Origin of the sequence: Rhodococcus sp. 14-1411-2a, assembly GCF_002259485.1 — a bacterium.
Taxonomy (GTDB): Bacteria; Actinomycetota; Actinomycetes; order Mycobacteriales; family Mycobacteriaceae; genus Rhodococcoides.
On sequence record NZ_NPGA01000012.1, the window covers coordinates 226,849 to 274,262 of the forward strand.

Annotated in this window: 52 protein-coding genes (1 of these 52 running past the window's edge); 14 read left to right on the top strand and 38 right to left on the bottom strand. The window is 66.2% G+C overall.

The genetic code is table 11. The features are described from left to right. From CH291_RS10660 to CH291_RS10690, 7 genes are all read right to left on the bottom strand, one after another. On the bottom strand, window positions 1-45 hold the 5' end (the start) of the coding sequence (locus CH291_RS10660; protein ID WP_094687423.1) for a PQQ-binding-like beta-propeller repeat protein. 1,374 nt of this gene lie to the left of the window's left edge; the window shows 45 of its 1,419 coding nt (coding positions 1-45); it begins with the start codon at window positions 43-45; its stop codon lies off the left edge, out of view. A gap of 135 nt (window positions 46-180) precedes the next feature. Continuing rightward, complete coding sequence (locus tag CH291_RS10665; RefSeq protein ID WP_179276510.1) at window positions 181-2,127, bottom strand: MDR family MFS transporter; 1,947 nt, start codon at window positions 2,125-2,127, stop codon at window positions 181-183. A 57-nt stretch (window positions 2,128-2,184) separates the two neighbouring features. Beyond that, window positions 2,185-2,670 (bottom strand): MarR family winged helix-turn-helix transcriptional regulator, encoded by a 486-nt coding sequence (locus CH291_RS10670; RefSeq protein WP_068045167.1) that lies wholly within the window; start codon window positions 2,668-2,670, stop codon window positions 2,185-2,187. Between the two features lie 215 nt (window positions 2,671-2,885). Then, complete coding sequence (locus CH291_RS10675) at window positions 2,886-3,914, bottom strand: ABC transporter ATP-binding protein (protein ID WP_094638510.1); 1,029 nt, start codon at window positions 3,912-3,914, stop codon at window positions 2,886-2,888. A gap of 25 nt (window positions 3,915-3,939) precedes the next feature. After that, window positions 3,940-5,583, bottom strand: coding sequence for an ABC transporter permease (locus tag CH291_RS10680; protein ID WP_094687425.1), 1,644 nt, complete (start codon window positions 5,581-5,583; stop codon window positions 3,940-3,942). Further along, complete coding sequence (locus tag CH291_RS10685; protein ID WP_094687469.1) at window positions 5,549-6,586, bottom strand: ABC transporter substrate-binding protein; 1,038 nt, start codon at window positions 6,584-6,586, stop codon at window positions 5,549-5,551. Before CH291_RS10685 ends, CH291_RS10680 begins: the two co-directional genes overlap by 35 nt. 117 nt (window positions 6,587-6,703) lie before the next feature. Then, the gene (locus tag CH291_RS10690) at window positions 6,704-8,011 is read right to left on the bottom strand and encodes a plasmid pRiA4b ORF-3 family protein (protein ID WP_094687426.1); all 1,308 of its coding nucleotides are present in this window, start codon (window positions 8,009-8,011) and stop codon (window positions 6,704-6,706) included. A 78-nt stretch (window positions 8,012-8,089) separates the two neighbouring features. Here CH291_RS10690 and CH291_RS10695 point away from each other — a divergent pair, with 78 nt between their 5' ends. After that, window positions 8,090-8,440 (top strand): VOC family protein, encoded by a 351-nt coding sequence (locus tag CH291_RS10695; protein WP_094687427.1) that lies wholly within the window; start codon window positions 8,090-8,092, stop codon window positions 8,438-8,440. Here CH291_RS10695 and CH291_RS10700 read toward each other — a convergent pair. The 9 genes from CH291_RS10700 to CH291_RS10740 all read right to left on the bottom strand — a co-directional run bounded on the left by CH291_RS10700 (window position 8,431) and on the right by CH291_RS10740 (window position 16,019). Then, a complete protein-coding gene (locus CH291_RS10700) occupies window positions 8,431-9,540 on the bottom strand; it encodes a TDT family transporter (RefSeq protein WP_094687470.1) in 1,110 nt (369 codons plus the stop codon). The two genes, CH291_RS10695 and CH291_RS10700, sit on opposite strands and share 10 nt — an antisense overlap. 68 nt (window positions 9,541-9,608) lie before the next feature. Beyond that, window positions 9,609-10,517, bottom strand: a complete 909-nt coding sequence (locus CH291_RS10705; RefSeq protein ID WP_094687428.1) for a LysR family transcriptional regulator — start codon at window positions 10,515-10,517, stop codon at window positions 9,609-9,611. 24 nt (window positions 10,518-10,541) lie between these two features. Beyond that, window positions 10,542-11,399, bottom strand: coding sequence for a GIY-YIG nuclease family protein (locus CH291_RS10710; RefSeq protein WP_068045131.1), 858 nt, complete (start codon window positions 11,397-11,399; stop codon window positions 10,542-10,544). Beyond that, on the bottom strand, window positions 11,383-12,558 hold the full coding sequence (locus CH291_RS10715) for a DNA cytosine methyltransferase (protein ID WP_255183192.1): 1,176 nt from the start codon (window positions 12,556-12,558) through the stop codon (window positions 11,383-11,385). Before CH291_RS10715 ends, CH291_RS10710 begins: the two co-directional genes overlap by 17 nt. Window positions 12,559-12,593: 35 nt before the next feature. Beyond that, window positions 12,594-13,547 carry a copper resistance D family protein gene (locus tag CH291_RS10720; RefSeq protein ID WP_256980801.1) on the bottom strand — a complete coding sequence of 318 codons (954 nt, stop codon included), beginning with the start codon at window positions 13,545-13,547 and terminating at the stop codon, window positions 12,594-12,596. Window positions 13,548-13,554: 7 nt separating this feature from the next. Then, a complete protein-coding gene (locus CH291_RS10725) occupies window positions 13,555-14,100 on the bottom strand; it encodes a copper resistance CopC family protein (protein ID WP_094687429.1) in 546 nt (181 codons plus the stop codon). Next, window positions 14,097-14,756, bottom strand: coding sequence for a YcnI family copper-binding membrane protein (locus CH291_RS10730; protein ID WP_068045127.1), 660 nt, complete (start codon window positions 14,754-14,756; stop codon window positions 14,097-14,099). The genes CH291_RS10725 and CH291_RS10730 overlap by 4 nt, the downstream gene beginning before the upstream one ends. Before the next feature lie 43 nt (window positions 14,757-14,799). Beyond that, window positions 14,800-15,354 (bottom strand): hypothetical protein, encoded by a 555-nt coding sequence (locus tag CH291_RS10735; protein ID WP_068045053.1) that lies wholly within the window; start codon window positions 15,352-15,354, stop codon window positions 14,800-14,802. Between the two features lie 14 nt (window positions 15,355-15,368). After that, complete coding sequence (locus CH291_RS10740) at window positions 15,369-16,019, bottom strand: DUF6474 family protein (RefSeq protein ID WP_037186611.1); 651 nt, start codon at window positions 16,017-16,019, stop codon at window positions 15,369-15,371. Between the two features lie 107 nt (window positions 16,020-16,126). Between CH291_RS10740 and CH291_RS10745 the strand changes: the two genes are divergently transcribed. Beyond that, window positions 16,127-17,740 carry a TM0106 family RecB-like putative nuclease gene (locus tag CH291_RS10745; RefSeq protein ID WP_373455121.1) on the top strand — a complete coding sequence of 538 codons (1,614 nt, stop codon included), beginning with the start codon at window positions 16,127-16,129 and terminating at the stop codon, window positions 17,738-17,740. A gap of 41 nt (window positions 17,741-17,781) precedes the next feature. On the opposite strand, the gene CH291_RS10750 is transcribed toward CH291_RS10745, so the two are convergent. From CH291_RS10750 to CH291_RS10790, 9 genes are all read right to left on the bottom strand, one after another. Next, on the bottom strand, window positions 17,782-18,549 hold the full coding sequence (locus CH291_RS10750) for an SDR family NAD(P)-dependent oxidoreductase (RefSeq protein WP_068045041.1): 768 nt from the start codon (window positions 18,547-18,549) through the stop codon (window positions 17,782-17,784). Between the two features lie 116 nt (window positions 18,550-18,665). Further along, a complete protein-coding gene (locus tag CH291_RS10755) occupies window positions 18,666-19,505 on the bottom strand; it encodes a carbohydrate ABC transporter permease (protein WP_068045038.1) in 840 nt (279 codons plus the stop codon). Further along, window positions 19,502-20,407, bottom strand: coding sequence for a carbohydrate ABC transporter permease (locus tag CH291_RS10760; RefSeq protein ID WP_094687430.1), 906 nt, complete (start codon window positions 20,405-20,407; stop codon window positions 19,502-19,504). Before CH291_RS10760 ends, CH291_RS10755 begins: the two co-directional genes overlap by 4 nt. Then, window positions 20,404-21,699 (bottom strand): ABC transporter substrate-binding protein, encoded by a 1,296-nt coding sequence (locus tag CH291_RS10765; protein WP_068045032.1) that lies wholly within the window; start codon window positions 21,697-21,699, stop codon window positions 20,404-20,406. The genes CH291_RS10760 and CH291_RS10765 overlap by 4 nt, the downstream gene beginning before the upstream one ends. An 88-nt stretch (window positions 21,700-21,787) precedes the next feature. Further along, window positions 21,788-22,804 carry a hypothetical protein gene (locus CH291_RS10770; protein WP_094687472.1) on the bottom strand — a complete coding sequence of 339 codons (1,017 nt, stop codon included), beginning with the start codon at window positions 22,802-22,804 and terminating at the stop codon, window positions 21,788-21,790. Beyond that, complete coding sequence (locus tag CH291_RS10775; protein ID WP_094669706.1) at window positions 22,801-23,985, bottom strand: hypothetical protein; 1,185 nt, start codon at window positions 23,983-23,985, stop codon at window positions 22,801-22,803. Before CH291_RS10775 ends, CH291_RS10770 begins: the two co-directional genes overlap by 4 nt. 33 nt (window positions 23,986-24,018) lie before the next feature. Beyond that, entirely contained in the window at window positions 24,019-24,723 is a 705-nt protein-coding gene (locus CH291_RS10780; RefSeq protein ID WP_094669705.1) for a TMEM165/GDT1 family protein, read from the bottom strand. A gap of 208 nt (window positions 24,724-24,931) precedes the next feature. Further along, the gene (locus CH291_RS10785; RefSeq protein WP_094638518.1) at window positions 24,932-25,459 is read right to left on the bottom strand and encodes a peptidase; all 528 of its coding nucleotides are present in this window, start codon (window positions 25,457-25,459) and stop codon (window positions 24,932-24,934) included. Between the two features lie 202 nt (window positions 25,460-25,661). Next, complete coding sequence (locus CH291_RS10790; protein ID WP_045197953.1) at window positions 25,662-26,285, bottom strand: superoxide dismutase; 624 nt, start codon at window positions 26,283-26,285, stop codon at window positions 25,662-25,664. Window positions 26,286-26,545: 260 nt separating this feature from the next. On the opposite strand from CH291_RS10790, the gene CH291_RS10795 reads away from it, so the two are divergent. Beyond that, on the top strand, window positions 26,546-27,685 hold the full coding sequence (locus tag CH291_RS10795) for an acyltransferase family protein (protein WP_373455122.1): 1,140 nt from the start codon (window positions 26,546-26,548) through the stop codon (window positions 27,683-27,685). A gap of 92 nt (window positions 27,686-27,777) precedes the next feature. Here the strand turns inward: CH291_RS10795 and CH291_RS10800 are convergent, their stop codons facing one another. Continuing rightward, a complete protein-coding gene (locus tag CH291_RS10800; protein WP_094687473.1) occupies window positions 27,778-28,704 on the bottom strand; it encodes an LLM class F420-dependent oxidoreductase in 927 nt (308 codons plus the stop codon). Between the two features lie 322 nt (window positions 28,705-29,026). On the opposite strand from CH291_RS10800, the gene CH291_RS10805 reads away from it, so the two are divergent. The 4 genes from CH291_RS10805 to CH291_RS10820 are packed head-to-tail and all read left to right on the top strand — an operon-like array spanning window position 29,027 to window position 32,098. Next, window positions 29,027-29,377: a rhodanese-like domain-containing protein gene (locus CH291_RS10805; RefSeq protein ID WP_094687432.1), complete on the top strand. Its 351-nt coding sequence runs from the start codon at window positions 29,027-29,029 to the stop codon at window positions 29,375-29,377. Then, a complete protein-coding gene (locus tag CH291_RS10810; RefSeq protein ID WP_094687433.1) occupies window positions 29,378-30,406 on the top strand; it encodes a DUF4328 domain-containing protein in 1,029 nt (342 codons plus the stop codon). It begins immediately after the preceding gene. After that, window positions 30,403-31,176: a glycerophosphodiester phosphodiesterase gene (locus CH291_RS10815; protein ID WP_094687434.1), complete on the top strand. Its 774-nt coding sequence runs from the start codon at window positions 30,403-30,405 to the stop codon at window positions 31,174-31,176. Before CH291_RS10810 ends, CH291_RS10815 begins: the two co-directional genes overlap by 4 nt. Before the next feature lie 10 nt (window positions 31,177-31,186). After that, window positions 31,187-32,098: a DUF5926 family protein gene (locus CH291_RS10820; protein WP_094638521.1), complete on the top strand. Its 912-nt coding sequence runs from the start codon at window positions 31,187-31,189 to the stop codon at window positions 32,096-32,098. A gap of 91 nt (window positions 32,099-32,189) precedes the next feature. Here CH291_RS10820 and CH291_RS10825 read toward each other — a convergent pair whose 3' ends face one another. The 5 genes from CH291_RS10825 to CH291_RS10850 all read right to left on the bottom strand — a co-directional run bounded on the left by CH291_RS10825 (window position 32,190) and on the right by CH291_RS10850 (window position 36,776). Further along, window positions 32,190-32,744, bottom strand: a complete 555-nt coding sequence (locus CH291_RS10825) for a ferritin (RefSeq protein WP_032396487.1) — start codon at window positions 32,742-32,744, stop codon at window positions 32,190-32,192. Window positions 32,745-32,856: 112 nt separating this feature from the next. Further along, window positions 32,857-33,417: a ferritin gene (locus CH291_RS10830; RefSeq protein ID WP_094687435.1), complete on the bottom strand. Its 561-nt coding sequence runs from the start codon at window positions 33,415-33,417 to the stop codon at window positions 32,857-32,859. A gap of 25 nt (window positions 33,418-33,442) precedes the next feature. Continuing rightward, on the bottom strand, window positions 33,443-34,699 hold the full coding sequence (locus CH291_RS27160; RefSeq protein ID WP_373455124.1) for an LCP family protein: 1,257 nt from the start codon (window positions 34,697-34,699) through the stop codon (window positions 33,443-33,445). A gap of 463 nt (window positions 34,700-35,162) precedes the next feature. Then, window positions 35,163-35,972 (bottom strand): CPBP family intramembrane glutamic endopeptidase, encoded by an 810-nt coding sequence (locus CH291_RS10845; RefSeq protein WP_032396467.1) that lies wholly within the window; start codon window positions 35,970-35,972, stop codon window positions 35,163-35,165. A 33-nt stretch (window positions 35,973-36,005) separates the two neighbouring features. Next, window positions 36,006-36,776 carry a DUF2470 domain-containing protein gene (locus tag CH291_RS10850; protein ID WP_094638523.1) on the bottom strand — a complete coding sequence of 257 codons (771 nt, stop codon included), beginning with the start codon at window positions 36,774-36,776 and terminating at the stop codon, window positions 36,006-36,008. A gap of 101 nt (window positions 36,777-36,877) precedes the next feature. Here CH291_RS10850 and CH291_RS10855 point away from each other — a divergent pair, with 101 nt between their 5' ends. From CH291_RS10855 to CH291_RS10865, 3 genes are read left to right on the top strand one after another with little or no spacing between them, the layout of a single operon-like run. Then, complete coding sequence (locus CH291_RS10855) at window positions 36,878-37,585, top strand: hypothetical protein (RefSeq protein ID WP_094687436.1); 708 nt, start codon at window positions 36,878-36,880, stop codon at window positions 37,583-37,585. 24 nt (window positions 37,586-37,609) lie between these two features. Further along, complete coding sequence (gene pheA / locus CH291_RS10860) at window positions 37,610-38,542, top strand: prephenate dehydratase (RefSeq protein WP_094687437.1); 933 nt, start codon at window positions 37,610-37,612, stop codon at window positions 38,540-38,542. Beyond that, window positions 38,539-39,204, top strand: a complete 666-nt coding sequence (locus CH291_RS10865) for a histidine phosphatase family protein (RefSeq protein ID WP_068045601.1) — start codon at window positions 38,539-38,541, stop codon at window positions 39,202-39,204. Before pheA ends, CH291_RS10865 begins: the two co-directional genes overlap by 4 nt. Here CH291_RS10865 and CH291_RS10870 read toward each other — a convergent pair. The 4 genes from CH291_RS10870 to CH291_RS10885 form a co-directional block, all read right to left on the bottom strand. Then, window positions 39,201-40,025 carry an ESX secretion-associated protein EspG gene (locus CH291_RS10870; protein WP_094687438.1) on the bottom strand — a complete coding sequence of 275 codons (825 nt, stop codon included), beginning with the start codon at window positions 40,023-40,025 and terminating at the stop codon, window positions 39,201-39,203. The two genes, CH291_RS10865 and CH291_RS10870, sit on opposite strands and share 4 nt — an antisense overlap. After that, a complete protein-coding gene (locus CH291_RS10875; RefSeq protein WP_094687439.1) occupies window positions 40,022-41,206 on the bottom strand; it encodes a PPE domain-containing protein in 1,185 nt (394 codons plus the stop codon). The genes CH291_RS10870 and CH291_RS10875 overlap by 4 nt, the downstream gene beginning before the upstream one ends. Window positions 41,207-41,269: 63 nt before the next feature. Next, window positions 41,270-41,581, bottom strand: a complete 312-nt coding sequence (locus CH291_RS10880) for a PE family protein (protein ID WP_032381057.1) — start codon at window positions 41,579-41,581, stop codon at window positions 41,270-41,272. Window positions 41,582-41,669: 88 nt separating this feature from the next. Beyond that, the gene (locus CH291_RS10885) at window positions 41,670-42,236 is read right to left on the bottom strand and encodes a histidine phosphatase family protein (RefSeq protein WP_094687440.1); all 567 of its coding nucleotides are present in this window, start codon (window positions 42,234-42,236) and stop codon (window positions 41,670-41,672) included. 261 nt (window positions 42,237-42,497) lie between these two features. On the opposite strand from CH291_RS10885, the gene CH291_RS10890 reads away from it, so the two are divergent. Beyond that, window positions 42,498-42,692 (top strand): CbtB domain-containing protein, encoded by a 195-nt coding sequence (locus CH291_RS10890; RefSeq protein WP_032396459.1) that lies wholly within the window; start codon window positions 42,498-42,500, stop codon window positions 42,690-42,692. Next, complete coding sequence (locus CH291_RS10895; RefSeq protein ID WP_094687441.1) at window positions 42,683-43,480, top strand: CbtA family protein; 798 nt, start codon at window positions 42,683-42,685, stop codon at window positions 43,478-43,480. Before CH291_RS10890 ends, CH291_RS10895 begins: the two co-directional genes overlap by 10 nt. 129 nt (window positions 43,481-43,609) lie before the next feature. On the opposite strand, the gene CH291_RS10900 is transcribed toward CH291_RS10895, so the two are convergent. Beyond that, the gene (locus CH291_RS10900) at window positions 43,610-43,942 is read right to left on the bottom strand and encodes a metallopeptidase family protein (RefSeq protein WP_094687442.1); all 333 of its coding nucleotides are present in this window, start codon (window positions 43,940-43,942) and stop codon (window positions 43,610-43,612) included. A 13-nt stretch (window positions 43,943-43,955) separates the two neighbouring features. Continuing rightward, window positions 43,956-45,041 (bottom strand): septum formation family protein, encoded by a 1,086-nt coding sequence (locus CH291_RS10905; RefSeq protein ID WP_094687443.1) that lies wholly within the window; start codon window positions 45,039-45,041, stop codon window positions 43,956-43,958. Window positions 45,042-45,075: 34 nt separating this feature from the next. Between CH291_RS10905 and CH291_RS10910 the strand changes: the two genes are divergently transcribed. Both CH291_RS10910 and serS read left to right on the top strand, forming a co-directional pair. After that, window positions 45,076-45,468, top strand: coding sequence for an ankyrin repeat domain-containing protein (locus CH291_RS10910; RefSeq protein ID WP_068045585.1), 393 nt, complete (start codon window positions 45,076-45,078; stop codon window positions 45,466-45,468). An 11-nt stretch (window positions 45,469-45,479) separates the two neighbouring features. Then, window positions 45,480-46,733 (top strand): serine--tRNA ligase, encoded by a 1,254-nt coding sequence (serS, locus tag CH291_RS10915; RefSeq protein WP_094669461.1) that lies wholly within the window; start codon window positions 45,480-45,482, stop codon window positions 46,731-46,733. 7 nt (window positions 46,734-46,740) lie between these two features. Here the strand turns inward: serS and CH291_RS26770 are convergent. After that, window positions 46,741-47,414: hypothetical protein (locus tag CH291_RS26770; protein WP_179276506.1), on the bottom strand; the 674-nt coding region annotated here is incomplete at its 5' end.

Genomic DNA, 47,414 nt, shown 5'->3' on the forward strand with positions numbered 1-47,414 from the left:
TGCTACCAGGACCGCGGCGGCGGAGATCTGGAGGCGACGTGTCATGAGCGATTCTCCCGCCTGTGCAGAAGCGAAAGAAGGTGGCCGGTCCGTTCTTGGAGCATAGAGAACGAAAATTCCCCGCACTCCCGGTGGGGGTGCGGGGAACTGCCGTAACGCTTGGCCTGGTCGAGGCTGGGACTAGTTGACGCTGTGTCCGTTCAGGCCTGCGTGTGCGTAATGATTGCGACTGTCGGGAATGTGGTTGTCTCCCAACACTCGAGCGATCTGCTGCTCGCTGAGTCCGAGGCGACGGAGCCGCTCGCACACTGCATCGAAATCGAGCATCTTCGCGTCGAGTTCCTGCTGCAGTTCGATCACTTCGGCGCGGATGGTCTCGGCCTCGTCCAGTGCGGCCAACGTGTCCTTCGGCTCGGGGAGCAGCAGTGCGAGCAGTCGATCACGTGCGTCGGTGCTCAGACCCTCGAAGGGGCGCTGTCCCGGTTGAGCCTCGTGCCGACCCTCGGCGCGACGATGGGTGTCGTACTCGGCCTCGCGCTCGGCGGAGACGTACTCCTGCGTGTCACCGAAGGACGGAATCTCGGCGAGCTGGTCCTGCGGCTCGTCCTTGGGTCCCTGCGCAGGGGTCGTCGCGATGTCGATCGTCTGGCGCAGTGGGCGATTCGGAATGAAGATCACCGCGATCAGCGTGACGATCGCAACGAAGCCGGCAATCATGAAGATGCGTCCGGTCGCGTCACCGTAGGCGGTGCGGACGACTTCGAGGACCGGCGCGGGCAGTGCGGTGAGATCGAGTGATCCACCGCCACCCGACGAGCTGTCGACACCGAGCTGGGCCAGGCCTGCCGCGGACTTCTCGGCAACCCGAGTTGCCAGGAGCGAGCCGAGAACCGAGACGCCGATCGCGCCGCCGAAGGTACGGAAGAACGCCACCGTCGACGATGCCGCACCGACGTTCTGCACACTGACCGTGTTCTGCACTGCGAGAACGAGATTCTGCATCAACATGCCGGTACCGAGGCCGACGATGGTGATGAAGATGCCGACCGTTACCAGGCTGGTCGCGTGGTCGATCGTGCCCAGGAGCAGGAATCCGACGACCAACAGAACGGATCCGGTGACGATGAACGGCTTCCACTTACCGAACTTGGTGATGAGCTGACCGGAGCCGACGGAGGCGACGAGCATGCCGAACACCAGAGGGATGGAAAGCAATCCGGCCTCGGTGGGGGTGTAGCCGCGAGCGGTCTGGAAGTACTGGCCGAGGAAGGTGGTGGCTCCGAAGAGGCCGACGCCGACGGCGATGGACGCGACGATGGCCAGGCCGGTGGTGCGTTCGGTGACGATCTTGAGCGGGATGATCGGCGACTTGTGCCGCGCCTCGACGATGATCGTCAGGATGAGCAACAGCACTCCGCCGCCGACCAGGTAGGCCGTCTCACGGGAGAGCCAGGCGTAGTAGTCGGCCTTGCCTGCGAACGAGACCCACACGAGGAGAACGGAAACACCTGCGGTGAGCAGAAGTGCACCGAGCCAGTCGATGGAGACGTTGTCCTTGCGGATGGTCTTGATGTGCAGGGTCTTCTGCAGCAGGCCGAGGGCGATGACGGCCAGCGGTACGCAGACGAAGAAGCACCAGCGCCAGCCGAGCGGGCTGTCCACGATGACGCCGCCCAGGATCGGGCCACCGGACATCGACACGGCCATGACGGCACCGGTGTAGCCGGAGTAGCGGCCGCGATCACGCGGGGAGACGATGGTGCCGATGATGGCGATGACGAGAGCCGTCAGACCACCCATGCCGATGCCCTGCACCACGCGTGCGGCCAGCAGGACCGGCACGTTGTGCGCGAAGCCGGCGATCAGTGAGCCTGCGACGAAGATGAGAATCGCGCTCTGGACCAGCACCTTCTTGTTGAACAGGTCGGCCAGCTTGCCCCAGATCGGAGTGGACGCGGCATTGGCCAACAGGGCAGTGGTGATGACCCAGGCGTACGCGGTCTGCGAACCCTTCAGATCACCGATGATGGTGGGCAGTGCCGTCGAGACGATCGTGGTGCTCAGCAGCGCAGTGAACAGCGCGGCGAGCAGGCCGGTGAGGGCTTCGAGGATCTGGCGATGCGACATCGCGTCGGGATCGACGACTGGCTGATTGGGCGGAGTATCCGCAGATGTGGTCATGTCTTATCTCGCAATCGATTCAATACGTGCCACGTCCTGATGCTGGGCGTGGGCGTCTTCGGTGAAGGTGTCGTTCAGTTTGCGGATCGAGTCGAGTGCATCGAGTGCCTCGTCCTCGCTCCAGCCGCTCAACATTTCTGCCAGGCGGCGTGCGCGTCTGTTCCAAATTTGTGTCAGTCGAACCTGACCGATGTCCGACACACAGACCCGTGACGCCCTTCGGTCGTCGGGATCGGGATGTCGATCGATGTAGCCGAGGTCGACGAGGTCCGCGATCTGCCGGCTGAGGGCGGACTGACTGACGCACAGCCTGCTGGCGAGGTCGGTCTGCCTGCATTCACCCTCGGTCGCCAGGATGGCCAGAACTCCGGTCAGGGCCTGCGGCAGTGGTGAATCCTCGACTCCGGTGGTCACGGCCCGCTTCAGCGTGCGCCCGAAGAGGAAGACCTCTTCGACCAACGACTCCGCTGTCGTGGATTGAACTGCCATGAGTACTCCAACGCCGATGTCCATTTACTTGCTGTCTGCAACCATATATATAAATACATGTGCTAAGCAAATAATATTCCTGTCTGGTGGGTCACAGTGGTCGGTCGGGGGGGATCGGGGGATCCGGACGGGGATCGGCTCCCCGGATATGGATTCCGGCCTCCGATCGGAGGCATAAATCCGAAACTGGGGAGCCGATCCGCGGTCGAGGCTGGCTACCGCGGGTAGAAGAACGACCGCCGGACGGTCAGCGCGACGGTGTCACCCACCTCGGGACGCGGTCCGCGTACCGAGCATCGGAAGTCCACATCGCCGGAGCGCACCAGAACATCGCTGGCATCGCGGCCGAAGAGTGACGAGGTGACGGTTCCCCTGATGGTGCTCTCGCGCTCGCCGTCGGGCACGAGCTCGATATCGGTCGGCAGGATTGCAACCGTCCCGGGGCCGGAGCCCTCCGCCGCGAGTGTCAGGGAGCCCGAGGTGAAGGTGCCGTGGGCGACGGTGCCGTCGACGAGGGTGGCGTCGGACAGGAAGTGGGCGACGAACGCCGACGCCGGAGCGCGCACCACGTCCTCGGGTGTACCGATCTGCGCGATGCTGCCCCGATCGAGGACGACCACCCGGTCTGCGAGGGCGAGGGCCTCGGTGCGATCGTGCGTGACGTGTACGACGGTCAGACCGGCTGCGCGCGTCAGAGATCTCAGCTCGAGGCGAAGCCGGTCTCGCAGTGGCTCGTCCAATGCCGAGAGCGCCTCGTCGAGTAGCAGTGCCCGTGGCGAGCCGACCAGAGCGCGCGCGAGGGCGACGCGTTGCCGCTGACCACCGGACAGCGTCGACGGGTCCCGGTTCTCGAGCCCGGGCAGCCCGACGAGCTCGAGCACGTCGGCGACCTTCTTCGTGCGCTCCGGTTTGGAGACCTTGGCCAGTTCGAGTGGGTAGGAGACGTTGCGCCCGACGCTGCGGTGCGGCCACAGGGCGTGCTGCTGGAATACCATGCCGAGCTTGCGCGACTCGGGAGGCGTCGAGAGTTGTTCGCTTGCAACCACATCCGGTCCGATGGAGATCGAACCGGCAGTCGGGGTCAGGAAGCCGGCGACGGTACGCAGCAGCGTGGTCTTACCGGAGCCCGACGGCCCGACGAGTGCGACGAACTCGCCATCGGCAATCTCCAGGTCGATGCCCTCCACGCCGACCGTGCCGTCGTGGTACCGGAGGCCGAGACGTTCGATCGTGATGGCAGACATCGGTTCTCTCTTCTCAGCGTTGGATCTACGGTCGCCCGGCTCGGGTGGACGCCACGAGGCCGAGGCCCGCGAATCCGACGAGCGCGACGAGTAGGGACAGGGCGGAGGCGGCGTTGTAGTCGCCGGCCTGCTGCAGGTTGAAGATGGACACGCCGAGGGTCTGTGTACCCGGAGCGACGAGGAGCACCGACATGGTCAGCTCGCGCACTGCAGTGAGAGCAACGAGCACCGCACCGGTGACTGCAGCGGGGATCGCCATCTTCCACGGCACGTCCCACAGCGATCGAAGATGTGACGCGCCGGAGGATCTGGCGACTTCTTCGAGGGCTGTCGGAGTGGAACTCAGCGGTGCTCGAACGGCCTGGACGACGATCGCGAGGAACGCCATCACGTAGGCGCACAGGATGACCCACTTGGTGTCGAACAGTCCGGTGTACCGGCCGATGATCAACCAGCCCACTGCGATGACGAGGCCGGGAATCGCCTGCGGCAGCATCGCTGCCAGATCCAGGCCGACGTTGTCGCGAGACCTGGTGCGGGTGGTCAGTACCCCGATGGCCAGGCCCAGGAATCCGCAGACGACTGCGGCTCCCAACGCCAGCGTCACCGAATTCTGAATGCCGACGAGGGTTCCCGGTGCGGTGACCGCGCTCTCGATACTCTGCAGCGTGAGATTGCTCCAGGTGAGCGGCACGCCGGGAGCCGGAAGCAGGGCCTGCGTCGCCAACGCCAGGATCGGCAGGACCGTCAGAACGAGGCCGAGGATCCACGCAGCGATGCCCGCTGGAATTCGGCTGCGGCCCAACGGAAGTAACTGGGGCGGCGTGACCGCACCGTCGAGCTGAACGGAGCGACGCCCCAGAACGCGGTCGAGTGCGACCGCGACAACGGCCAGTGCGAGGAGCCCGATGCCGATGGTGGAGACCACCTCCAGTGGTCGATCGACGGTGCCCGACTGTATGTATCGATACACCATCGTCGACAGGGTGACGTAGCGCTCGGGGAGTCCGACCAGCGCCGGAATGCCGAAATCGGCCAGATTGGACACCGCAGTCAACGTCAGCGACGCCAGGAGGGCGGGACGCAGCAGTGGCAGCGTCACATCGCGCATGGCTCGCCAAGGAGATGCCCCGGCGATCCGAGCCGCCTGTTCCAGATCGCCGGGTACGCGTCGTAGCGCCGCCGAAATGATCAGGTACGCAAGCGGATACGAGTGGACCGTCAGCAAGAAGATCACTCCGTCGCCGCCGTAGATGTTCCACAGCGGTCCGCCGCCGAAGGCGTCGTTCCAGTACGAGTTGATCATCCCGCTCGGGCCCAGCAGGCCTGTCCAGGCGATCGCGCCGACGAACGGCGGAATCAGCAACGGGCTGAGCAGAATCAGGCGCAGTACCGATCGGCCCGGCAGATCGGTGCGATCGAGAACGAGGGCCATGATGGTCGCAATCACCACCGCCGCGGCCGCCGACACACCGGCCGACACGACGCTGTTGGTAGTGGCCGACGCGATTCCGCCGTCGAGCAGCTCTTGTATGTGGTTGCCGCCCAATCCGATCGAGACCACGGCCGCCAGTGGAGCGCCGACCAGGGCCAGTACTGCCAACCACAGGCAGGCGCGAACCCAGGTGACGCGGTCAGCCAAGAAGATCGTTGAACGTGGCGACGGCATCGGGCTGGGAGGCGGTGATGGTGTCGAGGTCCGGGTTCAGCAGTTCGATGTCGTCGAGAGCGGGCGCGCCTTCCGGCGTGCCGACATCGGACCGAACCGGCAGGTACTGCTGCTCGACGGCGATCTCCTGACCGCGCTTGCTGACCAGGAAGTCCACGTACTTCTGCGCGGCCTCCTGATTGGCCGAGTCCTTGAAGATTCCGGCCGGTTCGGAAATGTACGGGACGCCATCGGTGGGGTACGACGCGGCGATGGGCGAGCCCTTCTCGGCCAACTCGCGCACCAGGTAGTCCACCACGATCCCGACCGGCTGGGTGCCGGCCGCGACGGCCTGAGCGACCGGGCCGTTGCTCTCGGCGACCACGGGTTCGTTGGCGACGAGATCGGTGAGCCACGGAAGGCCGAGGTCTTCCTGGCCCAGCCAGACGGCGGTGTTGAACGCTGCCGCGCCGGACACATCGGGATTGGGCAGCGTGATCCGGCCCTTGTACTGGGGGTCCGCCAGGTCCTTCCACGATGTCGGGGGCTGCGAGACGGTCCCGGTGTTGTACGCGATGACCGTCGGGATGATGCGGGTTCCCACGTAGTAACCGTCGGGATCGACGACGTTCGGGTCGAGGGCGTCGACGTCGGCCGGGGTGTACTGCAGCAGCAGGTCGTCGGCCTTGTACTTCTCGAACGTGGGGGCGTCCGCGGCGAGCAGGACGTCGGCACCGATGGAGCCGGTCTGCCGCTCCGACGCGATGCGCGCATTGAGATCTCCGGTGCCCGCGCGGAACACCTGTACGTCGATGCCGGGGTTCTCTGCAGTGAACTCGGCGTTGAGAGCGTCGATCTTCGCCTGCGGCTCCGAGGTGTACACCGTGAGAGTGCCGCCGGCCCCGTCGCCGTCTCCACCGGCATCGGGAGCCGCAGGCTCGGAGCAGGACGCGAGGGTGAGAGCGGCTGCGAGACCGAGGATTCCACCGGTGGCAACGCGACGAACAGTGTTCACTTGGTACATCTCCTGGAAGCATCGAGCACGGAAGTTGCTCATGCTTCCGACCTGAATCGACACGCAGACATGTGTTGTGGGAACTGCACGTGTCGCCGGGGTGAACGACTCGGGGGCAGGGGTTGACTACCCAGCTCGAGACGACAAGGCGTGTACCGCGAACTGCCGTCCCCAGTCCGGTCCGGCCCCTTCGCGACCCAGGGTCGACGGCACAGCGCCGATCAGAGTCAGGAAGTCCAAGGTCGGTCGAGCGAGGTACTGGGCGTACGGTCTCTCCCTCTCGGGGATCATCCATCCGAGCGCCTCGAGGCTTCGGAAGACGAGCGAATTGCGTTCGTCTACAGAGCAACTCGCCGCAACCGACACCAGGAGCAGAACGCCCGCGTCTTTCTCGTACTGCTCGCGCCCAACGGGCATCCGAGCCGCGGCGTGTGACCACAGGCGGACCGGGTCGGTGGCGAGGGTGTTGCCCAAACGGGTGCGAAGAAGCCGCCCCTTCAGGACACGAACGAGTCCGAGTTGCGTCACAGCAGTCCGAAGCCAGTGCACCTGTTGATGGTCCACCTCGCGGTTGGCGCTTCCGAACCATCTGGTGACCCACTCGAGCTCGGTACGCATCGCCGCAACGTCCCTGGGCGGCACATAGCCTGCAGCGGTCAGCGTGATTCCGTCTTCGCCCACGCGCGCCAGCATCCACGTCAGCTTTTCCATTGCCGATGCCGCCACTGCGGGGTCCACCTGTGCCACATCCACATCCACATCGACATCGACATCGACGCGCGCGAGGACATCGGGCAGATCGGGGTGATACTCGAGGGGCCCGCGTTCGAGAAGCGAGCCCAGTTTGGGTAGCCGTTCCCGTACGCGACCGGCCAACTCCGTCACCGCGCGCCGCAACGCGATTCTGTTGTTCGCGTCGGCCACCGCGAAGCGCTCGTCGAAGTCGCCCGCCCAGAGCTTCATGTGGTCGTGCTCAGGATGGTCGGTATCAGCGAGAACCTTCAGCAGTTCGGCGTAGCCCGACGAGCCGCCGCAGTCTTCGGGTGGGCAGGCGCGGTCGCCGTCGAGGCAGGCTGCAGTACCGGCTACGGGCGATACCTCTTCCACGACCAGGTGGTGTGTCCATCCGTCACCGAAGTCGTACTCGTACCCGAGACGATCCCCGACGGCACCGAGGACGTCGTCCACCCGAACGCCGTCTTCGAGTGTCCCGGTGCCGTCGTCCCACTCCTCGAGCGAGGACTTCATCTCGTAGCGTCGAGTGCTTCGAAGAGGATCGTCGCCGACGAAGAACATGTGCAGATGTCGGTCTTCCCAACCCATGACGTCCTGAATGACGTCGTGCAGCTCGGGCAGTGTGGCGTCGGAGGCGATGGTGAACCGCCGCCACACCACCGGCTCGACGTCGGCCAGAGTCACCCTGATCGTCAGCATCGTCAGGATTGTCCATCATGTGTGAGATGTTCGTCGAGCACGTCCCCGCGGGGACGTTGTCGCCGATACAGTCCGGGCATGGATGTTCTGCGCGCGATGCCATTGCTCACGGTCACCGATCTCGATGCGGCGCTGGACAAGTACGTCCAGGTCACCGGCATGGAGGTGGTGATGAATCACGGCTGGATCGCCACGCTCGCTCCGGCGGGCGACAGTGCGGCGCAGCTCAGTCTGATCACCACCGATCCCACCGGGCCGGTCAATCCGTCGGCATCGATCGAAGTGGACGACGTGGACGCGGCGTACCGGGCAGCGATGGACGCCGAACTCGAGATCGTCTACAAGATCACCAACGAGGAATGGGGAGTCCGCCGATTCTTCTTTCGGGATGCGGGCGGCAACGTGGTGAACGTGCTGTCTCACCTGTGATCCGGATGCAACAACTCTCCGCGCCGGATTCCGCGAACGGTTCGGGTGGCCACGGTGAGCCAGGCGGCGAGCAGTAGGACGTACAGGGCAACGGCCAGAGCCTGCACCGCACCGAAGTTCAGCGCATGACCCAAGGCAGTCGCTCCGGTGACGCAAGTCCCGATGGGGAACGTGAACGACCACCACGTCAGCGAAAACCCCAGGTTTCTGCGTGCCGCGTGCACGGTCAGAGCTGTCGCCAGCGCGAACATCAGCATTCCGAAGCCGCCCATGATCAGCCCGTAGCCGATACCGAAGACGTGTAGCCCGACGGCGACCGACGCCTGTGTACCGGTGAACACCATCGATGCGTCGGTGCCCAGCAGGTTGGCCGCCGTGATCGACTGGCCGATCAACCCCAACGTGATCCACACGGTCGGGGCCGCGTCGACGGGCGGCAGACCGCCGTGCAGCAGGCGCCCGTAGATCAGAGTCAGCGTGATCATCCCGACGATCAGCGACAGCCCGAACATCGCATAACAGGCGCACAGCAGCGCCAGCCGCCACTGGCCCTCGGGTAGGTGCGGAAGCAGCAACGCCCCTGTCGACGCCGACACCATCGGCGGCACCACAGGCATCAGCCACGCGGGCAGGGCTGCGACGTCACGATGATCGGACGCGGTGATCATTCGATACGGAACGACGACACTGGTGAGCAGACCGGCGATCGTCCCGGCGGTCCACAGGCCGGCGAACAGCGCGGTGGCCGCAGTCGGTCCGAGCACGTCCGCGCCGAGCAGGCCCGCTCCCGCGCCGACGGTGAGCATCGCCATGGGCGGAGCGCCGTAGAACTGCACCATCACCGGGTGTCGGGCGTACTCGACGGCCCGGTCGCGGTGCCCGATCCAGTGCCGCGCGAAGGCTCCACCGATCACGGCCAGCGCCGTAGCGGCGATCACCCATACCGCAACGGCAAAGACGTGCAGTGTAGGAAACTGCACAGGCAGAGTTGCGGCCGCAGTGGCGACGATCCCGGTACCCATCACCGCGGCGAACCAGTTGGGGGTGATGTGCTCGAAAGTCCTGGGATGCACAGCGGGGGTGAGGGCGGTGACGGTCATGACTTCAGCGTGCGCGTAGCCGGTCACGTCCGGTAGGTACCGAAATGTTCGTTACCCATAACTGGACGTTATGGCTGGGTCTTTGCCGCCACGGACAGCAATTCAGCGGCGGGGCCGGTGGGGATGCGGCCGGACGGCCAGATCGCCCTCAACTCACGACGCAGAGTCAGTCCTGGGATCGGTACGCGGACCAGGGTTCCCGCGGCCAACTCGGGGGCGACGGCCAACGAGCTCAGCACGGCTCCGCCGATTCCCGCACCGACGGCGGACTTGATCGCCGTCGTCGAGGAGACCTCGAGAAACGGCGACATCGGCTGCCCGAGACCCGCTGCAGCCACCGCGCTTTCGTAGGCGGAGCGTGTTCCCGACCCCGCCTCCCGCGTCACCAGTGCGGTGGCGACGATCTCGGCGGCCGACGGCGCGGTGACTGCCCAGGCGTGATCAGGTGCCACCACCAGTACCAGCTCGTCGGTGGCAACGGTCCGATGATCCAGATCCGCAGGGACAGTCGGACTTTCGATGAAGCCGAGGTCGGCGGCCCCCGCAAGCGCTCTCTCGGCGACCACTGTGGAATTGCCCGACGTGAGGCTCGGCACGATGTGCGGGAGATGCGTGTGGAGCGTGACCAGCCATCGGGGCAGAAGATATTCTGCGACAGTCTGACTCGCGGCGATCTGCACATGGCCGACGCGTTCGGCGTGCAACGTGGCGATGGCCGTCGCCAGGTCCTCGGCGGACCGCACGACCGGCGCTGCCCAACTCGCGACCAGCTCGCCGAACTCGGTCAGCACCGTTCCGCGTGCGCCTCGTTTCAGTAAAGGAGCGCCGACCCGTCGTTCCAGCGCACGGATACGCGCGCTGGCCGCGGGCTGCGACATGCCGTGCGCTCGACCCGCTCGCCCGATGCTGCCGAGCTCGGCGACCGACAGCAGCAGGTCGATGCTGGTGAGATCGGCAACGTGAGGGGGGAGCGGCACAGGGCGAGCGTACGACGACCCGAGTCAGAACTCGCTGAACAGGTCCAACTCGCCTTCGGGGTCGGTGGCCCCTTCGATGTCTTCGGGCTCGTCGTCCGAGTCCGGGGCGCGCTCGTGCAGCACCGAACCCACCAGCGCGGTGACGTCGATCGCGGCGGGATCGGGGATGGGGTGTCCCTCGACGAAGGCGAGTCGCTCGGCCGACAGGTAGGCCAAACGCACGGCCTGGACCACGAGGACGCGTCGTAGACCCTCGGAGACCTCACCGCGTTCGCGAGTGACAGCAGCCAGCCGTGAGATGGTCTCGGCGCGGCGCGCGATGCGAATGTCGGGGTGCCCGCGCTCGCGGCGGGTCTGCTCGGAGATCAGCGACCGACGCAGTGACGCAGGGAGTGCGATGGGCTCCGAGACCGGCGGAATCTTCTCGTTGAGGATCGCCTTGTGTCGAGACTTGTCGATGGCCTCGAGGTACGCCGTGTACTCGTGCGCATTCAGATCGCGCTCGGCTGCGCGGAATTGCTCTGCGCCGTCGGACTTCTTGAGATCCTCGTACTGCCACAGAGGCCAGATCTCGATTTCGGCGACCTCGAAGACGTCGAGTACCCGCATCGCGACGGCGTCGGTTCGCTGGTTGGTCAGATGGCGCTGCACTCGGACGCTGAGCTTCTCCTTGGTCTGCCCCACGTAGATCGGCTCACCGTCGTAATCGTAGAACGCATACACGCCCCATTTGGCCGCCGACCATACTCGACCCTGATTGTCTTTCTCGCTCAGCACTTCTCGCAGTGCGGTGCGAAAGGACTGCACGTCGTCCGCGGGCAGAGTGCTCTTGCGCGGAGCGACGGCGGACGACCGCAGCGAGGACTTACCGTGACTGGACATGTGCCGCAGTCGAACTCAGGGTCCCGCTGACCAGCGGCATCAGATAGTGCTCGGCGAGCCAGGCGACCACGGGAACGCACACCGCATCACCGAAACCGAAGAGCGCCTGGTTGTTTCGCAAACCGTCGAGTGTGTACTCGCCGGCACCCATCAGGCGGGCGTATTCGAGTGGCGTCATCCACCGCACCTGCAACCGGCCGTTGCCCATCTTGACCACCGCTTGTTTGGACGAACCGCCACGGGCGGTACGGAGGCAACCGGAGATGTCGTCGGGGCGAGCTTCCCAGACGGCGACGCCGTTACGGGTGCGACGGTAGGCGGTACGGTAGCTGACCTTGCGGGCCTTCTTCAGGATCTCGATGCGCTGCAACTGAATCGGCGACAAGGACTGCACGAATGCTGCGGTACGGTCTGCATCCCACCACCGCTCGTCGCGGTAGTCCATGCGCTCGACCAGATCACCGAGGCCACTGGTCAACGGAATCGGCGGACTCGGCAAGGGTGCCCGATGGGTCAGCAATGTCGAATCGCCGTACACCGCTTGCAGCCAATCCGGCCGAAGCTCACTGTTGGGATCGCGCGCGTCCTCCGGGGGATTCTGTGCACCGACCAGGAAAAGGCGCGGACGCGACTGCGGAACGAAGCGTCGAGCATCGATGGTGAGGACATCCACGGAGTAACCGAGCTGGTTGAGCTCCCGGACCGCTGCGGCCAGATCGTCTCCACCGTGACTGGTCGCCAGCCCGACGACGTTCTCGAGCGTCACCACCTCGGGTCGAGCATCACCGAGCTCGCTCAGTACCCGCGTGAAATGACGAAACGTCGACGAGTTCTTACCCGCGAGCCCGGCCCGGCCGCCGGCCAACGACAGATCGGTGCACGGAAACGACGCCCACGCCAACGACAGCCCCTCGGGCAGATCGTCTCCTCGAGTGCGTGCGACATCGCCGAGCTGAAAATGGCCGGCCTCGCCACCGAAGTGCTGGCGGTACATGTGATGCTTGTCGCGCTCGATGTCGTTGGCCCACGACACCTCGAAACCGGCCTGCTCCAAGCCCATTCGCACCAGGCCGATACCGGCGAAGAACTCCGCGACAGTATGGATCCGACCGAGCGCAGGTGCCGAAGAACCACCCGGCACCACAGTCAACTTCGGCATGCACCCAGGCTAGTACAGAGCGCCGACAAGCTTGGTTATGCAGTGGTCGCCAGCGCAGCAGCCAAGCCGAACGCCACCGCCAGCAGGCAGATGTGCGCTGCGGCTCGGCCCACCGAGTGCTCGACGGTGGATCGGTGCGCGGCGACGGTGGGTAACCACGTCCCACGGATTCGGTGAGCGGACGCGATCAGGATCACCGTGACGAGAAGCTTCGCGAGAACGATTCGGCCGTAACCGGTCTCGACCACGGCAGCAAGGCTGTCCAGCTTCAGGACCGCGTCGAGCACTCCGGTGGTGGCAACCCCGACGACGCACCAGAACGCGACTCGCGAATAGACCGGCAACAGCGTCGCCCACGCGGATTTGCTCCGTAGGCTCAGCGCCATCGCACCCAGGACGCCGAGCCACACCGACGCGCACACCACATGCACGGCGACGGCAAAAGACCCGAACGTGAACTGAGACATGTGCCCGGTGATCGGCCGAGCGACCAGCGCAAGGGATGCCAGCACGACCACCGGAATCGGTGACCAGCTCGCCCTCAGTCGATACCCGGCCACCCCGATGGCGCACAGGGCGAGCGTCAGGATCACCGTCGCAGAACCCAGACGGCCCACCGAGATCGAGGTGGCGAACGTGGCGAAAGCGCTGGGCGACAACGTCAGTGGCGTGCGACCGGCAGAATCGGCTGCCGCGGCGGCCAGCAGAACGAACTCGGCCACCGCCCATAGTCCCGACAGGTAGCCGATCGCGCGCCACATCACCGGCGGGTCCACGGCGGGGCGTCGGGAATCGGAACTGGCGTCCAGGACTGCGAGAACCCCGAACCCCAACACCACCGAGCCCGACGCCACCGCGATCACCCGTAGCCACGACGACCCACCGGGAAAGGTGGGGAACGCCAGCGCGAACGCTGCCGCGACCCCCACCAGCGCCGCAGCTGCGGCGGCGAGTACCAGCCGAACACTTCTCTCGCCCACCGCAGCCACGTCGGTGCTACTTCCGGGTCTTGGGCTTACGGAGCGCGAATCCCAATGCCCCGGCGAAGGCCAGAACCGCCACGGCGATCAGCGCGATCCGACCGTAGCCGCCGAGGAACGAGCCCTCGGACTCCTCTGCGCTTCCCGACGCGTCGGCGGGTGCCCCCGGAGTCCCTGAGCCCTCCTGCGTCAGCGTGAACGACGCTGTGCCGCTGACCGGATGGCCATCGGCCGAGGTGATGCGGTACGCGAGGGTGTACTCGCCGACCGGCCCCAGCTCGCCGACGTCGACGACGACGCTCTGGCCCTCGATGCGCGCATCACCCTTCGACCAGATGTTGCCGTCGGGCCCGACGACGTTGAGTGTGGCGAACTGCGACTGCGGCACCTCGTTGAACGACACGGACGCCGTGGCCGGAGCCGCGTCCAGGGAGGACCCGTCGGCCGGGCTGTACCCGGTGACCTGCGAATGAGCCGAGGCGATCGGTGCGGCGATCAACAGCATCAGCAGTGCTGCGACCGAGACGACCAGCGCCCTCGTGGACAGGACCAGTGATCTCATGAGCGCCGCGCCCTGATCGTTGCACCGATGCCAAGGCCTGCGCCGACGGCACCGAGCACGAGTCCGACGCCGGCGAGCCAGCGGGCGGTGTTGTCCTCCGAAGACGTCGACGCCTGAGAGGCGGCGGTGGTCTCGGTGTGGGCGCTGCCGTGCGCATCACTGCCGGCCGCGGCGAGAGTCAGGGTGGGAGCGGGCAATTCGGGCTCGCTACCGTCCTCGGTCATCGGCTCGTTCCAGTCGACGACCTCACCGTCGGTGTAGGTCTGGGTGGCCGGGAACGAGACGGTCTCCTGCTCGGGCAGCGGGCCCGCCGAGAGCAGGAACTGCTGGAACTGGCCTGGCCCGACCTCGGAACCGGGGTTCGCCGTCCACGTCACCGATACCGCGAGATCGGCGGAGTCCTTCTCGACGGTGGATGTCCAGCCCGGAACGGGCTGTGTGCGAGCGGAATTGAGGCCGGGGAGGGTCACCTTGACCGAACTGGTCGAGGCGGTATCGGACTCGGTGGGAACGCGGAACGTCAGCACCGAGTAGCCGCCCTGCGCGGCGTCGGGAGCGGAGACGACGACGTGCGCGGACGCAGCGCCTGCGCCGATCAGCAGTGCGCCGACGGTGGCTCCCGAGACGAACAGGGCACGGGAAAGAGAGCTCTTCATGGGTTGGGTCATTTCTGTGCAGAGAAGCGGAAAAGGGTGTCGGTCAGAATGCCGACCGCGAGTGGAGCCCGCGGAACGAGCAAGACGACATCGGGGGACCGCGACGAGAAATGACCCAGTCCAGAGCGGTGCCGTCTACCGACGGAACCGCGACGGACATGGACACGCGACCGACGGCGGAACCGTCGGGCAGGGGAGTGAGGAGCGCGAGAATTGCTCGGACGATGGACGTGATGGGGCCGTAGAGGCGCTCGGCCGCGGCGATCATCAGGCCGGTGACGACCGAGGCGGCCGCGTGAAAGGCGATCATCGCTGTGCTGGGCAACAGTGAATGCGCGTGCATCTCCGCTGCACTGCCGAGGCTCAGCGCGATATGGGCGACGAGTTGTCCGCCCAGCAGAGCGGGAAGCAGCAGGACGGTCGAACGTCTGGGCAGGGCCGTCATGGCACCCACCCCGATGCTGACGACGACGAGCAGAGCCAGTGCGGAACCGTCGGGCCAACCGCCGCCGGCCATGCCGTGAGCGGCCACCGCGAGCGCCGCGGTGACGATACCGACAGCTCCGCCGCGAAGCGGGGCGGCAGAGCTGTCGGTCATCGGTTGTGCAGGGTTCAGCGCACGCCGAGGCGGGCGAGCAGATCGGCCTCGATGCCGTCGAGCTCTGCGGAGATCGCGGCGTGCGCGGTCTTGCGGCGAGCGGGCGGCATCTGCTCGGATGCGCGGACGGCGGTGGTCAGATCGTCCAGACGCTCGCTGATCGCGGCACCGAAGCTCTTGGTCTCGGGATCGGAGTGGCGCGCACCGATGGTGTCGAGCGACTTCTCGGCACCGGCGATGCGGGCACTGAGCTTTCCGCCGTGGCCGGTGTACTCGCTGAGCTGGTCGGGAGCGACACCGAGCTGCTGTGCCTTGCGGCTGTCCAGCTGCGCGCGAACGACGGTCGCACCGCGGTAGAGGATGGGAGCCAGCACCGGAATCAGCAGTCGAGCGATGCCGAGGTACTTGCGGATCTGAGCCACGCTGAGCGTTCCCTGTACCGCGGCCTTCTGCTGCGCCTTGAGAGCGGAGACCTGGGCCTTCTCGACGTTCTTCTGCGACTTCGCCTCCACCGCGCTGAGCTTGCGCTGCGCCTTGGCGATCGACTTCAACTGCTTGCGCTCGTTCTTCGCGCCCAGCTTCGCTTCGAGTGTTGCCTTGTGCTTGAGCGCCTTGGCCTCTGCCTTGCGAGTGGCTCGACCCTTACGCTTGCGGAACAAACCCATCGAAAAGGCTCCTGACGTGTGCTGCTAGGCGGGACAGTGCGTTACCCACACCCTATCGGGCGCTGATCTGTGCAGGCTGTCGGAGGGCTGACCTAGTGTCTAACAGTGTGAACGGTCAACGAGGCGCGGCAGCAACATCACCTGTGCCCGTGCTGCTCGATGCCGGATCGTTGACGCGGTGCAGGCATCGGCTCTATCTCGACACCGCGTACGGATCGTTGCTGCGCGGTGAACCCGAGAACCCAGGGGTGCGGCAGCGTCGAGAAGCAGCTCAGGCGCACCGCGAGAACGTCCGTGCGCAGTTGGCCGTGGACGATTCGATGCGGTGGATGGAGATCGACGAACCCACCGCCCGAGAGGCTGCCGACGCGACCGTCGCCGCCTGCCGGGCCGGCGTGGAACGCATCTGGAACGCGGTACTGCCCCTCGAACGCGACACCGGACGACGCGGGCGCAGCGAACTGCTCGTCCGCGACGCGGCGGGCGGATACATCCCGGTGATCGTCGTCAACCACAAGGTCACCGACCCCGGCCGTGGGGCGCGCACCACCCCGCTCGACCAGTGGTCTCCGGCGATCGACGAGACTCGAAAGGTGCGCAGTCAGCTGCGCGATCAACTCCGGCTCGCGCACCTGTATCGGATGCTCGCGCACGAGGGCCTGGCCACGGCCACACCCGTCGGCGGCGCGGTGGGCTACAAGGGTGAATGCATGCTGGTGCACGATCTCGCGACGGTCCTCGACGAGTACGACACCCGCTTCGCGGACCGGCTCGAGGTGGCCCAGGGCGTCGCGTTCACCGTGCCCTCCCAGGTGAGCGAATGTCGTTCGTGTGCATGGTGGTTCGACTGCAAGCCGCAACTCGAAGCCGTTCGGGACGTCTCGCTTGTCGCCTCCGGGTCCCGCGCCGAGGTGTTGCGCAGCGCGGGCGTGCGCACCATCGACGAGTTGGCGCAGTGGACCGGCCCGGCTCCCGAGGAGTGGCCGTTCGGAAACTTCGACGACGCCGTGTCCGCCGCGCTGGCCTGGCGAGCGGACGTGCCGCTGCTCCGGCGCTCGGAGACCGTCTCGGTGCATCGCGCCGACGTCGAGGTGGACGTGGACATGGAGAGCTACCAGGAACATGGCGCGTATCTGTGGGGCACGCTGCTCACCGAGGCGGGCGGCCCGCCGCCGTCGTATCGGGGTTTCGTCACGTGGGATCCGCTGCCAACCGTCGACGAGGGACGCTCGTTCGCGGTGTTCTGGAACTGGCTGATGGATACCAGGGCCGACGCCGCCGCGCGCGGTAAAACCTTTGCCGCGTACTGCTATTCGCGACAGGCGGAAGACAAGTGGTTGCTCGACTCGGCACGCCGTTTCGCGGACGTTCCCGGGGTTCCCACCGAGGCGCAGATTCGCGAGTTCATCGACAGCGAGCAGTGGGTGGACATCTACCAGGCCGTGAGTGATCAGTTCATCTGCCCGAACGGCAAGGGACTGAAGAAGATTGCGCCGGTCGCAGGATTCGCTTGGCGTGACGACGAAGCCGGCGGCGAGGCGTCGATGGGGTGGTACCGCGAGGCCGTCGGATACGACGCCGAGCCCGACCACACGCAGCGCGAGCGACTGCTCGTCTACAACGAGGACGACGTGCTCGCAACGAAAGTGTTGCGCGAGTGGATGTCCGACCGCGCGGAGAAGGAAATCCCGACGGTAGCGGACCTGCGCGCTCGCGCGTGACCCCGCCTCGATCGGCGGGGTCACGCGCCAGTGGTCAGAGGTTAACGCGGAGCCATGCGGATCGCGCCGTCCATGCGGATGGTCTCACCGTTGAGGTAGTCGTGCTCGGCGATCATTTGGACCAGCTGCGCGTACTCGCTGGGCTGCGCCAGACGTGAGGGGAACGGCACCGAGGCCTCGAGGCCCTGACGGTATTCCTCGGTGACGCCTGCCAGCATCGGGGTGTCGACGATGCCGGGGGCGATGGTGTTGACGCGGATGCCGACCTGCGCCAGGTCGCGAGCTGCGGTGATGGTCATCGCGTGCACGCCGCCCTTGGAAGCGGTGTAGGCGATCTGGCCGATCTGGCCCTCGAACGCCGCCACCGATGCGGTGTTGATGACGACGCCGCGCTGGCCTGCGTCGTCCACGGTCGACTGCGACTGCATCCGGTTCGCGGCCAGGCGCATCACGTTGAACGTACCGAGCAGGTTGATGGTGATGACGGTGCGGAACAGCTCTAGATCGTGCGGTCCCTTCTTGGACAGGATGCGGCCCGCCCAGCCCACCCCCGCGCAGTTGACGACGATGCGCAGCGGCACTCCGGATTCGACGATGGTGTCCAGTGCGGCCTCGACCTCGGCTTCGCTGGTGACGTCTGCCGGAATGAGAGTCACCCCGGCCGGGACGCTGTCTCCGGCCCGCTCGATGGACTGTGGCAGATCGAGTCCGAAGACGGTGACGCCCGCGGCGGCCAGACGTGCGGCCGTTGCGGCTCCGAGGCCCGATGCCCCGCCGGTGACAAGTGCTGCTGTTCCTGAAATCTCCACGTCGTACGATCCCCTTCGCTCACGGTGGCGGGCCGCGGCACAGGCTGCGACCTCGTAGTCGCTTGCACCATAACCGGCGGGGCACCTCACCCGCCCTCAGGCACCCTGGAGGGGGCCTACTTGATACCGCTGCGCGCGAATCCGGCGATGAAGTATTTCTGGAAGAACAGAAACAGCAACGCCATCGGCACGACGTTGATCAGCGCGAACGCCATCGTGGCACCGTAGTCGCTGTTCGCCTGGCCCTGCAGGTACAGCAGGCCGATGGGGAGGGTGAACAACTCGTTCTCCCGCAGTGCGATCAGCGGCCACGCGAAGTCGTTCCACGATTGCAGCAGGCTCATGAAGGCGAGGACGGCGATCAGCGGTCCCGACAGCGGCAGCACGACGCGTCGAAAGATCTGCCAATGCCCGGCACCGTCGAGTCGGGCCGCCTCGAGCAGCTCACGGGGAATGCCGAGCATGAACTGGCGCGCGAGGAACAGCCCGAACGCGGACGCCGAACTCGGCAGGATCACCGCCCAGTACGTGCCGTACAGACCGAGTCCGACGACGATGCGGAACAGCGCCACCATGATCACCTGCACGGGCAGTACCAACGTTGCCAGCGCGATGAAGAACAGCGGCGTCGAGAATCGGAACTTCAAGTGCGCGAACGCATATCCCGCGAGCAGACTCGTCACCACGGTGATGATCGTGACCACGACGGCAATGGCGATCGAGTTGCCCAGCCACGTCGCGACCGGGAACGAGTCGAATACGCGGGTGACGTTCTCCCACGTCACCTGGCGGGGCCACAACCGTAGCTCACCCCCGCCCAGCAATTCCCCGCGAGTCGAGAACGCCACGGCCAGCATCCAATACAGCGGTGCGACGGTGATCAGGCCGATGACGGCGATGATCACGGTGCGCAGCACCAGTGCGCGTCGAGCGGACGCGTTTCTCGGCCCGCTCATTCGACCAGATCCTTCGTTCGGCTCGCGCGCCACTGCGCGGCGGCGAAGGTGAGGGCGAACAGGAACAGCACCATGCCGATCGATGCGGCGTAGCCCTGATCGCGGGTGACGAAGCCCGTCTCGTAGGCGTACGTGACCAGCACCGACGTCGCCCCGCCCGGTCCACCGCCGGTGAGGACGAAGACCAGATCGAACACCTGGAACGAGTAGATGACGTTGAGCACCAGCAGGAAGAACGACGTGGGACCCAGCAGCGGCACCGTCACGTTGCGGAAGCGCTGAAATGCGTTCGCGCCGTCCAGCCGGGCCGCCTCGTAGAGGTCGGGACCGAGACCTTGAAGACCGGCCAGATAGATCAGCATGTTCAACCCGGTGCGCCACCACACCGTGGCGATGACGATCGACGCGAAAGCCGGCCCGGGGGAGGACTGCCAGTCGATAGCAGGCAGCCCGAGGAAACCGATGAGATTGTTGAGCACGCCCGAGTTCTGGTCGAACACCAGAATGCCGATCAGTCCGGTGGCCACGCCCGAGACGGCCATCGGCAGGATCACCAGCGAACGCCACAGCGGCCTCGCCGGCAACGCGGAATTGAGCAGGACGGCAGCGATCAGACCGAACAGCATCGACAGCGGAGTGACCAACGCCGTGAACAGCAGGGTGTTGATCAGCGCCCTCCAGAACAGCGGATCATCCACCAGGCGCACGTAATTGGCTGCCCCGACGAACTCACCTGCACCGAAGCCGTCCGTCTGCTGCAGGCTGACGACAAACGCGGCGACGAGAGGAACGAGGACGAACACGGCCAACAGTACGTAGCTGGGGGCCAGGAATCCGGCGGCCGCGAACGCTTCCTTCCTGGCCCCGGCGCGTTTGGTCTTCGCTCGTACTACAGCCGTCATGCGCCGGTGACCCCGGCGATTCCGCTCTGCAACGCCGAGACGGTGGCAGCGGCATCCTGCGAACCGGCGAACGCAAGATCGAGTTGCTCCTTGAGAACCGGAATGATCGCCGACATCGACGGCGACGCGACCTGAGCGGCATCCTGCGGCTGCACCGTAGTGGCCTGAGCTGCGAAGATCGGGGCCAGCTCCGACCGGATATCGAACTCGAGGTCGGAGTTGAGCAGATCGGTACGCGTCGGCAGCAACGAGGCGGCCCTGCAGAAGTTGCGCATCTGTTCCTGCTGGGTGACGAACTCGAGGAACGACGCCGCCAGCTCCGGCTGCGAGGTCTGCGACGTGGCGACGAGTGCGTTGCCACCGAAGTCGCCGCCGCCCCGGCGATCTCGGGGTGCGAAGGTGGCCGTCCAATCGAAACTGGCCGTCGCATCGGCGTCGGGCAATTGGAATGCACCCGACCACACCATCGCCACCGACTGCGAGAACCAGGCCTCGCTGGCGTAACTCGACGACGCGATGGTGTTGTTCGCCGGCACATAGCCGTTCGAGAAGAACGACGACGAGAATTCGACGGCTCGGCGCGCCTCGTCGGAGTCGATCAGTGGAGTCTTCTGGTCCTCGGCCAGGAAGGACCCGCCGGCCTGGAACAGCAGACTCAACCAGCGGGTGACGCCGTTGCCCTGCCAGTTGTAGGCCCACGGGTACTTGTCGGCCGGCAGCGAGGAACGCAGTCGGTCGCCGATCGACGCCAACTCGTCCCACGTCCAGGCGTCGTCCAGGCTTGTCGGAACCGAGTCGATACCGGCCTGCGACAACAGGTTTCGGTTCACCAGAATTGCCGAAGTGTCGGTGTGGTGCGGTAGGCCGTAGGGGATTCCGCCGTTCTGCACTGCGGCCCACGCTGTGGGCGTGAACTGATCCCGCGTGTCCGACGCCAACAGCGGCGACAGATCGAGCAATTGGCCGCGGCCGGCGTACGCACCGAACGTGTAGTACGGAACGCGGAAGATGTCGGGTGGATTGCCCGCCTGTAGTTGGGCGTCGATGTTGGTGAACATCTGCTCGTACGGCACCGCGTTGAGGGTGATCGTCGTCCCGGGGTTGGCCGCCTCGAACGCGCTGATCGAGTCGCGGAAGCCGGCCAGCTCGGCATCGGTACCCCAGGTGGTGAACGTGAGTGTGCCCTCGGTCTGCTGCGACGGGCTGGATCTGACGAAGCCGCATCCGGCCAGCAGCAACGGCACTGCGGCGGCACCGGATCCGATCAGGAAGGATCGACGATCGAGAGGCATTGCTGGGCTCCGTTCATCGGCTGCCGGTGCGGCAGACCAACTGGTCCGCCGCAGGGTAACCACGACGGTCTGCGCCCAAACCCGGCCGTCAGCTTCGGTTGCGCCCGGTGTGGTCGTACTCGACTCGGTGTGCACCGTCGCCCAGGTCGTCGAGCAGAATCGTCGCCGCCACGGGGCGGCCAGGAGGTAGGAGCCGGACCGTCACCGCGCCTGCTTTGGCGGCATCGAGTGCGCTCGACGCGGCGGCCACGATGCGTTCTCGGGCGTCGTCGTCGAGAGCGTTCGGAGATCGGTCGTCGAGCATCATCACCTCCACCCCGCGGGCCCGCGCAGACCTGGCCGCGCGAGCGAGATCGGGTCGCACCAGACCGCGGGCGCGGAGGGAATCGCGGAGCTCGGCTTCGAGGAGTCGACACGCGAGGACTTCCTCCTCGGTGGGATCGGGGCCGTCGGCGATGCGCTGCAGCAGCGGACGGGCCAACGCGTCGAGACTGGCCAGACGAGCGTCGCGTTCCTCGAGCACGGCCGCCGCCGCGGCCTGGGACGCGATACGCACCGTCGACTGCTTGCGCAGCTCGAAAATTGCGGCGGCCAAGGGACGAATGGTGAAGGCGAAGAACGTCGCCATCAACAGCGGCGCGATGTTGATCGCGCTGAACGAGAGCCCGTACAGAAATCCCTGACCCGTCACCGCCGCCCACCCGATGGCCACCGACATGGTCAGTGCCAGCCCGAGCCACGCGGCGAGTGTGCGACCGCGGACACACATGAAGGTGTAGATCACCACCGACATCCCCAGGGGCCAGGTCTGCAAGCTTCCGGTCAGCGGCACCGGCAGGACGGCGAAGACCAGCGCGGCTGCCACCGGGCCCGATACGGTCATCAGTGCGGTCGACTGCGCGGTCAGTGGGTCACCAGGTGCCCGGAGCAGCAGGATGACCGCGGCCGAGAGTGCAAGCACAGCTGCGTACTCGGGCCACACTGCGGACACCCCGGTCAGGGTTGCGGATGCGCACACCAGGCACGCGAGGATGAAGAAACCGGCAACCGCGTACGCCGCCGCCGACCTCATCGACAGCAGGTCGCGGATGTCCTGGCCGTTCATCGCTTCCACCCCAATCGCACTATGGTGCCTGCGCTGGAGGATTCGATCTCGGCCGACCCGCCGTCGAGTTGACGCATTCGGCCTTCGATGCTGACGGCGACGCCGAGTCGGTGGGGCGGCACCGAACGTCGATCGAAGCCGATGCCGTTGTCCTGAACGGTGATGCGCATCGACGACGGGGCCAGCTCCACGGCAACCGAACGATGTGATGCCCTGGCATGAATTCTACTGTTGCGCAAAGCCTCTGCCAGTGCCGCGGCGATGGCGCGTACCGTCTCGGCCGGGTAGTGCTCTGTCCGCTCGAGCGCGCCCTCGTGCACGGTGAAGTCGATCGACTCGTCCACTGTCGTTGCGGCAGAACGAAGCTGAGCCAGAGTCTCGTCGGCCGAGAACGTCTCGGAGACGGTGCCGGTGGTCAGGTCATCGAGATGCAGCAGGGCCGAGCGCGCCTGACGGGCCAGGCTGGGCGTGCGGCCATGGCGGGCAACAGCGAGGAGAGAAGACATGACCTCGTCGTGGATCAGCGCGTCGAATCGTTCGCGCTCGACCTCACGCGCGGTGGCCGCAGCCGCCCGGGCCGCGTCGTCGTGTGTGGTCGAGATCGTCGCGTCGAGAATGCGTCCGGTGCGCACCGCGGCGAGTGTCGCGGCAACGAACACCGTGCAGAACATCATCGCGAAGAAGATCTCCGCAATGATGTTGCTGCGGGGGAACGGTTCTCGCACAGCCTGGTTGGCCAGCTGCACAAGAACGACGCTGACGCTCATGTGGATGAACGCCGGGACGGGGTGCCACACCGTGGCGGCGGCGAGTGCCGCCAGGCCGGGAAACACCGAGAGAAACGTCCCGGCTTGATCGAACGTCTCGCCGTCCCACGCCACCCACCACAGCACCGCCATGATCGGGAACGCCAACGCGGCCACGGAACCGGCAATGCGAATGACCCCGATGCTCGGGTGAAAGGTGGAGGCCGCGAACGCGAATCCGGTGCCGAACACGACCGCAACGGTGACCGGAGTCCACCAACCGGGAACCACCTCGCTGCTCCGTGCGATATCCGGGATCAACAGCAGCAGATAGGTGAGATAGCCGGTACCGACGAAACGGCCGAAGATTCTGATCAGACGGTCGGTCGAGTGGTGCGCCGCGTCGGTCGTACTCACCTGCTGCTCGTTGTTCATGCACCCCTCCCGGGAGAGGAGTGTAAACCAAGGTCAGGCGTGTTCGGTGCTGGTCTGCTGTGCCGATTCCCGCGCTGCCCTGATGCGGGAGCGTCGAACGAAGACGGCGATGACGACGGCGGAGATCGCGACGACTGCTCCGGCAGCGATGTAGGGAGCTGCGGTGCCGGGCATCAGGCCCTCGAAGAACAGGACGGCACCGAAGACGAAGAACAGGATGGCCGCGCCGTACTGGATCATGCGCTCCGGCAGGTGCTTTCCGAGTACCGCGCCGACCACGATGGCGAGTGCATCGGCAGCGACCATGCCGACGGTAGAGCCGATCCACACGCCCACCCAGTCGTTGTCGGCGGCGAGAGTGACGGTGGCCAGCATCGTCTTGTCGCCGAGCTCGGCCAGGAAGAACGCCGACGCGATCGCGAGGAATGCGGATTTGGTGACCCGGGAGGCCTTCGCGCCCTCGTCGTCGGACAGGGAGTCGCCGCGTAGCGTCCAGAGGCCGAAGATGACGAACGCGATGCCGCCGACGATGGAGATCGCCTCGGTGGGGATCGATACACCGAGGAAGTGGCCGACCGCGACCGAGACCAGGTGCACCACGGTGGTGGCAACGGTGATGCCGCCGATGACGACGTACCACTTGTAGCGCAGGGCGAACGTCATGGCCATGAGCTGGGACTTGTCACCCAGCTCGGCGACGAAAATGACAGCGAAACTCAACAGTAATGCGGACAGCACAGCGGACTCCTCGGTCGTCGACAGGACCGAAGGTCTCGCCCACCGGAACTGGCCGGTTCAGGTGCCGGGTTGCATTCGAGCAACCAGTATGTCGACACGGTGATTGGGGGCTACTCCCCTTCGCTACACACGACTGTAGGGGCGTCGTCGCGAATTGTCCAATGCGACAATAAGTTTGGGTTCCCGAAAATTCGTGTGCGGACAGCGGTCAGGATGCGAGGAGCATCGCCAAAACTGCGGTGTCGGGATCGCTGATGGGATCGAGACCGACCCGACTGACCATCGACGTCACGGTGCCGTCGGACTCCGCCTCCACCCAGGCCGCCCGATGGTCGAGTCCGAGATGTGGAAGGCCGGGGAGCAGAACGCAGCCGGACGCCGCGCCGACACATTCCGGGAGTGTCGGTGTCGTCTCCGACGGTGGATGCAGCATCAGCAGCGCGGCAGGTTGATGCGCGGCGAACCGTCCGGGAGCCAATGCGAAGTCACCGATCACCGGACCTTCGGCGACGACGAGACCGACCGTCCCCGGCGCGGGGTCGTCGGGCAATTCCTCACGTACCCCGAACACCGTCGACGTCGCCAACAGGCCCGGCATCGAGGCCACCCGCACAGCGAGGGCCAGAAACTGCGCCCATTCCTTGGTGGTGTCCGGCCAGCGCCCGGAAACAACGAATCCGCGCAGCAGACCGGCGGCATGAAACGGTGAAACACCGATGAGATCTCGCTCGTCCATCTCGATTGTTCCTCCCAGACAGGTACAGGGCTCGAAGCCGGGTACACGACGTTGGGTAGGAAGAGAATGACGCGAAAACGGCTGGCACACAAGATGGGGAGAGTGCCAGCGAACTCCCTTCGAAGCGTGAATGGACCACTGCACCCGTCTGAGCGGGGCAGTGGTCCATCGACGCTGTCGGTGAAGCCGGTGGTGCGAGGACCTACGGGAAGATCAGACCCGGGGTCTTCGACGTTGCGGCCTCGAAACGAGCCTGGACGTCGGCCCAGTTGACGACGTTCCAGAACGCCTTCACGTAATCGGCCTTGACGTTCTTGTACTGCAGGTAGAAGGCGTGCTCCCACATATCGACCTGGAGCAGCGGAATGATGCCGAGCGGCACGTTGGCCTGCTGATCGTAGAGCTGGAAGGTGAGCAGCTTCTTGCCGAGCGAGTCGTAGCCCAGAACTGCCCAGCCGGAGCCCTGCAGGCCGTTGGCGGCAGCGGTGAACTGTGCGCGGAACTTGTCGAACGAACCGAACTGGTCGTCGATCGCGGCAGCGAGCTCGCCCTCGGGCTTGTCGCCACCGTTGGGCGAGAGGTTCTTCCACCAGATGGAGTGATTGACGTGGCCACCGAGGTGGAACGCGAGATTCTTCTCCAGCAGGAAAATGGCTGCATGATCGTCGTTGTCACGCGCGGCGGCGAGCTTTTCGACCGCGGTGTTCGCGCCTGCGACGTAGGTCGCGTGATGCTTGGAATGGTGAAGCTCGTTGATCTCGCCCGAGATGTGCGGCTCGAGGGCGGAGTAATCGAAATCAAGGTCGGGCAAGGTGTACTCGGACACGTGGTTCCCTTCTCTAACGACGCCGTACCCATCGTGTGATGCGGGCACGTTCGTCCTACTGCGGATCTTTCGTAGGGTTCAACCCAATCTCATTCCTACCCCCAGTGCAACAGTTGTAACCGAGATGCTTTTCTCGGAATAAATTCGTGTGAACGAGACAGGCAAATAATTCGGCTGTGAATCTGCTCCGAATATCACGAATCAGTTGCGGAGCGGCCGCGGATTGGTCCTACAGATGAACGGAACCTAAACTCGCGGGTGTGGAAGGGGACCGACCGAGCCAGAATACGGTCGACAAGTCCGCCGCCACGCAGCCGGTCGACGCGCCCCGAGTCCAGATGGACGGTGCCGACCTCCTCCGCGTCATCGCCGTCCTCGCGGTGCTGTACTCACACATTTCGTTCTATCTGCTCGACGACATCGGCGGTGGCTGGTGGATGATCGACGTCGTCAACACCGTCCTCATCGAGGACGCGGGCCTCAACATGCACCTCTCGTTCGTCGGAGTCAGTATCTTCATGCTGCTCACCGGCCTGCTGATCACCCGATCCGCCATGCGGCAATCGCGTCGGGACTTCATGGTCGCGCGCCTCGCCCGCCTCGTCCCGGCGCTCTGGTTCGCCGTCGCCATGGCCGTCATCCTGGTCAAACTCGGCCTCAACGGAATGTTCAGCGGCCAACCCGGCATCACCAACGGCGAAGCGTTCCTCAGCTTCTTCCTCGGCGGCTTCTTCCTGCGACCGGAAGTTGCCGTCCTCGGCGTCACCTGGACCCTCGTCGTCCAGATCGTGTTCTACCTCTACTGCATCTCGATGCGCGGAACGCTGAACACCAGACCCATCGTGGTGCCACTCGTCGGAGCTGCACTGTGCGCCCTGGTGATCGTCTACAACCTCTACCTACCGCAGCCCTACACAGTCCCGTTCCTGACCAAGGTCGCGGGCGTACTCCCCACGCTGTTTCTCGGCCAGATCGCCTACCTCGGATGGGCACGACTGATCACCTGGCGATGGGTCGTCGTCGGCGTCATCGCCCAGATCGAAGTGATCCGACTCGCCATCGAAGTCCACACCTTCTGGATGGGCGACACCTACCTCTGGACACTGCTCGTCGTCACCGGAACGGTCCTGATACTCGCCCGATACAACGGACCCATCACCCGCTGGCCCGTCATCCGATGGATCGGCACCCGCAGCTACGCGATCTACCTGATCCACACCCTCGTGCTCTACCGCATCTACGCAACCGTCGAACCACACCTCGGCCCCAGCGCCGCCGTCCTGGCATTCCTGGCCGGTACCGCCGCACTCGCCGAAATCATGTACCGATGGATCGAACTGCCCGCGGCACGACATATCAGCACTCACTACGCCCGCCTAAGCGCCCGATCCGCCACCTGACCGACCCCCTGGGTACTCAATGTGACATTCAGTGGACTTTTGGGCAGTCAATGTCACGTTGAGTGGACTCAGGGGGCGGGTTTCGGCGGGGGTCAGAGCTGCGGGAGAACTTCGGATGCGACGAGTTCGAGGTGATCGAGGTCGGTGAGATCCATGGTCTGCAGGTACACGCGGGTGGCTCCGACAGCTCCGAAGCGACCGATTTTGTCGACGAGTTCGGCGGGGCTTCCTGCGGCACCGTTCTCGCGTAGTTCGGATACCTCGCGGCCGATGGCAGCGGCGCGGCGTGTGATTTCTTCTTCGGTGCGGCCGCAGCAGAGGACGAGGGCGTTGGAGTACACGAGGGAGTCGGGATCGCGATCGGCTGCTGTGCAGGCTGCGCGGACGCGACCGAACTGTGTCTCGGTATCGGCCAGCGAGGCGAAAGGGATGTTGAACTCGTCGGCGTATTTCGCGGCGAGTGCCGGGGTGCGCTTCTTGCCTCCGCCGCCGATGACGATGGGCGGGTGCGGCGTCTGCACCGGCTTGGGGAGCGCGGGGGAGTTCGTGACGGGGTAGTGCGTGCCCGCGTGTGAGAACGTCTCGCCGACGGGGGTGTCCCAGAGTCCGGTGATGACGGCGAGTTGCTCTTCGAGGCGGTCGAAACGTTCACCGAGCGGAGGGAACGGGATGCCGTAGGCCTTGTGCTCGTCCTCGAACCAGCCGGCACCGAGACCGAGGTCCACGCGGCCGCCGCTCATGGCGTCGACCTGGGCGACGCTGATGGCCAGGGGGCCCGGGTAGCGGAAGGTCGCGGAGGTGACGAGGGTGCCGAGCCGAATGGTCGAGGTCTCGCGGGCCAGCCCGGCCAGGGTGATCCACGCGTCGGTGGGCCCTGGGCCGCCGTCACCGCTCATCGCGAGGTAGTGGTCGGATCGGAAGAATGCGCCGTAGCCGAACTCCTCGGCAGCTTTCGCGACGCGCAGCAGGTCGTCGTACGTGGCACCCTGTTGCGGTTCGGTGAAGACGCGTAGCTCGATGGACGGGAGTGGAGCCTGCGGAACGACCTGCGGTGGGTTAGTCATGTTCGCCAGCCTAAACAGCGGCTTCGCAGGACCGCAGACGATGGCTGTGTCAAATCACCATCGATCCACAGGCCGAGTTGGTATTCAATACACCGGGGGACCGACTCGACGCTCTGACCTGTGGATAGAAACCGGCACAGACCCCGATTCTGTGGATCGATCTGTGGATACTGTGGATAACTTCTGTGACTGCAGTGACGTAGGTCATAGCGAGGTGGCGCTTCGGTCGCGAGGACACGGGTGGCAGCCCCGCGCGGACGCGTGACAAGATCGAGGTGTGTCGCATCCCGAGCAGCCGCCTGCCGTCACCGTCGATCGCCTGCCGGTGCCGTTCCCTACGACGGCCATCCTGCTCGACGTGCGCGAGGACGACGAGTGGCAAGCCGGACACGCTCCGGACGCAGTGCACATCCCGATGGGCGACATTCCGTCCCGCGCCGGTGAGGTCGACAACCAATCCGAGGTGTACGTGGTCTGCAAAGCCGGTGGTCGCTCGGCTCGCGTCGTCGAATATCTCAACCGCGTGGGCTACGACGCGATCAACGTCGACGGTGGGATGCTCGCCTGGCAGGCCGCTGGTCGACCGATCCAGAGCGACGACGACGCCCACGAAGCGAGAATCATCTAGATGTCGGCACCGCAGGGGCGCGCTCAGGCGTTCCAGGTCTGTGCCCGCTGCAGCACCCGTTGGGCTGTCGGCGCACGGCCTGGCACCTGGTGCCCCCGCTGCCATGGCGTGCTGCTCTCGCCGGTGTCCACCAGGGCACCCGCGCAGGGTGCCCGAAACTTCCGATGGGTAGCCCGACCGGCGACCTCGTCGACGAAAGCCGCACGCCGCGGCCGATCCGCAGCACCGACCCCGACGCCGCACTACGCCTCGACGCCCACCTGGGGATTGCGCGACATCCCGCGCGATCCCGAGGCCGATCGCCGCGTAGGTCGCGTCGAGCGGTACGCCGCGAACGCGCAGAACCTGGTCCTCGTCACCGCGATGTTGCTGGCGCTCGCCGCGTTCGCCGAAGTGTTCCGGTACGGCATCCTGCTGCACAACCGCGTTCGACTGATCTCGCCGATCACCCTCGCCGTATCCGACGCGTTGGTGTATTTCGCCCAGGTCGGCGCGCTCGTCATCGGTCTGGCCGCGCTGATCACTTCGTCCTGCTGGCTGATCGACCAGCGCAGACTCGCCTTCACTGCCGCCGGCTCCACCGACCCGCGATCGGTGCGCCCGATGCTGCTGTTGTCGATGCTGCCTCTTGTCCGCATCGTGATGCCGGGGGTCTACCTCACCGAGGTGGTCCGTCTCCGCGGCGGTGCCGATGCCGACGTGCACCGCGAACTGACACTGGTTCGCATCTGGTGGGCGGTCTGGGCAGCGAGCAACGCGCTGGTCATCGTCCAATTGCTGTGGAACCTGCGCGATTCACTTCAGGCCCGCGCCGACGGGGTTCTGCTGTCGGCATTCGTGGCACTGGTGGCCGCGGTCTCGGCCGTGCTGACCCTGGCCGTGATGCGCCGACTCGAAGGCCGCACACTGCGCGGCTCCGCAATGTCGCGTCCGACCCGCTGGGTGATCGCCACCGGCACCGCGTCGAAGTCGAATCAGCCCGAGCAAAACCAGCCCGAACACGAATCCGAGACGGTGACGGCGTCGTGAGTCCCGATCGTCGTGGGCCGCTTGTCGTCGCGCATCGTGGGGCGTCGGCAACCAAGAAGGAACACACTCTCGCGGCCTACGACCTCGCACTGCGCGAGGGAGCGGACGGCGTCGAATGCGATGTGCGGCTCACCAGGGACGGCCACATCGTGTGCGTGCACGATCGCCGCGTCGATCGCACCTCGAACGGCACCGGCATCGTCAGCGAGATGGACTTCGCCGATCTGGCCCGACTGAACTACGGCGACGACGACGAACCCGCCGAACTCCTGACGTTGCACGACCTCATTGCTCTCGTCCTGGACTGGACCAGCAAGCCGGTCAAACTCTTCATCGAAACCAAGCATCCCGTGCGATACGGCTCGCTGATCGAAAGCACGGTGCTCGCCGAGCTGCACAAGTTCGGCATCGGCGCGCCCGCGTCGGCAGACCACTCACGGGCGGTCATCATGTCGTTCGCGCCCTCGGCCGTCTGGCGCGTACGGCGGTCGGCTCCGATGCTTCCGACGGTGCTCCTCGGCGACAGCTCGCACTACCTCGGTGGGGGAGCGGCGACGACCGTCGGGGCCACTGCCGTCGGGCCGTCGATTCGCGCGCTACGCGAGCACCCGGCCATCATCGACCGCGCAGCCGCGTCCGGCCGGGCCAGCTACGTGTGGACCGTCGACGAGAAAGAGGACGTGGACCTGTGCCGCGAGCTCGGCGTCGGGTGGATCGCCACCAACCACCCCGGCCGAACGCGAGCCTGGCTCGAATCGAAGAACGTGTAGGTTTTCGGGCGTGGGTAAGAGCAAAAGAAACAGTGGACCGAAGCAGGACAGCAACCGAGCAGCGAAGCTCGCGCAGCGAGAAGCAGAACGCGCGAGCATCGAATCGGCGTCGGCTCGCCCGTTCGAAGGCCTCGCCGCCGAATGCGACCTGGTAGCGCTGCGCGAGTTCGTGCCGTCGGCGACGGCCACCGCGCCGATCACCGTGGACGGTCGCACCATCACGCTGGCCACGGTGCTACCCGGTGCCGTCGCGGCACTGGTGCGCGAAGATGCCGATACCGTCGAGGGATTCGTCGGCCTTCAGGTGCAGAATCAGTCGAAAGATGTTGCGGCAGATATCAGTAGCGCGCTCGGCTGGGCGTCCACCGCGTCCGCGGGCGAGTCGCTCGAAGCCGCGAAGATCACCGACAGCACGCCCGCGTTGACCGCGCTGCTCGACGCCTCCGCGCTGCTCGAGATCACCGTTCATCAGGACTTCAACTGGTGGATTCCCGAAAGTGCCACTCCCGCAGCCGATGTGACTGCAACCGTGGAACGTGCGAACCAGGCGATCATGCCCTCCGCGCGGATCGAGGCCGACGGCGTCGTCGCGGCCTGGTGGGTGGATGCAGGCGACAAGGCACACATCCGGTGGGTTCGTCCGGAGAACGAAGACGACGTGATGCTCGCGTTGGCTCGCCTGCATGCGGCGGGCGATCTGAACCTGGGTGAAGGTTCGCGCTACGCCGGTTCGTTCCGCACGCACGGGCTGCTGGTGCCGGTGTTCGATCTCGATCCCGAGATGCACCCCACCGAATGGGCAAAGCCGACAAAGGAATTCGGCGAGAAACTGAGCGAGGCACTGGCTGTCGACGCTCCGCTCACGGCGGCTCAGTTGCGTTCGCGCGACGGCCTACGCGGCCGCCAGGTCACTCTGCGCTAGAACGCGAAACGGGTGGCCGGTCGAACAAGGAATCCTCGTTCGAGCGACCACCCGTATGAGCGCGTCATCCGCGCAGAGTTGCGGTGCGAATCTACAGCGATCCGCCGGCGACGGTCGGTGCGCCCGAGTCGGCGGTCACGCTGGTGTTCATCTCGCGGGCGACGAACTGCTCGAGGTCGAACAGGTTGTGGCCCGCGCGATCGGCGATGTTGAGCAGCGTCTTCATGCTGGCAACTTCCTCGACCTGCTCCTTGAGGAACCACTGCATGAACTGCTCGCCGAGGTAGTCGCCCTCTTCGCGTGCGGTGCTCGCCAGAGCGATGATCTGCTCGGTGACGGTCTCCTCCTGAGCCAGCGCCAGGGCGATGGCCTCACGCGGATCGGTGAAGACGGACTTCGACGCGTCGACGCCGGTCAGCTCGACCGTGATGTCGCGATCGAGGAAGTACTGCACGATCATCATCGCGTGGTTGCGCTCTTCGACCGACTGCGCGTAGAAGTGCTTGGCCAGCTGCGGCAGATCGACATTCGCGAAGTAGACCGCGGTGGCGATGTACTGCTGCGAGGCGTTGAACTCGTTGCGAATCTGGTCGCGGAGAAGTGCGTGGAACTTGGTGTGGCTGGTTTCTTTGATGTCTACGCTCATGCTCAGGACGATATGCCTGGTCAGAGGCGTTGTCATCCAAGTCGATCCTTATTGAGGCGAACGTTGCCTAATACAGTCGATCCTAAATGTCCGCTCTGAGCAGGGCTGCAAACTACGCTCTTCCGGCTTCTTTGGGGGCATTGGTGGCGCGGATCACCGTGGAACCGATCTCGCGAGCGACGTACTGCTCGATGTCGAACAGGTTCGATCCGGCTCGGCGGACGATGTTGAGCAGGCTCTGCATCGCCGCCACCTCCTCGACCTGCTCGGTGAGGAACCAGTGGGTGAACTGCTCGCCGATGTAGTCGCCCTCGGCCCGGGCAGCACGCGCCAACGCGCTGATCTGCTCGGTCACCGTCGACTCCTGGGCCAACGCCAGTTCCACCGGTTCGACGACCGACTGGAATCCCGTCACCACGTCGTCGATGCCCGACGCATCGACTTCGAGCCGATTGTCGATGAGGAAGCGGATCATCATCATGGCGTGCCGACGCTTTTCGGCGGACTGAGCGTAGAAACGCGTGGCCAGCTGTGGCAGGTCGTTGCGGTCGAACCACACCGCGATCGCGACGTACTGCTGCGAAGCAGTGAACTCGTGCCGCACCTGGGCGCGCAGCAGATCGTGGAACGACGTACCGGGTGTTGCGGCGGGCTGGGCAGACGGCGATGTCATGGTCCACAACTTACATTCAGGGTCGTCAGGGCCCGCCGGTCAGCAGTTCCGGAGGTATTTCGCGATCCTGCGCGATGGCGTCGAAGAACGCGGGAGCGCGAGTGTCGTCCCACAGCAATACGTTTCCGACGTCGGAGTCCTGGAATCCGCCGACGGGGACCGTCGTGGTCACCGGACCGCTGCGCATCGCCCAGGCGAGTGCGGCGAGGTTCCAGATGTGATCTCCCTCGTCGACGCTCAACGACGACGCGGTATCGGACACCAACGGCCACAACTTGAACGGGTTGAGGAAAGTCGAAGCGCTGGTTGCCTTTTCCAAGAGGGCGGACATGAACGCCCGCTGATTGTTCATCCGGTCGATATCGGCCAGTGCCGTCGCGCGGGATCGCACGAATCCGAGCGCCTCGGCTCCCGTGAGATCCTGGCAGCCGGCGGCGATGTTGATGCCCGCCAACGGATCGTCGATCGCATTCTGCACGCATACGTTGACTCCACCGACCGCGTCGACGATCCCGGCGAAGCCGCCGAATCCGATCTCGGCGTAGTGATCGATGTGCACACCGGTTGCACCCTCGACCGTCTGGACCAGCAGTGGCGGCCCGCCGAATGCGAAGGCCGCGTTGAGCTTGTCCTGGCCGTTGCCCGGAATCGACACGTACGAATCGCGCGGCAGGCTGACCATCGTCGGCGCGCCGCTGCCCTCGGGGATGTGGATGAGAATGATCGTGTCGGTGCGGCTCGGGCCCACCTCGCCGCCGGTTGCGAGCGCGGCTTCCTGCTCCGGCGTCAGGCCCGCTCGCGAATCCGACCCGACGAGAAGCCAGTTGGTGCCGGGGGTGTCGCCGATGCGCCCGGGATACGAGGTGAGGGCGTCCACGCGCGTCAACGAGCTGTCGACGTAGTAGACGACGCCGCCGATTCCCAGCACCAGGACCAGCAACACGATCAGGAAGCGTCGACCCCAGCGTCTGCGTCTCCGCGGCTTCGCGACCTTCGGCGGCCGAGAGTCACGTTGCGGCCGAACGGGTTCGGGTCGACGCAGAGCCCGCTGCGCCGGTGCTGCCGGTTGCCTGCGCTCCTCGGTGAACGGCTCCGGTTGCTGCCGCGGGGCGTACCCGGTGCGGCCCGGTGGATCGTCCTGGGAACGCGAGTACTGACGCGTCGATTCGGATGGCGTGGGTGTGTCGGACTTCGCCGATCCGGGTTCGGGAGCCTGCGACCACGCCTGCTGTGCGGCGGCCGAGCGCGCCGGACCGGCAGTGGGCCTGCCGTCGCGGCGGATGAACTCGGTGCCCTCCGGCGGCGGACCCTGTGGGCGGGGACGGTGCTGTGCCGGACGCTCGGGCGGAGGTCCCGGACGGCGCGGGGGCCCGGGTTCGTACTGACGCGGGCCCCGATCCGGTGGCGGCTGGCCGGGACGATATCCGCGTGGGGGTGGCGGTTGTCGGCCGGGCGGCACCTGACCTGGGGGCGGCTGCGGTGGTCGCGATTGGCTCGGCGGTTGCGGGCCTCGTGGTTGCTGGCCGGGTGGTTGCCGACGAGGCGGTGGCTGGCGCGGCGGTTGTCCACCGGTCGGGCGAGGTGCGGGTCCTGGCGCTGGATCCGGTCGACTGTGACGACTCCGTTCTGATCGGTCGGGCGGCGTTCGCCGTTCCGGCGCGCCGTGCCGTCCGTAGCGATCGTCGTCGTTCACGGGTCGACTGTAACCGTCGCCACGGAAACACCCGGGTTCCTCGCGTGCCGATTCACGGGAGCCACGACAGATGTTCGCGCAGGAGGGCGTACCCGACGAAGGCCACGATGTCGATCAGAGCGTGTGCGATCAGCAGTGGCCACAGTCTGCCGGTGCGCTGCCAGTAGCGGCCGAACACCAGACCCATGAGGAAGTTTCCGACCCCACCGCCCACGCCCTGGTAGAAGTGATAGCTGCCGCGCAGCAGCGACGAGCACAGCAGGGACGCGTTCTCGCTCAGTCCGAGTCTGCGTAGGCGAGAGATCAGGTACGCCACGACGATGATCTCCTCGGCACCGGAGTTGGCCAGCGCGTACAGAATCAGTGCCGGGACGCGCCACCAGTGGTCGTCGAGGGCGCTGGGAACGACGTTGAGGTTGAATCCGAGGGCGTTGCCCACGAGGTACAGCGCCAGGCCGGGCAGCCCGATCAGTGCGGCCAATCCGACGCCGTGACCGAGGTCGATCTTCAGCCGCGGCCGGGCCAGCCCGATCGCGCGGGGTGCCAGATCTGCTCGCCACAGCAGGTACAACCCCAGTGCGCCCCAGGCACACAGACGCAGGATGCTCAGCAGCTGGAACAGCAGATCGATCAGGCTGAAACTCGACCGCGACGAGTTCAGCGCCACGGTCTGATCGGACAGGGCAGCGGTCTGCAGCGCGTCCTCGACGAGCGAGAGGATGCTGCTCATACCGCTCAGCCCGAACGTGACCAGCAGGACGATCGCGATCTCGACCTTGATCGTGGTGCGTTCGCGGGCATCGGGCGGTGGAGCCGTGCTCGCGGGCGGCGGTGGCGTCAACCAGCTCTTGAAGTCGATCACCGCACGAGTCTGCCCTGTTTCTCCGAACGTGCGTCAGCCGCGGGCGCGTAGTCCGTTCAGAAACGGGCAACCGGCGAGCACGCGCAGCGCGCGACTGAGCGAGAGGACGTCCTCGACGGGCTCGGCAAACCCCAGCCGGACGTCGTTGTCGCCGCATTCGCCTTCGATCCGCAGCCGAATGCCGTAGCGATCGATGCCGAGCGGCCGGATTCGGCCCTGCCGGAGCGACGGCGGGAGGCGTCGGGCCAATTGGGCTAGCAGGTCCGGGTGGTCGGAGTCGAGGTGCTCGAGCCAGCTGGTCTCCATCTCCCAAAAGGGATCGGGTTCGGCTTCCAGCAGCGTGTCGACGTCGACGGGCTCGGCTCCGGTGCTGTCGGCGACCACGGCGGAGGTGACGATCAGCCGCATCAGCGAGGTGGTGTGCCCGACGTCGAGGAGAGCGGGATGCGGATGTTCGGCGGCCACCGCTCCGGCCATCGGGCGCATCAGCGAGTCCGGGACCGGGCGTAGATCGCCGCGAAGCCACACCAGCGAACGCACCGGTTCACGCAGCGCGAGCGGCGCGTGATCGGTGAGTTCGAGGACGGCGGGGATGCCGGCACGGGAGGACTGCCAGGTGTGCGCGTCGTCGAGGGAGTCGGTGGGGACGGCCAGGATCATCTCGCCGTTGGGTCGCAGATGATGCAGGGACGTGATCACCGGGTCGCTGCCGTCGATGGCCAGGGCGGCGCCCTCGGCGCGCATGCAGGCACTGCGTACACGTTCGGCAGTGGTCGGTCCGGTGGTGGTGGTTGCGCCGAGCATGGGCTCCTCCGATGCGATCGGTCAGGCGAGTAGGTGAGGCAAACCTAAGTTAGCGTGGTGTGGCGAGGATCGCAAGACCGTCCCGGGTCTACCGTGAAGGCGTGCCGATTCCGCTGACCCTCGGTGTGCCCCACCGACCCGACCCGAACGCGCTCGTCCACGAGCTGCTGCAACCGATATGCGCCGACGCACCCGCGCTGGCCGCAGCTCCGCGTGGAGCCGAGTACGGACCGCCCGTCGTCCGGGCATCGACCCTGCTCACGCTGTCCGACTCGGACGACCACGGACGCATCGTGGTGCACCTCGACATCGACCCCGACGAGCTCCGAGCAGGGAGGACCTGCGGTTACGAGGCCGTCCGGTTCGACGTCGACGCCCCGGCCGAGCACCTCGCCGACGCGCTCGGGCTGCGATTGCCCTCGCCGCTGGTCGTCTTCCCGATGTTCGACGCGATCGACGTGGCCGAGATCGCGGAGGCCGTCGTCCTCGCCCACCGGACCCCGGGCATCCGCGTCGGAGACACCCCGCGGCGCATCGCCGACGTGCTCGCCGTGGTCTCGCACGCCGATGTGGGCCTCGTCGCCCGCGCCGACTCCGGTGACGAGGTGCTCGCGATCCTCGCCGCGACGGTAGCGTCGCTACGCGGAGACGACATCGCCGCGGCACTTGCTGCCCCGAACGTCGCCGCACTGCGAGCTCTCATCCCCGAGGCCGCCGAGGCGGTGCGCGAGGTGCTGCTCGGAATCGAGATCGTCGACGCCGCCCGCGCCCGCGCCCGGCTCGTCGACGTCGGTTTGATCGCTTCGTAGGCGTCCACAACGTAACCTCGAGACGTGCCTCGCATCGCTTACTTCGGCCCATCGGGAACGTTCACGGAGATGGCGCTGGCGCAGTTCGAAAAGCTCGGAACCTTCGGCGCGGTCGGTCTGGACGGCGCGGTCCAGCGGGTGTCGGCGTCGAACCCACCCGCTGCGCTCGAGGCCGTGCGATCGGGCGCGGCCGACGCCGCCGTGGTCCCCATCGAAAGCTCCATCGAGGGAGCGGTCCCACCGACGCTCGACGCGTTGTCGGAGGGCCGCCGGCTGCAGATCGTCGCCGAGACGGAGATCGAGGTGGCCTTCACCATTCTCGGTGGTCCCGGCGTCACCCTCGACTCGGCCCGCACGATCAGCGCGTATCCGATCGCGCTCAATCAAGTGCGTCAGTGGCTGCGGACCGCCATGCCCGACGCCGTGGTGCAGTCCGCGTCGTCCAATGCCGGTGCAGCAGAAGACGTTGCAGCCGGAATGGTCGATGCTGCGGTGTCGACGCGGCTCGCCGGTGAGCGCTTGAAGTTGTCGCAGTTGGCCGACGGGGTCATCGACGTGGAGGGCGCGCGGACTCGTTTCGTGCTGGTGACGGCGCCGCAGTCGGTGCCTGCGCGCACCGGTGCCGACCGAACGTCGGTGGTCCTCGAGCCGCCGAACGATCCGGGCACGCTGCCGGCAGCGTTGGCCGAGTTCGGAATTCGCAACATCGACCTGACCTTCATCGAATCACGGCCCACCCGTTCGCGATTCGGAACGTACAGGTTCTTCATCGACTGCGCCGGGCACATCGACGACCCGCTCGTCGCGGAGATGTTGGCCGCATTCCACCGCAAGATGCCCCTCCGGTTCCTCGGATCCTGGCCCACCGCAACAGGAACGGGCGGTTCGGTGCCGCCGCCGATCGATGAACACGTGCAGTGGGTCGCAGACATTCGTGCCGGACGCGGTGATCTGTGATGGGCAAATTGATTCTGGTTCGGCACGGTCAGACGACAGCGAACGTCGCGAAGATACTGGACACCTCGCCGCCGGGAGCCGAGCTCACCGAGCTGGGGCACCAGCAGGCCGACGCGTATGCGCAGACCTGGATCGGACGCCCGCCCGCGGTGCTGGTGTCCTCGGTTGCGTTGCGTGCCAAGCAGACTGCGGGTTACATCGAACGAGCGACCGGGGTTCCCTTGGTGGTGACCGAGGGAATTCAGGAGACCTTCGCCGGAGATCTGGAGGACCGCGACGATGCGGATGCGCACCGGGAGTTCACCGATATCTTCAGTCGCTGGCACACCGGAGATCTGGCGGCGACCGTGCCCGGCGGCGACAGCGGACATTCGGTGTTGGAGCGGTACGTCCCGGTGCTCGACGGCCTCCGCGCGCAGTATCTGAGTGACGAGACAGCGGGCGACGTCGTTGTCGTCAGTCACGGTGCCGCAATCCGACTGGTTGCGGCGGTACTGGCAGGCGTCGAGGGCACGTTCGCGGCCGACAATCACCTCGACAACACGCACACCGTCGAGCTGCTGCCGTTGCCCGACGGTGGATGGTCCTGCACCAGGTGGGGCACGTTCCTGCCGCCGTTCGAGGGCAAGGGCAGCAACAAGGCGGACAACCCGATCAGCTAGCGCAGATGCTCACCGGCCGATGCGATCAGCTCGGTCAGGGCAGCGGTCACTCTGCGATCCGTCGCCCCGGTCAGTGAGCTCCACGACGTGCCGTCGGCGGCGAGGGTCGAGGTGGCGAGAATGCGCCCGGCTCTGGTGTCGAACAGGGCCACGGGTCTCCCGGCCACGTGACGGGTTCCGTGCCTACGGGCGACGGCGGTGATCTCGGTTCTGCCGGCGCAGGTGGCCATCGCCGACGCCAGAGCCGCGGCGCGCTCGTGCGCTACGCCGATACCGCGCAGCCGAGACGCGGTTGCTCCGACGTCGGTCGGTGCCGCGTCGAGTGCTTCGGCCAGCAGATCGGTCGGCGCGTTGATGCTGCCCGGGTCGAACGACGCGGCCGAGCCGATCGCCGACGCGAGGTCCCGGGCCGGATCACCGTGGACGGCGCGGATGGTGACCACGTCGTCTCGCCGCACCGCCGACACCGCGATCCGATCGTCGGATGCAACGCAGATGCGAATGGTCGGAACGGGCTCTGGGTTCTCGACGTCGAAGACACGAGCCGAGACGTACCAGTGAGGTTGTTCGAGAACCCGCATCCACTGCTCCAGATCCTCGTGGACGCGGCCGTCGGTTATCAGGCGGGCGTTGTTCAGTGCGGGGCGCCCGTGCTCGAGCGCGCGATCTCGGGCACCGACGTCGTCGAAGCGCGGGAACACGTCCAGGACCACGGGTAGTTCGGCGATCGACAGTTCCTCGACGAGGAAGTCCATCTCGTCCACACCGAGTGCGGCGATCGGCAGTGTGTGGCCCACCGGCACGGTTCCCAAGTCGATCAACGGCCGTTCCCGCTGGTGTGGGGCAGGGTCGGATTCGCGCCGATGACGGACGGCGCGACGGTCCGACCGTCCGAGAAGTGCTCGAATTGCTTGAGGTAGTCCGGGGTCTCGTGTTCGTCGTCCTCGGCCTGCCCGCGCGGGCCGGAGGCAGGAGCGCCTGCCGCGCCCGTTCCGCGCTGAGCGAGGCCGGCATCGGCCGAGGTGGTTGCGCCGAACGCGGACGGACCGCTTAGGCCTGCACCGGCCTGCATCGAGCCACCACCGGCGGGACCCAACGCCGAACCGGGCATTCCGACGCCGCCGCCGATGCCACCGGGCCCGGCTGCTCCACCTGCCCCGCCGCCGAACGACACCGGACGCGTGGACGCCGGACCGACAGCGAGAGATGCCGAACCACCGGGTGCGAAACCGTTCCCGCCGCTCGCTCCCGATCCACCGGACAACGCACTCGACCCGATGGTGGACGCAGCGGTGGCGACGGTCGAGACGCCGGTGCTGGCGATGGAGGTGGCAGCACTACCGATCTGACCGGCCGCCGCTGCCACGCCGGGGTTCTGGGTCGCGGCCATCAATCCGCCGATCGCGGCCTGGACCGGAGACGTCATCAGCGCGCCGTTCGCGAACTTGCCGAGGCCGCTCCCGGAATCGGAGACGATGGCCGGCGGCTGATCGAACGTGGTCTGGACGATGCGGTGCGAGGAGACCAGCTCGAAGCCCTCCATCACCATCGCAGCGCGGATGTCGAGCAGTCGATCGGCCACCTCGGCAGCCTCGTAGCTGCCGTTCATCACGCCGCCCGTAGAGGCGGCGGTGACCTTGGCGGCCTGAACGGCTCCGATTTCCACGAGCGAGGGCATGGTCGCCAACGCGACACCGTACGAGGTTCCTGCGGCCGGGGCCTCGACCGAGAGCGCCGCCGCCTTGACTGCCGTGGCGGCGGTCCAGGTCGCGAAACGGCCGAGCGCAGCCTGAGCCAGCAGTGCCGACTCGCCCTCCCAGCCTGCAGTCAGAGCCGCGGTGACAGCCGCAATGCTCGCCGATGCCTCGGTGAACGCCGCAGCGACCGAACCCCACGCGCCGCCGGCGACGTGCAACGGCACCGGTCCCGGCCCGAGCAATCGCGTCGAGTTTCCCGTGGCCGTGCGTGGCAGCCACACCACACCTGTCACTCCGAGCGTCATCCTCTGGCCCCCATGATGTTCGAGCGTTGTGTCGAATTTTCTGTTGCGGTCGAGTTCGGTGCGTCAGATTCCGGGTAGACCGGGCAGCCCCCCGGCCGTGTCGTCGTCGGTGGCCACGTAGTCCGCGGCCTGTTTCCGTAGTTCCTCGGCCGCTCGGTGCAACTCCGAAATGCCCTGCGCTGCAGCAGGTCCGAAGGTATCGGCCGCGGTGCCGAAGAACCGTTCCGTGAGCAGCGAGACCTCGTCGGTACCGGGCGGCAGTGGCCGCACGGGGATTGCCGTTGCAGTGACAGCAGCCTGCAAGCGAGCGGCGACCGCATCGAGTTCGGAGGCAGCAAGCTGTAGGGCCACCGGATCCACCTTGATGACGGTCATGAGCCACGCTCCCTGATCGAAGAACTTTGCGCTGTCGGTAGGTAAGACGCCGCCGTGTTCGGTTCGGTTCCCTCCGCGCGAGAAAAATTCAGACGAACTTCTGGGCCACCGCGCCGACAGTCCAGACGCCGCCTCGATGGCTGACGGACGTGCGCGTCAGCGGGGAAACGTCGATTCGCCAAAACGAGCGGATCGGGGCGTCCAACACCAGCACCACCACGGCTCGGACGACGGCAGGAGAGGTCACCGTCAGAGTGCGGCCCGGCGTCGATCCAACAGCGCTCAGCCACTTCTCGACGCGAGAGAACAACGCGTCGAGGGATTCTCCGCCCGGAGGAACGAACGCCGGATCGCTCAGCCAGGCCATCGCGTCGGCGTCGGGCAGGTCGGTCATCTCGAGACCGGACCACCGGCCGTAGTCGATGTCGGCCAACGCGGGCTCGACGGAGATCTCTGTTCCGAACACCTGCGCGGTGGAGATCGAGCGGGTTTCCGGGCCGGACAGGACGCGGTCGGCGCGGGGAAGGTCGGTTACCGCCTCGAGATCGCGCAGGCCCGCGTCGTCGAGTGGTTCGTCGCCGGGAAACCGGCCGGTGCGCATCGCGTCGGTTCGCGCGTGAGCGACCAACATCAGTCGGGTCACGGGTGCGGGCACTGCGTCATTGTGGCACCGCAGCTCTATGGCAACGAGCTGCAGTCGGTCGGGACAGCGATTGACACAGAGTCCGGAGCGATGCCACAGTTCGCTGGTAATACGCGATGTACGCAGGTAATCCGGTGAAAATCCGGAGCGGTTGCGCCACTGTGATCGACGTCGGCGAAATGCCCGAATTCGAGAGTCAGAAAACTCGTTCATCGCATGGCCGTCCCCGTTTTCGAGCGGGGACTACGGGACGCACAATCCCAGGAGGACACCATGGCAATCATTCACGCACCCAGTAATACGACGGAGTCGGCTGCCCTCGCCGTCATCGTCGCCGCAACGATCCTGCTCGCTTTCGTCGTGCTCTACCTCGTCGGTTTCGATCAGGGCGCGATCTCCCGCAGTGGCATGTACATGCACGAATTGATGCACGACGGCCGCCACCTGCTGGGCCTGCCATGCCACTGACCGACACCCACGGCCCGACGCTGCAGGGCACATTCGTCCAACTACTCGTGCGAGGTCTGCTCGCCGGACTTCTCGCAGGCCTGCTCGCCGGAGCAGTCGCCTACGTCGTCGGTGAACCGCACATCGACTCGGCCATCGCCATCGAGGAAGCGGCCGGAGCCGACGCTCATCACGCCGACGCCGACGCCGATGCGGCCGCGCACTCCCACGGCGAGGACGCGCTCGTCAGTCGAGACGGACAACGCGTCGGACTGTTCCTCGCCACCGGACTCGCCGGCCTGGCGCTCGGCGCGATCTTCGCCTCGGCGCTGCACTACGGGCGACGCTTCACCGCACTGCCGGGCTCGATTCTCGCGCTCGTCGGAGCCGGTGCCGGATGGTTGGCCATCGAAGCGGTGCCCTTCTTCAAGTACCCGGCCAACCCACCGGCCGTCGGCGATCCCGAGACCATCACCCAACGCACTTGGCTGTGGTTGGCGTCGGTGATTCTGGGTCTGCTGGCGGTCGCATTGGCCGTCTACGCGGCGAAGGCGGTGGCATCGCAGCATTCGGTGGCGATTCGCGTCGGAGCGCCGTTGCTGGCGTTCCTGGTTGTGGTCGGCGTCGGCTACGCGCTGCTGCCCACCGTCAACGAGGTGGGCGCGGACTTCCCGGCAACCCTGCTGTGGGAATTCCGACTGTCGTCCCTGGCCACCCAGGCAACCCTGTGGCTGGCCTTGGGATTGGGATTCGCATTACTCACCGATCGCGCTGCTCGATCCACTCGCCGAGAGACAGTCGCGGCGTAGCCCGGCGTTCGCTTCGGCCCCCACGTTGGGATGAATGCGCCATTCAGGCCATCTGAGTGACTGAAACCCACATTCATCCCAACCTGGGGGTGCGTTCGGGGTGAGCGGGCGGGCGACGAGTGAGTGCTGTCAGCCGAATCCGAGTTGATGCAGTCGCTCGTCGTCGATGCCGAAGTGATGTCCGATTTCGTGGGCGACGGTGATCGCAATTTCCCGTCGCGCCTCGTGTTCGTCGCCGACCATTTCGAGGATCGGTTTGCGGTAGATGGTGATGACGTCCGGTAGGTGGCCGCTGTATTCGTAGCGCTCGGTCAGTGCGATGCCCTCGTACAGTCCGAGGATGTCCTCGGTCGGGTGCTCTTCCTCGACGAGAACGACCACGTTGTTCATGAAGTCGGTGAGCTCACGCGGCAGAGTGTCGAGGGCGTCGGACACTGCTTCCTCGAAGTCGACGCGCGTCATGTGCGTGGGAATGTCACCCTCCGGTGGTGATCGGTGCGGCACCGGGCAGCGGTGTCGGCAGTGCGCGGCCGTCGGGAGCGGAGGGCGGCGGGACGGGGGCTGCACCGTTGATGAGGATGTCGCCCTTGGCGGTGCCGACGATGGTCGCGAAACCGCCGGAATCGAGTTCGGCACCCACCGAGCACGTCACCTGGCGACTTCCGGCCAGCCAACTCGCGACATCGATCGTGTCCCAGAACAGGGTCAGCGTCTTGTCGCGCAACGCGGTGTCCGAGCCGAGGTAGCCGTTGACCGCGTCGGTGCACGTCCGCTCGAGGTACGCATCCTGGTCGCCCTCCGACGGGTGCCCGCCGGGGAACTGCTGCGTCAGGTTGATCACCGACGCCACCTCGTACGCGTGCGGAGCGGCGCAGTCCACCGGATCGGCCGGCACGTTCTGGTTGATGCCGATGCAGGTTCCGGTACGCCAGACCTTCGACTGGTCCTGATCGAGAATCGACCCGGTCATCTCCATCAGCGCGCCGGTGTTCGACGGCATCTGCACACCGCAGCGCAGCGTCCGCTCACCCTTGGCCCATCCGGCCTGGCTGGGGAACATCAGCCCGACGCCGAAGCGTCCGTTCGGATCGAATTTGGCACCGACGTAGTCGTCGACGGCGGCCGCGCAGTGTTCGTCGCGCAACTCGCTGAACCGGATGGAACCGGGATACGCCGCGGCAGGACCGAACTCAACGCCGGGGTAGACGCTCATGTCGATGTCGCGAGCCACCTCGAAGCGATGGGGATCGGCGCACGAGACCTCGGCGAGGTCCTGCCGATCGGTCTCGGGATCGTCGGTGGGCGTCCACTGCAGGCAGGCACCAGGGTCGGCGGCACCGAAGGAGGACGCCGAAACGGGCCCGTCGGTCGCAGGCCCACTGGCCGTCGCATGGGTGGTGATCTTCTCGGGTGTCGAGAACCCGTCGGAGAGAAAAACCGTCGCTCCGGCGGCCAGCACCGCACCGACCGCAACCATGGCGAGCCCACGTCGAGCTGTGGTTGCAGACAGTGTTCGCCGAGACTTCTCGCTCGTCGGGGGGTCTGTTTCGTATCCGGACATCGCCCTCCATCATGCCCGAGTATGTTCGGTCCTCATGAGCGACCCAACGGGTGACGACGACCTCAGCGAGCTCGCCGGCCGACTGTTCGCGATGGCCCGCACCGGTGACGGCGCCGCTCTGGCGAGTTACGTGGACGCGGGCGTCCCGGTGAATCTGCACAACGAATCAGGCGACACGCTGGTCATGCTCGCCGCGTATCACGGGCACGCCGACGCCGTGCGTGCGCTGGTCGAGCGTGGTGCCGATGTGAACAAGCCCAACGACAAGGGGCAGACCCCACTCGCGGGCGCGGTCTTCAAAGGTGAGGACGAGGTGGTGCGCGTGCTCGTCGACGGTGGAGCCGATCCGCACGGCGGCCACCCGTCGGCGATCGATGCCGCCACGATGTTCGGACGCGAGGACTATCTGGGGTTGCTCGGCAAGTAAGGTTCGTTCTCGTGATCGACCTGAAATTCCTTCGCGAGAATCCCGACGCAGTGCGCGCCTCGCAGCGCACCCGAGGCGAGGACCCCGCTCTCGTCGACGCACTTCTGGGTGCCGACGCATCCCGCCGGGCCGCGGTGCTGGCCGGCGATCAGCTGCGTGCCGAGCAGAAGGCGCTGGGAAAGCAGGTCGGTAAGGCCTCCGCCGAGGACCGTCCGGCTCTGCTCGCCGGGGCATCGGAACTCGCCGCCAAGGTCAAGGCCGCCCAGGCCGCCGAAGCCGAGGCCGATGCAGCCCTCGACGCGGCCCACCGCGCGATCTCCAACATCGTTCAGGACGGCACGCCCGCAGGCGGCGAGGACGACTTCGTGCTGCTCGAGACCGTCGGACAGATCCCGGAGTTCGACTTCGAGCCGAAAGATCACCTCGAGCTGGGTGAGTCGCTGAAGTTGATCGACATGGAGCGCGGAGCCAAGGTTTCGGGCTCGCGCTTCTACTTCATGACCGGTTACGGCGCATTGCTGCAGCAGGGATTGCTCCAGCTCGCTGCCCAGAAGGCCGTCAAGAACGGCTTCACCATGATGATCCCGCCGGTGCTGGTTCGCCCGGAGATCATGTCGGGAACCGGATTCCTCGGCGCGCACGCGGACGAGATCTATCGCCTCGAAGCCGACGACCTCTACCTCGTCGGAACCTCGGAAGTTGCTCTCGCGGGCTACCACTCGGGCGAGATCATCGACCTCGCCGACGGCCCGAAGCGCTACGCCGGATGGTCGTCGTGCTTCCGCCGCGAAGCGGGCAGTTACGGCAAGGACACCCGCGGCATCATCCGAGTCCACCAGTTCGACAAGATCGAGATGTTCTCCTACATCAAGCCCGAGGATGCAGCCGCCGAACACCAGAAGCTGCTGGAGTACGAGAAGGAAATGCTCGCCGCAGTCGAGTTGCCCTATCGGGTCATCGACACCGCAGGCGGCGACCTCGGCTCCTCGGCCGCTCGCAAATTCGACTGCGAGGCATGGGTTCCCACCCAGAAGGCCTACCGCGAGCTGACCTCGACCTCGAACTGCACGACGTTCCAGGCCCGACGCCTCGGCGTGCGGTACCGCGACGATAACGGCAAGCCCCAGACCGCAGCGACGCTCAACGGCACCCTCGCCACCACCCGCTGGATCGTCGCCATCCTCGAGAACCATCAGCAGGCCGACGGCACCGTCCGCGTCCCGGAAGCCCTGGTGCCTTTCGTCGGAACGGATGTCTTGAAGTAGAACCGGATCAGGCGATGTCGCCGATGCAGTAACCCTCGCCGCCGACGGCCAGCACGAACGTGCGGTTCTGGTACGCCCCGGACGCGTCGATGATGTCTGCGTTGACCTGGGTGTAGATGCCGTTCTGCCCGGTGACGAACACGCTGTCGGGATCGAACGAGGTGATGCCGGGCAGGATGTTCGGATTCTGCACCAGCGGCGGGGCAGTCGGAACTCCGGTGCCGAGGGCATCCCAGGTCTGGCGGCCGTCGCACACGAGTGGGTAGGTCTCTTCGACGTCGCTGGGGTTCACCGGAATCCCGGCCGTACGCCCCAGGTAACGATCGACGGTGTAGACGGCGTCTGTCGCGTCGAACACGGGAGCGGTGCCGGTGGGGTAGACGGTGGGGCACGCATAGCCGGCTGCGATCTCACTGCGCTTGACGCTGACCGTGGCGATGGGCCCGGTCCACGTGACGGCGTACTGGCCGTCGACGCCGGGGGTGGCAACGGCAGCGAGGATGGCCTCGGCGTCGACGTACATCGCCGGGATCTCGGTGGGCGGAACCGTCCAGCACCGCGCCGTGACGACGCCGATTCCGCCGCCGATGAGGTCGCCCACGAACGGTCGCAACGCCATCGCGGCGTCCGGGTTTCCGGGAACCTCGCCGACGGGTGGGCCGGGCGGGATCGGTGCGGGCG

What these genes read in the sequence shown, in the direction of transcription:
- CH291_RS10880 (WP_032381057.1), bottom strand. Translation starts at nt 41,581, where the DNA reads ATGACCGTCATCAAGGTGGATCCGGTGGCCCTACAGCTTGCTGCCTCC.
- CH291_RS10685 (WP_094687469.1), bottom strand. Translation starts at nt 6,586, where the DNA reads ATGTACCAAGTGAACACTGTTCGTCGCGTTGCCACCGGTGGAATCCTC.
- CH291_RS10725 (WP_094687429.1), bottom strand. Translation starts at nt 14,100, where the DNA reads ATGAGATCACTGGTCCTGTCCACGAGGGCGCTGGTCGTCTCGGTCGCA.
- CH291_RS10715 (WP_255183192.1), bottom strand. Translation starts at nt 12,558, where the DNA reads ATGCCGAAGTTGACTGTGGTGCCGGGTGGTTCTTCGGCACCTGCGCTC.
- CH291_RS10665 (WP_179276510.1), bottom strand. Translation starts at nt 2,127, where the DNA reads ATGTCGCATCGCCAGATCCTCGAAGCCCTCACCGGCCTGCTCGCCGCG.
- CH291_RS10775 (WP_094669706.1), bottom strand. Translation starts at nt 23,985, where the DNA reads ATGAACAACGAGCAGCAGGTGAGTACGACCGACGCGGCGCACCACTCG.
- CH291_RS10825 (WP_032396487.1), bottom strand. Translation starts at nt 32,744, where the DNA reads ATGAGCGTAGACATCAAAGAAACCAGCCACACCAAGTTCCACGCACTT.
- CH291_RS10760 (WP_094687430.1), bottom strand. Translation starts at nt 20,407, where the DNA reads ATGACGGCTGTAGTACGAGCGAAGACCAAACGCGCCGGGGCCAGGAAG.
- CH291_RS10910 (WP_068045585.1), top strand. Translation starts at nt 45,076, where the DNA reads ATGAGCGACCCAACGGGTGACGACGACCTCAGCGAGCTCGCCGGCCGA.
- CH291_RS10700 (WP_094687470.1), bottom strand. Translation starts at nt 9,540, where the DNA reads ATGACCGTCACCGCCCTCACCCCCGCTGTGCATCCCAGGACTTTCGAG.
- CH291_RS10785 (WP_094638518.1), bottom strand. Translation starts at nt 25,459, where the DNA reads ATGGACGAGCGAGATCTCATCGGTGTTTCACCGTTTCATGCCGCCGGT.
- CH291_RS10770 (WP_094687472.1), bottom strand. Translation starts at nt 22,804, where the DNA reads ATGAACGGCCAGGACATCCGCGACCTGCTGTCGATGAGGTCGGCGGCG.
- CH291_RS10875 (WP_094687439.1), bottom strand. Translation starts at nt 41,206, where the DNA reads ATGACGCTCGGAGTGACAGGTGTGGTGTGGCTGCCACGCACGGCCACG.
- CH291_RS10830 (WP_094687435.1), bottom strand. Translation starts at nt 33,417, where the DNA reads ATGACATCGCCGTCTGCCCAGCCCGCCGCAACACCCGGTACGTCGTTC.
- CH291_RS10905 (WP_094687443.1), bottom strand. Translation starts at nt 45,041, where the DNA reads ATGTCCGGATACGAAACAGACCCCCCGACGAGCGAGAAGTCTCGGCGA.
- CH291_RS10690 (WP_094687426.1), bottom strand. Translation starts at nt 8,011, where the DNA reads ATGCTGACGATCAGGGTGACTCTGGCCGACGTCGAGCCGGTGGTGTGG.
- CH291_RS10850 (WP_094638523.1), bottom strand. Translation starts at nt 36,776, where the DNA reads ATGCTCGGCGCAACCACCACCACCGGACCGACCACTGCCGAACGTGTA.
- CH291_RS10670 (WP_068045167.1), bottom strand. Translation starts at nt 2,670, where the DNA reads ATGGCAGTTCAATCCACGACAGCGGAGTCGTTGGTCGAAGAGGTCTTC.
- CH291_RS10740 (WP_037186611.1), bottom strand. Translation starts at nt 16,019, where the DNA reads ATGGGTTTGTTCCGCAAGCGTAAGGGTCGAGCCACTCGCAAGGCAGAG.
- CH291_RS10895 (WP_094687441.1), top strand. Translation starts at nt 42,683, where the DNA reads ATGCCACTGACCGACACCCACGGCCCGACGCTGCAGGGCACATTCGTC.
- CH291_RS10680 (WP_094687425.1), bottom strand. Translation starts at nt 5,583, where the DNA reads ATGCCGTCGCCACGTTCAACGATCTTCTTGGCTGACCGCGTCACCTGG.
- CH291_RS10765 (WP_068045032.1), bottom strand. Translation starts at nt 21,699, where the DNA reads ATGCCTCTCGATCGTCGATCCTTCCTGATCGGATCCGGTGCCGCCGCA.
- CH291_RS10710 (WP_068045131.1), bottom strand. Translation starts at nt 11,399, where the DNA reads ATGTCCAGTCACGGTAAGTCCTCGCTGCGGTCGTCCGCCGTCGCTCCG.
- CH291_RS10900 (WP_094687442.1), bottom strand. Translation starts at nt 43,942, where the DNA reads ATGACGCGCGTCGACTTCGAGGAAGCAGTGTCCGACGCCCTCGACACT.
- CH291_RS10810 (WP_094687433.1), top strand. Translation starts at nt 29,378, where the DNA reads ATGTCGGCACCGCAGGGGCGCGCTCAGGCGTTCCAGGTCTGTGCCCGC.
- CH291_RS10735 (WP_068045053.1), bottom strand. Translation starts at nt 15,354, where the DNA reads ATGACCGACAGCTCTGCCGCCCCGCTTCGCGGCGGAGCTGTCGGTATC.
- CH291_RS10730 (WP_068045127.1), bottom strand. Translation starts at nt 14,756, where the DNA reads ATGAAGAGCTCTCTTTCCCGTGCCCTGTTCGTCTCGGGAGCCACCGTC.
- CH291_RS10695 (WP_094687427.1), top strand. Translation starts at nt 8,090, where the DNA reads ATGGATGTTCTGCGCGCGATGCCATTGCTCACGGTCACCGATCTCGAT.
- CH291_RS10675 (WP_094638510.1), bottom strand. Translation starts at nt 3,914, where the DNA reads ATGTCTGCCATCACGATCGAACGTCTCGGCCTCCGGTACCACGACGGC.
- CH291_RS10890 (WP_032396459.1), top strand. Translation starts at nt 42,498, where the DNA reads ATGGCAATCATTCACGCACCCAGTAATACGACGGAGTCGGCTGCCCTC.
- CH291_RS10755 (WP_068045038.1), bottom strand. Translation starts at nt 19,505, where the DNA reads ATGAGCGGGCCGAGAAACGCGTCCGCTCGACGCGCACTGGTGCTGCGC.